Here is a 54,806-nt window from a genome sequence, read left to right as displayed (position 1 = left end):
AGCGCGCCGCAAGGCTGCCCGCTGCCAGCGATAGCGCCAGCGCAAAGACCGCCAGAAAGGCCATTGCCGCTGCGGTAAAGCTGGTCAGCCAAGCGGTATGGCCCGAGGGTGGCACCACGCTGTCCCCCTTGCCTTCATCGCGCAGAAAAGCCGGCAGGCGCATCATAAGTCTGCCCCCGCCAAATGAATCCGCCGTTTGGAGATTCGCAGCACCCGTGCCGGCACCAAGGATTTCGCCTGCCGGATCAGGTTTAGATCATGCGTCGCCACCACCACAGTTTTGCCCATGCGGTTCAACTCGGTCAGTAAGGTCAGCAGGCGCAGCGACATCTCCCAATCCAGATTGCCGGTGGGCTCGTCGGCCAAGATCACATCGGGGCCCATGATGATGGCGCGGGCAAGGGCTGCGCGTTGCCGCTCGCCACCTGAAAGCGAGGGCGGCAGCGCTTGCGCCAAGGCCCCCAGACCGACCCAGCCCAAAAGATCGGCCAGATCGCCTGCGTTTTCCGCCCGCCCCGCAACCGTCAGCGGGAGCGTGACATTGGCGGCAAGCGGCAGATGGTCCAGAAATTGGCAATCTTGATGCACCACGCCAATGCGGCGGCGGGTATAGGCGATGTCATCGCGCGTCAGGCTGCGCACATCGCGGTCAAACAGCGTGATATGGCCGGCAGTTGGCAGCAGCTCGCCATAGCAGAGCTTTAGAAAAGTGGATTTTCCCGCGCCAGAAGGGCCGGTCAAAAAATGGAACGACCCGGGGGCCAGCCGCAGCGACATGTCCGACAGCAGTTCGCCGCCCCCATAGCTGTAGGCGACATTCTCGAGTGCAATCACCGCATCGGTCCTTTTGGGCTGAGAAAAGCTTGCGTTGCACCATTGCCCAAGCGGCCAGCGGATTCAATCGTTGGTCAGGGTATTTGCCAGAAAGGCTTCCAGAATGTTGGCTTCGTTGCTACAAGTTGGCAACGAAAACCAAAATATGATCCGGACAGATAGCACATGCGTCTTGTATGCCCAAACTGCGACGCTGAATACGAGGTCGATGCTTCGGTTATTCCCGATGGCGGTCGCGATGTACAATGTTCGAACTGCGGCCATGCGTGGTTTCAAATCTCGCCCGAGCTTGAGGCTGCAATTGCCGCCGAAGAGGCGCTTTACGAACCGCCGCCGCCGGTAGAACGGCCCGTACCTGCACCTGCACCTGCATCTGCCGCGATGCCGCAGCGCCAGCTCGACGAGTCTGTGTTGTCGGTCTTGAAAGAAGAGGCCGAGCGCGAGGTCGAGGCCCGTCGCGCCGAAGCACCGCGCATGGAGATGCAGACGGATATGGCGCTTGAGGCTCCAGCCAAGGACGCAAGCGGTTTGGGGGCCGTCGCGCAGCGGTTGGCGCGGATGAAGGGGGCCGAGACGGCACGGATGGTCAAGCCACAGACCCGTGCCGACGTCTTTCCTGAAATTGAAGAGATAAATTCGACGCTGCGCGCCAGCAGTGAAAAGCGCAGCGGAGCGGCGGATGCCACGGCTGCAACCGCCTCCCCGCAGACCCAAGCTTCGGGTTTTGGCTCGGGCTTTGTGCTGATGCTGGTGCTGGCGGTGCTTTTGGTGACGGTTTATGTGATGGCGCCAAAAATCGCGCAGCAGATCCCAGCGGCCTCGGCTGCCCTGACGGGATTTGTCCAAGCTGTTGATCTGGCGCGGCTGCAACTGGACCAGCTGCTGCAAAGCGCGATTGCGTTTTTGAACGGCCTTAAGACCGCTGTCTAAGCGCTTGGCGGGTCAAAACAGATCCAACAGCCGCTTAAGATAGCCGCGTTCGCCTTCCGAACGCGATTGCTCGCCCGAGCGTTTGCGGATTTCATCCAGCAACTCTTGGGCGCGGCGGTAGACGTCTTGGCCCTGAAGCAGGTTCTTATCCGAGCCGATGCGGGCAGAGTTTTCGCGGCCAAGCGGGTCGATCGCACCATTTGGATCAGCTTCGGCTGTTCTTTGACCCTCGGCAGAGTTGCTTTGCTGGCCCTGCTCTTGCGCCAAAGCCTCGCCAAAATCGCGCAGGCCTTGGCGCATTTTGTCCATAGCTTCGGCCTGCTGATCCAAAGCGCCTGACAGATCGCCGTCGCGCAGCGCCTGTTCGGCGTCTTGCATGGCGCGGCCGGCATCATCCAGTTTTTGCCGCCCTGCTTGGCCCTTTTCGCTGTTCTGTCCGGGCAGGTCAGTGCCGTCTTTCATTGCTTCAAGCCGTTTGCGCAGATCTTGCTGCCGCTCGGACAGGCTTTTGCCGCCGTCTTGTGTGCCATCCTGACCGTTTTGCATGTCGCGGAAAGCGTCATCGGACAGGCCTTGCTGATCGCGCAGCGTGTCGCCCAAGCCTTTCATCGCGCGGCCAGCGGGGCCCTGACCTTGGCCCTGCCCATCGCCTTGCTGCACCTTCATGTTGTTCAGCAGGTCTTGCAGCTGGCGCATCGCTTCGGCGGCTTCGGCGGTTTTGCCGTCTTTCATCAGCTGTTGGATCTTATCCATCATCTGTTGAATTTGGTCTTGGGTGATGCTGGGCCCGCTTTGCTGCGGTGCGGTTTCATCCTTCGGATCGCGCGGATTTTTCTTGGCCTCTTCGGCCATATAGTCATCCAAAGCCTTGCGCATCTCGTCCATCAGCGCCTGCATCTCTTCGGGGCTGGCGCCTTTGCGAATGGCCTCGGCAACACGATCTTGCGCGCGCTGAAACCGCTCTTTGGCGCTATTTAGCTGGCCGTCTTCGATCATCAAGGACACTTGCCACAGCTCTTCGGCCAGATCATCGCGCAGCGCTGGCGTCAGATCGGCAGTCTCAAACCGCTTAATCGCCGCGCGCAACCGCGTTAGGGCCGCGACATCAGGCGTATCCGCTTCGGCGCGGTGGCTGATGGCTTTCAGAATTTGCGCCGCCCGTGGCGCATTGGCGCGCGACCACAGCAGATCACGGCGCATCTCGATGATGGCATCGGCCAAAGGATCAAAAAACCGGCGCCCCGGCAGAATCACATGCACTGGCGCCGCCGTGCCGGTTTGGCCTGCGGCATCGCTGGCGGCATAGGCAATCGTCACCGGCAGATTGGCCAGCACCGATTTGGACAGATCGTCGATCAGCGTGGTTTTCACTTCGGTCCGGCTGCCCTTGATCGGCAGCGGCAGATCCAGCGTCACCGGCGCAATCGCCTCTGGTTCGGTGGCAAGACCAAAGCGGCGTGGCACGGCGGCCAGATCCAGCGTGATGGTGGCTTGGCCCTTTGTGACCCCATAATCATCGGCGGCACTGAATTTTTGCTTAAAGCGCCCATCTGCTTCGCGCCCGATCGTCGCCTCGGGGCTGATAGAGGGGGCAAGATCTGGGGTGACGATCACCTGCCATTTGCGCCCGCCAGCCCCGCTGATGGCGATTTCGCCCGATTGGCTTAGGCTGAAGTCTTGCACAGGATCAGAGGCGGCGGTTGCCTCGGTGCGGCCCGAGACGGTTTCAGACAGAATCAGCGCACCCGGCGGGCCATAAAGCCGCACTTGCAGCGTGGTGCCCGCCGGAAGCGTCAGCGTATCGCCTGCCTGATCGATCAGATAAAGCGCGGGCTTGCCAGTATAGGCCGGCGGCTTGGCCCAGCCTTCCCAAGCGGGACCAGCAGCGGCATTGGCGGGGCTGGGGGCGATGCCCGAAAGCGTGGTCACCCGCCAGATCGAGCCAAACAGCAGCGCCATCAGCAGCGCAGTCAGCGCGACATAGCGCAGGGCAAAGGGGTCGCGGCTGGCCAAACGCAGATCGGGCTGCACCGCACGCGCCGCAGGCAGACGCGCCAACATCCGCGCCCGATGCGCCTGCCAGACCGCACGCGAGGCCGCATCATTGGCGCCAATGGCTTGGGCATCAAGCAGCGCCGCAATCGGCTGCCCCGGCATTCGGCTGTCCAGCCGCACCAAGGCTTCTGCGTGCAGCGGCCTGCGAAATTGCCGCACCCCGTGGACCAGCGCCCAGATCAGCCCAAGTCCGGTGATCACAAGGCCAAACCAAGCCAGCTCTAAGGCCAGTAGGTCTTGCACCCCAAAGGCCAGCGTCGAGACCGCGGCAATTGCAACGCTCCAAAGTGGCCAAAAGGCGCGCGCCAAGCGTTCAGCCCAAAGCCCCGCGTACGTCAAGCGCAGCGGGGTTTTGATCTGGCTTAGCAGTTGGGCCTTGTCGCTTTGGTCCATCCGGTGCTTTCGGTTACAGCCACGTGGGAATGCTATCGCGGTTGAGAATCTCTTCATAGCTTGGCCGTGCCCGGATTACGGCAAATTGATCGCCGCGCACCAAAACCTCGGGGATCAGCGGGCGGGTGTTATATTCCGAAGCCATCACCGCGCCATAGGCCCCAGCCGAGCGAAAGGCCACCAGATCATCGGCCTGCAACGGCGGCAGCGGCCGCGCTTTGGCAAAGGTATCGCCGGTTTCACAGACCGGGCCGACGACGTCATAGCTTTGCGCCTCGGTTGCGGCCTCGGCTTCGATCACCGGCAAAATGTCGTGATGCGCACCATACATCGAAGGCCGCACCAGATCGTTCATCGCCGCATCCAAAATCAGAAAATCGCGGTCCTCGCCGTTTTTTACATAGATAACCTTGGATACCAGCACGCCAGAATTGCCCGAAATCAGCCGACCGGGTTCGATCTCAATCTCGCAGCCCAGATGACCCAAGGTGCGCTGGATCAGCGCGCCATATTCGCGCGGCAGGGGCGGCGCAGAATTTGACCGCTCGTAGGGGATGCCCAAACCGCCGCCCAGATCAAGCCGTGTGATGCTATGGCCCTGCGCGCGCAGCGTCTCGGTCAGCTCGGCCACCTTTTTATAGGCCTGTTCAAAGGGTTCCAGCTCGGTCAGTTGCGAGCCGATATGCACGTCGATGCCGACAATCTGCAAATTCGGCAGGGCGGCGGCTTCGGCATAAACCTCGACGGCGCGGTTGATCGGGATGCCAAATTTGTTCTCTTTTTTGCCCGTGGCGATTTTCTCGTGGGTTTTTGCATCGACATCGGGGTTCACCCGAATGGTGATCGGCGCAATTTTGCCCAAGGCCACCGCGACCGCCGACAGCGCCCGCAGCTCGGGTTCAGATTCGACGTTGAACTGGCGAATGCCATGGGTCAGCGCCAGCTGCATTTCCTCGGCCGTCTTGCCGACGCCTGAAAACACGATCTTGTCGGGCGAAACCCCTGCCGCCAGCGCGCGGCGGTATTCCCCGCCCGAGACCACATCCATGCCGGCACCCAGATCGCCCAGCAGCTTTAGCACTGCGATATTCGACAGGGATTTGATCGCAAAGCAGACCAAATGCGGCATCGGGCTTAGGGCTTCGGTGAACAATTGATAATGCCGCGTCAACGTGGCCGCAGAATAGCAATAAAACGGCGTGCCAACCGCAGCGGCGATTTCCGAGAGCGCGACGTCTTCGGCATGTAAGCTGCCGTTGCGATAGAGAAAATGGTCCATGCGGCAGCCCCTTTGAAAATCAGACGGATGCGGTATAGCACAGGCCGCGCGCGGCGCAATTCAGCCTGTGCCCTTGCAGTTTATTTCACCACGACGCCGACCCGTGCTTCGGCCTCAATCGTCACCCCCGGCGCCACCGGTTCCCCGGCGGCCCCACAGCCCATAAGCGCCAATACGCAAAGCATTGCAGAGATTTGAGACTTGGTCATAGTCACCTCAGGTTAAAGCCTTGAAAAGACTGCATTAAGAAAGAAGCTGTTTCCAGCGCGCGACTTGTTCGGCCACACGGGTGGGCGAGGTTCCGCCATAAGACATCCGGCTGCGCACCGAATTTTGCACGCCCAGCACCGAATAGACCTCGGTGGTGATGCCTGCATGCACCGATTGCATGTCGCTTAGGCTTAGATCCGGCAGATCGCAGCCGTTTTTCTCGGCCATGGCGACCAAGGTGCCGGTGACATGATGCGCATCGCGGAACGGCAAGTTCAGCGCCCGCACCAGCCAATCGGCCAGATCGGTCGCGGTCGAAAACCCGCTGGCGGCCGAGGCTGCCAGCACATCGCGGTTGGCAGTCATATCGCCCACCATTCCGGTCATCGCCGCAAGCGCCAGCATCAGCGTATCGGCGGCGTCAAAGACCTGCTCTTTGTCTTCTTGCATGTCCTTTGAATAGGTCAGCGCCAGCCCCTTCATGATGGTAAACAGCGCCACCGTCGCCCCCAAGATCCGCCCCAGCTTTGCGCGCAACAACTCTGCGGCATCGGGGTTTTTCTTTTGCGGCATGATGCTGGACCCCGTGGTCCATTTGTCCGACAGCCGCACAAAGCGGAACTGCGCCGAAGACCAGATCACCAATTCCTCGGCAAAGCGCGACAGATGCATCGCGCAAATCGACGAGGCAGCAAGGAATTCCAGCGCGAAATCGCGGTCTGACACCGAATCAAGGCTGTTGGCCGTGGGGCGATCAAAGCCCAAAGCACTTGCCGTCATATGCCGGTCAATCGGGAAAGAGGTGCCCGCCAAGGCCGCCGCCCCCAAGGGGCATTCGTTCATCCGCCGACGCGCATCTTCAAACCGCGATTTGTCACGCGCCAGCATCTCGACATAGGCCAGCATATGATGGCCCCAAGTCACCGGCTGCGCGGTCTGCAAATGCGTAAAGCCCGGCATCACCCAATCACAGCCCGCCTCGGCCTGCGCCAAAAACGCCTGCATCAGAGCCGTCAGCCCCGAAATCGCCGCATCACATTGATCGCGCGTCCACAGCCGAAAATCCACCGCCACCTGATCATTGCGCGACCGCGCCGTGTGCAAACGCCCGGCAGGTTCGCCAATGATCTCTTTCAGCCGGCTTTCGACATTCATATGGATGTCTTCCAAAGCCTCCGAGAACACGAAATTCCCGGCCTCAATCTCTGACAATACCGTGAGCAGGCCTTCCCCGATCGCCTCGGCATCACTAGAGGTAAGGATACCCGTGGCAGCCAACATGGCGGCATGGGCGCGAGAGCCCGCGATGTCCTGTGCATAAAGCCGTTTGTCAAAGCCGATCGAGGCATTGATCGCGGTCATGATCGCATCAGGACCAGAGGCAAAGCGCCCGCCCCACATTTGATTGGCAGAAACGGGGGCTTTGGGCGAATTGGTCATGGAAGGGCCTCTCACATGATGCGAAAACTGCTGTTGGCGGCTGTGTATACGGGCTTTGCTCTGGGTGCAAATTTTGATGCAGCACAGGCGGGGCCTTTGGAGGGCTTGCTCAACGGCGAGATGAAAAAGCTGGTGCTGCAAGCGGCCCCTGTTGATCTGCCGCAGGTCGAACTGCTGGATATGCAAGACGGCCCGCAAAGCCTGGAGGCCTTCAAAGGCAAATGGGTGGTGCTGAATTTCTGGGCCACATGGTGTGCGCCCTGCCGTCACGAGATGCCCTCGCTGGATCGCTTGCAAGCCGCCCTGCCCGATATTGTCGTCGTCCCCCTCGCCGCAGGCCGCAACGCACCCGATCAGATTACAAAATTCTTTGCAGAGGCAGAGATCAAAAATCTGACCGTGCTGCGAGATCCCAAAATGGCCCTCGCGCGGCCTTTGGGCGTCGTTGGACTTCCTATGACTCTGATCCTGAACCCCGAGGGTCAAGAAGTGGCGCGGCTTATCGGTGATGCCGAATGGGATTCGCCGGATGCAATCGCTGTGATGTCAGCCCTGAGCCAACCTTGACGCGGTCTGCGCGCTGAAAGCATTTTTGCCTCCGGCGGGGATATTTAGGCCAAGATGAAAGCGCGATTTATTTCATCTTGGCCTAAATATCCCCGCCGGAGGCTTCTGCAAAAGCAGCTTGGCTGAACCGTTCAGACCTAGACCTAGATCTGCCGCGAGCGGATCATGCCAATGATGTCATAGACCTCATCCACGATCGGGCGGGCTATAGCATTGGCGCGGGCGGCGCCTGCGCCAAGGATGCGGTCGATCTCGGTGGTATCTTGCATCAGCTCGCTCATTTTGCGGGTGATGGGCGAAAGTTTTGCCACCGCAAGATCGGCCAGTGCGGGTTTGAAGGTGCCAAATTGCGCACCTGCATATTGGCTGATGACGGCTTCGGGCGTTATATCTGCCAAGGCCGCATAAATATTGACCAGATTGCGGGCGTCTGGGCGGTCTTTTAGGCCTTCAAGATCTTCGGGCAGCGGCTCTGCATCGGTCTTGGCCTTGCGGAATTTCTTGGCGATGGTGTCGGTATCATCGGTCAAATTGATGCGGGATTGATCCGAGGGGTCGGATTTCGACATCTTTTTGGTGCCATCGCGCAGGCTCATCACGCGGGTGCCGGCGCCTTCGATCACCGGTTCGGTGATGGGAAAGAAATTCACGCCATAGTCATTGTTGAACTTGGCCGCGATATCGCGGGTCAGTTCAAGGTGCTGCTTTTGATCCTCGCCTACCGGCACATGCGTGGCCTTATAGGCCAGAATATCGGCAGCCATCAGCGCGGGATAGGCAAAGAGGCCGAGCGAGACGTTCTCGGAGTTTTTGCCCGCCTTATCCTTGAACTGGGTCATCCGGCTCATCCAGCCCATGCGGGCCACCGTGTTGAAAATCCAGCCCAATTCGACATGCGCCGAGACTTGGCTTTGGTTGAACAGGATCGAGCGTGCAGGATCAATGCCTGCGGCGATAAAGCCTGCTGCCAGTTCGCGGGTTTGTTGGCGCAGTTTGGCCGGGTCTTGCCAGACGGTGATCGCATGCATATCGACGATGCAATAGATTGTCTCGATGCCCTCATCCTGCTTTTGCACAAAGCGCTTCAGCGCGCCAAGGTAATTGCCAAGCGTCAGGCCGCCCGAAGGCTGAATGCCCGAGAAGATGCGGGTGGGGAAGGTCTGAGGCGTTTGGACCGGCTCGGACATGGGGAACTCCATCTGGAAATATATGCTGATCTGGCTTAACGCTGGGGGCAAGGGGCGTCAATCGACGCATTCAAGGAGGCTGCCATGCAAGACCACGATATTGCGCCGATCAATCCGCTGCCGCCGGTGGTTTGGCTTTTGGTCTTGCCGATGATCGGCGTTGAGCTTGTGCTGAGCCTCGCCGAGGCGGGAATGATCGGCGGGCGCGCGGCGATTGGCTGGCGGGTGGCTGCGCTGGAAGGTTTTGGGTTTTTTCCCGACTATTGGCGGCAACAGGCGCAGGCGGGGGCCTTTGACTTTGAGCTGTTGCGCCGCTTTGTCAGCTTTGCCTTTGTGCATCAGACCACGATGAGCGCTTTGTTTGGCGTGGTATTGACGCTTGCGCTGGGCAAGTTCGTGGCCGAGGTTTTTGCCGGTTGGGCGGTGGCGCTGGTCTTTGTTGCCTCGGCAGCGGTTGGGGCTTTGGTTTACGGCAGTTTGGTGCAAAGCCAGCCGCTGTTTGGCGCCTATCCCGGGGTGGCGGGGCTGATTGGGGCCTTTAGCTTTGTGCTGTGGAAGGGCCTGTCGCGGATGGGGCCGCAGCCGCAGCGGGCGTTTTCGCTGATTGGCGGGTTGATGGCTATTCAGGTGGTGTTTGGGCTGGTGTTCACGCTTTTGCCGAAACTGTTTCCCAGCATGGGGCCGATGCCCTTGGGCTGGGATTGGATTGCGGAACTCAGCGGCTTTATCTGCGGCTTTGGGTTGTCTTTCCTCGTCAGCCCCAACGGTTTTGCCAGATTGCAGGCGCGACTGCGGCAGCGTTAACGCCGCAGGTTGCGGCGAAAATCGCCAAGCCGAAAGGCACCGATGGTCGCGCCAAAGCTGAAATAGACCAGACTGCCCAGCGTGATCAGCAGGGCAAGGCTGGCATAGCGCCATGTCGGATTCACCAGCGTCTCGGCCAGCCCCAACTGGCCCAGATACAGCGCCAGCGCCATCGCGATCGAGGCGGCAACAGCGCGTGGCACGCGGCTGCGAAAGCGGGTGTCAAAGCGGGCCGCATCGCCCATTTTGCGGGTGCCAAACCACAGCTGAAACGCCATCGCCCAAGCCGCAACGGTGGTGGCAAGTGCGGCGGCGGCAAAGCCGATCAGCGGCATCAGCCCGACCGCAATCGCGGCATTCACCACCATCGACACAATCGCAAAGTGAAACGGCGAGCGGCTGTCTTCGCGTGCATAATACAGCGGCTGAAAGACCTTATGCAGCACAAAGGCCGGCAGCCCCGCGCCATAGATCGCCAGCGCAAGCGCGGTATTGGTGGCATCCACCGCGCCAAAGGCCCCGCGCTGATAAAGCACAGAGGTCAGCGGCACCGCGATGGTGATCAGCGCGGCGGCGGCAGGCAGGGTCAGCGCCAGCGCGAATTCTGTGCCGCGGTTAAAGCTTTCGCGGCTGCCGGCCTCGTCGCCTGCGCGCAGACGGCGCGACAGATCGGGCAGCAAAACCGTGCCAATGGCGATGCCCACAACCCCCAGCGGCAGCTGATAAAGCCGGTCGGCATAGACCAGCCAAGACACTGCGCCTTCGGTGTAAGAGGCCACTTGTCGGCCGACCAGCAGGTTGATCTGCACCACCCCCCCCGCCAAGACCGCAGGGGCGGCGATATAGGCCAAACGCTTGAGTTCGGGCGTGATCTTTGGCCAGCGCGGGGTAAAGCTAAAGCCCAGCCTGCGCGCCGCAATCCAGGTAAAGCCAAGCTGCGCGATGCCTGTCACCGGCACGGTCCAGGCCAGCGTCATGCCCATATCCCAGCCGGTTTGGCTGGCCAGCAGCATGGCGGCGATAAAGATCAGGTTCATCAGCACCGGCACGAAACCGGCTTCGGTGAAATGGCCATGCGCGTTCAGCACACCTGACAGCAGCGCCACAAGGCTGATGAACATGATATAGCAAAACCCGATTTGGCCATAAAGCACCGCAAGCTCATAGCGCGCATCGCCAGCAAAACCCGAGGCCATGGCATAGACCAGCCAAGGCATCGCCAGCGTGCCAAGCACCGAAAACACCATCAGAATCGCCGCCATGCCGTTAAAGGCGTCGCGGGCAAAGCCGTTGGCATCCTCGCCAGCCTCCAGCTTTTTGGCATACATCGGCACGAAGGCCATGTTGAAGGCACCCTCGGCGAAAAAGCGGCGGAACATATTGGGCAAAGAAAACGCCACGTTAAAGGCATCGGCCACCGGGCCCGCGCCCAGATAGGCGGCCAGCATCATATCGCGGGCAAAGCCTGCGCCGCGTGACAGCAGGGTCCAGCCACCGACAGTCAGAATAGAGCGGATCAGGCTGATGGATCTCATAGGGCCCCGTTTGCTGGCGTCAGGTTTGTGGTTGGCAAGATCGGCACATCCAGGCCAATGATCTATCGCGGATTGCAGGCGAGGGGAATTCAGAAAGCAGATGCCCCGCGCCTAGCCCTGTTCTTGCGCGCGCTTTTCGCCCTCTGCCATGGCGTGGCGCAGCTTGCGATCTAGGGCCTCTTGCTTGCCCTTGGCATGCAGTTTCAGGCCAAAGGCATCTTTGATGTAAAAGCTGTCGACCACCTGCGCGCCATAAGTCGCGATCACCGCCGAGGCGATATAGATGTTGTTCACTGCCAAAGTGCGGGTCAGATCAAACAGCAGGCCGGGGCGGTCACGGGTGTCGACCTCGATGATGGTGTAGATGTCTGATCCTTCGTTGTCGAAGGTGATATGGGTCGGAAAGCGGAATTCGCGGTCGCGCTTTTTCACCTTATCGCGAACCGTCAGCGCCTCGCGGGCGATGACTTCGCCGCGCAAGGTTTTCTCGATCATCGCGCGCAGCCGCGGCAGGCGCGAGGCCTCGTAGGGGTGGCCATCGCTGTCTTGGATCCAGAAGATCGCGGTGGCAAAGCCGTCTTTCGAGGTATAGGTGCGCGCGTCAACCACATTGGCCCCAACCAGCGCCAAAGCCCCCGCCAGCCGCGAGAAGATGCCCGGATGATCGGCCAGCGCGAAACAGGCGCGGGTGGCATCGCGGGCGGGTTCGGGGTGCAAATCTATGCGGATCTCGGCATCGCTTAGGCCTTGCAGCAGGCGGGCAAAGACCTCTTGCGCATCGGGGGTCAGGCCCTGCCAATAGGGGGGGTAGTGGCGCGTGGTCTCGTGTTTCAGCGCGGTGGCCGAAAAATCGCGCAGGCGGCTTTGCAGCTCGGCCTTGGCCTCGTCTTCGCGGTTGGGCCGATTGATGCTTTCCAGCCCGTCTTCCAGCGCATCGGCGGTCATGCCGTAAAGACGGCGCAGCAGCATTGCCTTCCAATTGTTCCAAGTGTTGGGGCCAACGCCGCGAATGTCGCAGACGGTCAGCACCGTCAGCAGATCCAGCCGCTTTTTGGTTTTCACCGCCTTGGCAAAGTCGCGCACCGTGCGCGGGTCGCCAATATCGCGCTTTTGCGCCATGTCAGACATCAAAAGGTGATAGCGCACCAGCCATTCGACAGTTTCGCATTCCTCGGCGTCGAGTCCCAGACGCGGCGCGATGCGGCGCGCCAGTTGTGCCCCGATGATCGAGTGATCTTCGGGCCGCCCCTTGCCGATGTCATGCAGCAGCAGCGCCACATAGATCACACGGCGGTTGATGCCGGTGTTCAAGATAGAGGAAGACAGCGGCAGATCTTCGATCAATTCACCACGTTCGATTTGCGCCAGCACCGAGATGGTCTGGATGATATGCTCGTCCACCGTATAGCTGTGGTAGACGTTGAACTGCATCATCGCGACGATGTTTTCAAACTCGGGGATCAGCGCGCCCAGCACGTTCAGCTCGTTCATCCGGCGCAGCGCGCGTTCGGGGTTGCCGTGTTTCAACATCAGATCCAGCAAGATCCGCCGAGCCTCGGGCGCCTCGCGCACCGAATCGTCGATCCGGTGCAGATTGGCCGCGATCAGCCGCATGACGTTGGGGTGCAACAGATAGCCCGAGCGCAGCGATTCCTCGAAAATCCGCAGCATATTGACGGGGTCGTTCAAAAAATCATCTGGATCAACGATGTCGATGCGGCCCTGCACCAGCTTATAGCCCGACTTCACCCGTTTGCGGCTGAAAAACCCCAGCAGACGCGCGGCGGGTTTGACATGGCGCGCTTCAAGTTCGGTCAGGAAAACCCGCGTCAGGTCGCCAACCAGCGTGGCTTGGCGAAAGTAATCTTGCATAAAGTATTCAACACCGCGCCGCGCCTTGCTGTCGCGGTAGCCCATGCGGGCCGCAACTTCGACTTGCAGATCGAAGGTCAGCTGATCTGAGGGGCGGCCAGTGATGTAATGCAGATGACAGCGCACCACCCAAAGGAAATCTTCGGCATCGCGAAAGGTCTCGTATTCGCTTTGGGTGAACAGCCCAGCGGCCACCAGCCCCGAAGCCGAAGGCACGCGGTGCAGATATTTACCAATCCAATACAGCGTTTGCAGATCGCGAAGCCCGCCTTTTGCCTCTTTGACATTGGGTTCCAGGACATAGCGCTGGCCGCCTTGGCGTTTGTGGCGGGTTTCACGCTCGGCCAGCTTGGCCTCGATAAACTCGGCACCCGTGGTGCGGAACAGATCAGACCAAAGCTTGTCGCCCAGCTCGTCCGCCATATCTGCGTCGCCCGCAATAAAGCGGTGTTCCAAAAGGGCGGTGCGAATGGTGATGTCTTCGCGGCCAAGCCGGATGCAATCTGCGATGGTGCGGCTGGAATGGCCGACCTTGAGCTTTAGATCCCACAGCATGTAAAGCATCGATTCGATGATGCTTTCGGCCCAGGGCGTCATCTTCCAAGGCGTTAAGAACAGCAGATCAACGTCGGATTGCGGCGCCATTTCGGCGCGGCCAAAACCGCCCACGGCCAGCACAGTCAGCCGCTCGGCTGCGGTTGGGTTGGGGGCGGGGTGCAGCGTGTCGCGCGCAACGGCAAGCGCGGTGGTGACCAGCACATCGGTTAGATAGCTTTGCGCCAGCACCAGCGGGCGGGCGTGGCGCGGATGGGCGGCAAAGGCGGCCTCCAGTGCCGCGGTCGCTGCGGTTTTTGCCGCCAGCATATGGCGCACCGCGATGCCGCGGGCCTCTCGCGGGTCGATCTGAGGCGAAAGCTCGGCGCGGATGCGCGCCAAAAGCGCATCGGCATCAAGGATCTGCGCGCGCGGCAAAAGCAAGGCGCTGCGGTCCTGCGGGATATCAGAGAGGTTCATGCCGCAGGACCGTGCCTTTACCTGTTAAAAACCAGCGCCGCCAAAGCTGCGGGGCGCAGCCTCGATCACCACGGCTTGACCGTTTTGGATCTGGGCAATCGCCAGACCACGCTCATTTGTGCCATCCGCGCGCAGCCGGAAGATACCATTCACGCCAACAAAGCCTGCGCCTTGGGTCAGGCTGGCGGCACGGATCGGGCCGGGGCCTGCATTGCGCAGCAGCGCGCCAATGGCGGCGACGCCATCATAGGCCAGACCAGAAATCGGATGCGGTGGCTCGCTGAAACTCGCCTGATACCGTGCCTGATATTGCGCGTAAAGCGCTGGGTCCGGCATGGCAAACCAGCCGCCCTGCACCCCCGGAAGCGCCAAAGTCGCGGCTGGAATATCCCAACGGGTCAGCCCGATAAACTGCGTGACACTCGGCCCCATGCCGTTGTCGGCCAAAAGCTGGCTGATCAAAGGCAAAGCGCCTGCTGTATCGGCGGTCATAAAGATCGCCTGCGCTCCGGCAGAGCGCGCATTTGCGGCAATCACAGGTGCTGCACTGACCACGCCATTTTGCGAAAACTCATAGCTGCCTGTCGCCACAACCGTGCCGCCAGCGATAGAGACCCCGCGCTGAATGGCGGCGCGGCCAAGCTCGCCTGCGGTGTTTTTATCATGCACAATCATGATGTTGGCCTTGCCCTGCCGTACGGAAAAGGCTGCCAGCCGCGCGGCGGTGTTGTCAAAGGTTGGCCCCAGCACAAACACATTGTTGCCCGCGATATCGGTGTTGTTCGAAAACGCCAGAACATTCACGCCACTTGCGGCGACGGCAAGACCCGCGGCATTGGCCTCTTGTGCAAAGACCGGCCCCAGAATGATCTGCGCCCCCTCGGCCACGGCTTTCGAGGCCATTGCTGCCGCCTGAGCCGGTTGGCCCGCGGTGCCATAAACCCGCAAATCAATCTGTGTGCCGCCAAGATCAGAGATCGCCATGCGCGCAGCATTTTCCAACGACCGCGCCAAAAGCTCGTCACTGGCTTGGCCCGAGCCCGAAGGCGTTAGCAGGGCAATCTGTACACGGCCTGAACCTGCGCCCGCGCCAAGGCTGGGCCCAGAGGCCGGCACACAGGCCGAAATCGCAAAAGCTGCCACCGCAGCGCAGAAAAACCCCAACGACTTGCGGGCACGCGTTAAAACAGACAACATAAGGATCCTTACCCCCTTGGCACAGGTTGAAAGACTAAGCGCTTTGCGGCTGGAAGTAAATTGTCAGGGAGAAAAAGGCGTGGCAGAGGGCAAATATGCGGCCGAGAAACATCGCCTCAGCGCAGGGCTATATTTTATCGCAACCCCAATCGGGGCTGCGCGTGATATCACCCTGCGCGCCTTGGATATTTTAGCCTCGGCCGATGTGCTGGCCGCCGAAGACACCCGCACGCTGCGACATCTGATGGAGATTCACGGCATCGCCTTGGCAGACCGCCCGATGGTCGCCTATCACGAACACAACAATGACAGCGCCATGCCTCGGCTTTTGCGCGCCATCGCGGAAGGCAAATCGGTGGTCTATGCCTCGGAAGCCGGCACGCCGCTGATCTCGGACCCCGGGTTTCAGTTGGGGCGCGGGGCGATTGCCGAAGGCCTGCAAGTGCTTTCGGCACCGGGTGCCTCGGCGGTGCTTTGTGCGCTGACGGTCTCGGGGCTGCCCTCGGATCGGTTTCTTTTTGCGGGGTTTCCACCCGTGACCAAATCGGCGCGCGAGACCTTTTTGCGCGACCTGGCGCAGGTGCAAGCGACCCTTATATTTTACGAATCACCAAAACGCGTTAGCGGATTATTAGGTGATTTGGTGAATACTTTGGGAGGCGGGCGGCAAGCAGCGGTTTGTCGTGAACTGACCAAGCGATTCGAAGAGGTGTCTCGGGGCAGCCTTGATCAATTGGCGGCAGATTTTGCGGATCGCACGGTGAAAGGCGAAATTGTTGTTCTGGTGGATCGCGCCCCAGAACAGCAGGCGGATGCGGCAACGGTGGAGCAGGCTTTGGATCAGGCTTTGACACATATGACGATGAAGGATGCGGCAACGGCGGTTGCACAGGCCTATGGTCTGCCGCGCCGCGATGTTTATCAACTGGCACTGCGGCGGGCTGGCGCATGAGGGCGGCGCGCGGGGCCATATCCTATCAGGCGGGTTTTGCCGCCGAAGAGCAGGTTGCCCAGCTTTACAATCGCTCGGGGCGCCTGATCTGTGCGCGGCGTTGGCGTGGGCAGTCTGGTGAAATTGATCTGATTGCCCGTGATGGTGCAGAGGTGATTTTTATCGAGGTGAAGCAAAGCCGCACTCATGCACAGGCCGCAGAACATCTGACGCCACGGCAGATTGCGCGGATTTATGGTGCAGCAAGTGAGTTTTTGGCGGGCGAACCTGCGGGCCAGCTGACGGATGTGCGCTTTGACGTTGCTTTGGTGGATGGTGCTGGGCGGATCGAGATTTTGGAAAACGCCTGCGCGGCCTGATTGCATCACAGCGCCGCTTGCGGCATCAAGGGCTCACATAACTCGGAGCGTGATATGTCCCTTAAAGTCGCCTTGCAGATGGACCCGATTGGCTTGGTCAATATTGATGGGGATAGCACCTATCGAATAGCACTAGAGGCACAGGCGCGGGGGCATTCGCTGTTCTTCTATACGCCCGACAAATTGGCCTTTGTTGAGGGGCGTGTGATTGCGCGCGGCTTTCCGATCACGCTGCGGCGAGAACTGGGCAATCATGTCAGCTATGGCGACGAGGTCGAAGTCGACTTGGCTGATTTTGATGTGGTTTGGCTGCGGCAAGATCCGCCTTTTGACATGGGCTACATCACCACCACGCATTTGCTGGATATGATCCACCCCAAGACTTTGGTGGTCAATGATCCGTTCTGGGTGCGAAATTATCCCGAAAAACTGTTGGTTTTGCGTTTTCCTGATTTGACGCCTCCGACCGCAATCGCGCGCGACCTTGCGACCTTGCGGGCGTTCAAGGCCAAGCATGGAGATGTGATTCTGAAGCCGCTTTATGGCAATGGTGGCGCGGGGGTGTTCCGGTTGGATGCCCAGGATAAGAACCTTGCGTCCTTGCACGAGTTGTTTTGTGGCATCAACCGTGAGCCTTTGATTATGCAGAAGTTTTTGCCCGATGTTTCCAAGGGAGACAAACGAGTTCTGCTGGTGGATGGCGAAGCTGTGGGTGCGATCAATAGGGTGCCTCAGGCAGGTGAGACGCGCTCTAACATGCATGCGGGTGGGCGACCCGAGAAGGTGGGTTTGACCGCGCGCGATCTTGAGATTTGTGCAGCCATTGGTCCCGTGCTGCGCGAGCATGGTCAGATCTTCGTCGGCATCGACGTCATTGGCGATTATCTGACCGAGATCAACGTCACTTCGCCCACTGGTTTGCAAGAGCTCGAGCGGTTTGACGGCACCAATGCTGCCGAAAAGATTTGGCAGGCGATCGAGGCCAAGCGCGCCTGATTACTTGGTTTTTATTGCCAGACGGTAGCTTACGGCCTCGGCGATATGCGGTAGGCGCACATCGGTGGAGTGATCCAGATCAGCGATGGTGCGCGCCACGCGCAGGACGCGGTGATACCCCCGCGCCGAGAGGCCAAAGCGTTCGGCCACGCGGGCCAACATCGCGCGGCTTTCGGCATCAGGGGCGGCAAAATGCTCGAGCGTAGAGCCTTCCATATCGGCGTTCACACGGGTGTTCGCGATGCCCGCGAAACGCGTGGTTTGGCGGGTGCGCGCCTCTTGCACGCGGGCCGCGATCGCCGCGGAACTGTCGCCAGAGGCGGGCAGATCAAGGTCGGTATAGGCCACCGGCGGCACTTCGACGCGCAGATCAAAGCGGTCCATCAGCGGTCCCGAGATGCGTCCAAGGTAGTCTTCGCCGCACTGCGGAACCTTGGCGCATGCGCGGGCGGGATCGGGTAAGTAGCCGCATTTGCACGGATTTGCTGCGGCGATCAGTAAAAAGCGGCAGGGATAGCGGATATGAGCATTGGCGCGGGCGACCATGATCTCGCCGGTTTCAATGGGTTGGCGCAGAGTTTCCAGCACCATGCGGGGAAATTCAGGGAACTCGTCCATAAACAGCACGCCGTTATGGGCCAGGCTGATCTCGCCGGGTTTTGCGCCTTTGCCGCCGCCGACGATCGCCGCCATCGAGGCGGTGTGATGCGGTTCGCGAAATGGGCGGCTGCGCGAGATCCCGCCCTCGGAAAGCAGCCCCGCCAGAGAATGAATCATCGAAGTTTCAAGTGCTTCGGTGGCGGTGAGCATCGGCAGAATGCTGGGTAGGCGGGCTGCAAGCATCGACTTCCCCGAGCCTGGCGTGCCCACCATCAGCAGGTGATGCCGACCCGCCGCCGCGATTTCCAGCGCACGTTTGGCGCGTTCTTGACCTTTGACGTCGCGCATGTCGCGCGCACTTGGGTCGCGTGTCACCTCGCCTGCCTCGGCGGCGGTCAGCACGGCTTGTCCGGTGAAATGGCGCACCACCTCGTTCAAGGACGCCGCGGCGATGACTTGGGTGGCGCCGACCCAAGCGGCCTCGGGGCCGCAGGCCTTTGGGCACAACAGGCTGCGGCCTTCCTCGGCCGCGGCCATGGCTGCGGGCAGGGCGCCCAGAACCGCGATCAGGCGACCATCCAACGAAAGCTCGCCCAAGGCCACCGTGCCAGAGGCAGCATCTTTGGGGATAATCTCGAGAGCGGCCAGCAGCGCAAGCGCGATCGGCAGATCAAAATGCGACCCCTCTTTCGGCAAATCGGCGGGCGAAAGGTTAACAGTGATGCGTTTTGACGGCAGAGCAATCGACAGCGCCGTCATCGCTGCGCGCACGCGCTCTTTTGCCTCGGAAACGGCCTTATCGGGCAGACCAACAAGGCTAAATGACGGCATTCCCGGCGAAATGGCGCATTGCACTTCGACGATGCGGGCCTCGACGCCTTCAAAGGCCACTGTATAGGCTTGGGCAACCATGACCCGCTCCCGTTTTGCGATGGTTAACGGGTAGCGGGGGAATGGTTTACGATTGGTAAATTTTCATGAATTTCGGCCAAGCTTCTGGGTCTGCGACGGTTTTGTCGCGGCAAAAGGTGTTGCAAAAGCCAAAGCGGCGGCCGTTTAGCTCTAGCACATCGGTGATGGGCGCGCCGGAATAAGGGCAGGCGGTGTTCTCGGCTGTGGTGCCTTCGACAGCTTTGGCGGCCAGCGGGACGGGGCCGGGCCAAGCGCGGGTGGGGTAGGGGCGGCGGTAAAATGCTTGGTCGGGGCCGTCAACCATGCCCATGGCGCGCCATTGCCGAAACGGGCGATGCGCCAGATGGGCCGCAAGATAGGCCTGCGACACTGGCCCGACCGGCAGGTTATAGCCCGCGATTCGGCCGGCAACGGGGGCGAACATCGCATCCGCCGCGCTGTAATCGCCGCACAGCCATTGCGTGGAGCCGGTCTGCTGCTGCGCCCAAGACCAGATGGTTTCAAGCCGCTGCAAATCGGCCAAAACCTCGGGTGGCGGCGCGCAGTCCGTATAGGAAACCCGCAGGTTCATCGGGCAGTGGCTGCGCAGTGCGGTAAAGCCTGCATGCATTTCGGCGGCAAGCACGCGGGCCACGGCGCGGGCGCGCGGATCTTTGGGCCAAAGCCCGGCCTCTGGGTGACGCGAGGCAAGCTCTTCGGCGATGGCGATGGTTTCAGGCACCACCACACCATCGGGCGTGCGCATGGTTGGGGCGGTTTTGGCGGGGGCAAAGTCGCGCAGCAGCTTTGGCAGCTCGTCGGTGTAAAGCTGGGCGCGCAGGGTTGTGACCGGAATGCCAAAAGCATCGAACATCAGCCAGCCGCGCAGCGACCAGCTGGAATAGGCTCGGTCGCCAATGACAAGGGTATAGGGGTCGTGCATGGGGGCTCCTTGGCTGTTTAAGCCAGCTTAGGGCGCGGGTTGGTAAAGATAAAACGCTGATTTGTGTGGCCTTGTATCACGGGCCTTGATGGCAGGCAGCAGAGTCGCCCTTGAAAATTCTTGGTCTGATACAGTGATCCAACCGCCGCTCTGCCGCGTATCCCTTGAAAGCCCGTTAAACAACCGCACGGGCGGATCTGGGGGAAGCGATGGCCTTTGACGGGACGACGGATCAAACCCTTTCGCGGCAGGCGCGAGCCGCTGAATTGCTGGACGCCGAAACCGAGCTGCGCCTTGCCTATGCTTGGCGCGATCATCGGGACGAAGCCGCGCTGCATCGGTTGATCACCGCCTATATGCGGCTGGCGATTTCGATGGCGTCAAAGTTTCGCCGCTATGGCGCGCCGATGAATGATCTGATCCAAGAAGCCTCCTTGGGCCTGATGAAGGCGGCGGAAAAGTTTGACCCAGACCGCGGCGTGCGGTTTTCGACCTATGCGGTCTGGTGGATCAAGGCGAGCATCCAAGACTATGTGATGCGCAATTGGTCGATGGTGCGCACGGGAAGCACCTCGGCGCAAAAATCGTTGTTTTTCAATCTGAAGCGCGTGCAGGCCAAGCTGGAGCGCGAGGCGCAGGCGCGCGGTGAGAGCTTGGATCAGCACCAGTTGCGCGAAAAAGTGGCGCAAGAAATTGGCGTAACTTTGGCCGAAGTTGCGATGATGGAGGGCCGTTTGGCGGGCTCTGACGCATCCTTGAATGCGCAGCAATCGGGCGAGGATGAGGGGCGCGAATGGATCGACATTCTGGAAGACGAAAGCCCGCAGGCCGATGAGCAGGTCACGCTTGCCCATGATCGCGCCAAGGTGCGCGATTGGTTGGTGCAGGCGATGGCTGGGCTGAATGCGCGTGAACGCCATATCGTCACCGAGCGGCGTTTGCGCGAAGTGCCGCGCACGCTTGAGAATTTGGGCCAGGAACTGGGGCTGTCGAAAGAGCGCATTCGCCAGCTTGAGGCTGCGGCCTATGCCAAGCTGCGCAAAAACCTTCAGGTTCATGCGCCAGATGTGATGGAATATATCTAGCTGCCTCTCGCCTGTTGAGTTTAGCGCTCGCGCCGCCTACACCTGTAGGCCAGCGTGAAAGGAGCCGTCATGCAGGGCAAGCGCATCCTTCTGATTATTGGCGGTGGCATTGCTGCCTATAAGTCTTTGCTGCTGATCCGTTTGTTACGGGCGGCAGGGGCGGCGGTGACGCCGGTTTTAACCCGCGCGGGGGCGGAATTTGTCACACCCCTGAGCGTTTCTGCCTTGGCTGGCGAAAAGGTTTACTCGGCGCTGTTTGATCTGACCGACGAGGCCGAGATGGGGCATATCCAGCTCTCTCGGGTGGCCGATCTGATCGTGGTGGCGCCTGCGACGGCGGATTTGCTGGCGAAAATGGCGCAAGGGCGGGCGGATGATCTGGCCTCGACGCTGCTGCTTGCCACCGATACGTCGGTTTTGGTGGCGCCTGCGATGAATCTGCGGATGTGGCACCATCCTGCAACCCAGCGCAATCTGGCGCAGCTGCGCGCGGATGGTGTGGGTTTTGTCGGCCCAGAGGCGGGCGAGATGGCTTGCGGCGAATTTGGCATCGGCCGCATGGCGGAACCCGAGGCGATCTTTGCCAGCATTGCGGCGGCTTTGCAAAGCGGGCCTTTGGCTGGGCGGCATATTCTTGTGACATCAGGCCCGACACACGAACCGATTGATCCGGTGCGCTATATCGCCAATCGGTCTTCGGGCGCGCAGGGTACGGCGATTGCGGCAGCCTTGCGGGATCTAGGTGCTAACGTCACATTTGTGACGGGTCCAGCCAGCGTGCCTGCGCCCGAGGGCGTGCGGGTGGTTCGGGTTGAAACGGCGGCGCAAATGCTGGCGGCGGTTCAGGCGGCCTTGCCGGCAGAGGTTGCGGTGATGGCGGCGGCGGTGGCTGATTGGCGGGTTGCCAATGCCAGCGGATCAAAGATGAAAAAGGACGGCTCTGGCCAAGCGCCCGCCTTGGAGTTTGCCGAAAATCCCGACATTTTGGCGCTGGTCTCAAAGGGCGATGCGCGGCCGCGCCTGGTGGTGGGCTTTGCCGCCGAGACCGATCAGGTCGAGACCTATGCCGCGGCAAAACGTCTGCGCAAGGGCTGCGATTGGATTGTGGCGAATGATGTGTCCCCTGCGACGGGGATCATGGGCGGCAGTGAAAACGCGGTGGTGTTGATCTCGGAGGCGGGGTCAGAGGTTTGGCCGCGCATGGCCAAGGATGCCGTTGCGCGACGCTTGGCTGACCGCATCGCGGCGGCGCTGGCTGATTGAGGCCAGCACTTTGACACAGGCTTTGCATAAAGGATCAGCCATGGCAGTGGTGCAGGTGGTTTGGGAAGATTGGGCAGACCAAAGCGTGGCGCTGCCAGCCTATCAGACAGCAGGGGCGGCGGGGGCGGATCTTTGCGCCAATCTGCCCGCTGATCTGCGCGCGACGGGGTTGGTGATTGCACCGATGGCGCGGGTGGTGGTGCCGACCGGCCTGCGGGTTGCCATTCCGGCGGGGTTCGAGATGCAGATAAGGCCAAGGTCGGGCTTGGCGGTGAAATCGGGGATTACGCTGCCCAACACCCCCGGCACGATTGACAGCGATTATCGTGGGCCCTTGGGCGTGGCGCTGATCAACCTCAGCGCAGAGGCCTTTGTGGTGCAGCACGGCGACCGCATTGCCCAAGCGGTGGTGGCCCCCGTAGTGCAGGCAAGCTTTGCCGTGGTGGCGGATTTGGACGAAACCGCGCGCGGGGCGGGTGGGTTTGGGTCGACCGGAGTGTCGCGCGGATGATGCTTGTTTTTACGATGATGGCAGCACTTTGGGGCATTGGCTGGGCGATGAAGACGCCCAAGCGGTTGCGCTGGGGGATGATCGCGGCGCTTTGGGCGGCGGTGATTTTGGCCAATCTGGTCTTCCCCGAGGCCAACCCGTTGCGCCAAGCAACAGGCGGCGATGCGCGGGTTTGGGCGGTGCTGGGGGTCTTGGCCGCGCTGGTTGCGGGCTATCGGCGCGGGCTTGCGGCACTGCGCAGCAAGGCCGAGCCAGAGCCTGCGAAGGCCGGCGCGTTTTCCGACAGCGAGTTAGACCGCTATGCCCGCCATATTATGCTGCGCGAAGTCGGCGGGCCGGGGCAAAGGCGGCTGAAGGATGCGCGGGTTTTGGTGGTTGGTGCGGGGGGGCTGGGCTCACCTGCCTTGTTATATCTGGCCGCCGCAGGGGTGGGTGTGATTGGCGTGATTGACGACGATCAGGTCGATGGCAGCAATCTGCAACGCCAGATTATCCATACCGATCAGCGCATTGGCATGGATAAGGTGCAATCGGCTGCGGTGGCGATCAAGGCGCTGAACCCCTTTGTCAGCCTGCGCCCCTATCGCCGCAGGTTGGATGAGGCAATCGCGGCCGATCTGCTGGCCGACTATGATCTGGTGCTGGATGGCTCGGACAATTTTGACACCCGCTATTTGGTGAATAAAATCTGTGCCGCACAGGGCAAGCCGCTGATTTCGGCCGCGATCACGCAGTGGGAGGGGCAAATCTCGCTTTACGACCCGGCGCGGGGTGCGCCCTGTTATGAATGCGTTTTTCCGGTGCGGCCTGCGGCGGGCATGGTGCCCAGCTGCGCCGAGGCGGGGGTGATCTCGCCCTTGCCGGGGGTGATTGGCGCGATGATGGCGGTCGAGGCGGTCAAGCAGATTACCGGCGCAGGCCAAGGGCTTGCGGGGCGGCTGATGATTTACGACGCGCTTTATGCCGAAACCCGGGTGATTAAGATCAAACCGCGGGCGGACTGTCCGATTTGTGGTGCTGCGGGCAGCTGACAAGGTGGTCGTTGACCATGCCCGTGGCCTGCATAAAGGCATAGGTGATGGTGGGGCCGCAGAACTTAAACCCCTGCGACTTCAACGCCTTGGACATCGCTTGCGAGACGGGGGTTTGCGCGGGGATCTCGGCGGCAGAGGTCAGACGGTTGTCGCGCCTTGGCCCGTTCAGAGCCCACAGGAAATTTGAAAACCCGGTTTCGGCCTCGATCCGCAGATAGGCGCGCGCGCCGGCAAGCGTGGCCTCGATCTTACCGCGATGGCGGATGATGCCGGGATTATTCAGCAGGTGCTGCACCTCTGCCTCGCCCCAATCGGCGATGATTTCGGGGGCAAATCCGGCGAAAGCCGTTCGAAACGTCTCGCGCCGTTTTAGAATGGTGAACCAGCTTAGACCGGCCTGAAAACCTTCCAGCATCAAACATTCGAACAGCGCGCGCGAGTCGCGCACAGGCCGCCCCCATTCGGTGTCGTGATAGGCCACATAAAGCGGATCACTGCCGCACCACGGGCAAGGCTGATCGGTCATTGCGCCGCCTTTATCGTTAGAATGATGCTAAAATCGCAAAGCTTAAGCCCGCTTTTACCCTAAGCTGTCAAACATGTCGAATATTGAGGACCAAAACGCATTCAGGAAGGCCGCGGCGATGTTCATGGATCGTAAGAAACCCCGCATTGCCTATGGCGGCGGCAATCATAGCCCCTTGGGGGTGGCGATTTCTGTTGGCGACCGTGAGACTTTGTCGATGGTGCAAGAGGCAATTTCCGCCAAGCGCCTGCGGCTTGCCTATCAACCTGTGATGCTGGCAACCGACCCCTCACGCGTGGCTTTTTACGAAGGTTTGATCCGGGTGCTGGATCAGACGGGGCGGGTGATTCCGGCCAAGGATTTTATGGCCACGGTGGAAACCCGCGATCTGGGGCGGCAAATCGACTGCGCGGCGCTAGAGCTGGCACTGGCAACCTTGGCGCGGAGGCCAGAGCTGCGGCTTTCAGTGAATATGTCGGCTCGCTCGATCGGTTATGCGCCTTGGGTGCAGATCTTGCGGCGCGGGCTGTCGGTTGCGCCGAACATTGGCGCGCGGTTGATCCTTGAGATCAGCGAAAGTTCTGCAACGCTTTTGCCTGAAATTGTTGGTCAATTTATGGACCAACTTCAGGGCGCGGGTGTGGCCTTTGCCTTGGATGATTTTGGCTCGGGGCATCTGGCGATCCGCTATTTTCGGGACTACGCCTTTGATATTCTGAAAATGGATGCGCAGTTTGTGCGCGGCGTCGATAAAGACCGTCATAGCTACGCTCTGGCCCGTGCCCTGCTGTCGATTGGCAAAAGCTTTGATATGGTGACGGTTGCAAATGCGGTTGAAACGCAGGCCGAAGCTCAGATTTTACAGGCGCTAGGGGTAGACTGCTTGCAAGGCTATCTGTTCGGCGCGCCCAGCTTGCAACCAGCCTTCGAGCTGACCTCTGCACAGAAACCGGCCTGACGCCGGCTAAAACCTATGCGCAAGAAACTTGCTTTTCATTTATGCACTGCCTAGTCATGCTGCATGGCAGCGAGGGGTGACCCCGCACAGATTTCTTTTGGGAGAGGGCACAGAGCATGACCAATGTGGTAATCGTTTCAGCAGCACGGACGGCTGTTGGCAGCTTTAACGGCGCTTTTGCGACGACGCCGGCGCATGAACTTGGTGCGGCGGTGATCGAAGAGGTCGTGGCGCGTGCCGGCATCGACAAGGCCGAAGTGTCAGAGACCATTCTGGGGCAGGTGCTAACCGCAGGCCAAGGCCAGAACCCAGCCCGTCAGGCGCATATCCGCGCCGGTCTTGCGAAAGAGGCAAGCGCGTGGTCGCTCAATCAGGTTTGCGGTTCGGGTCTGCGGGCGGTGGCGCTTGGCGCGATGCATGTGCAGCTGGGCGATGCCGCGATCGTCATGGCGGGCGGGCAGGAAAGCATGAGCCTTTCGCCGCATGTCGCGCATCTGCGCGCTGGGCAAAAGATGGGCGATATGGCCTTTATCGACAGCATGATCCGCGACGGTTTGTGGGATGCCTTCAACGGCTATCACATGGGTCAAACCGCTGAAAACGTTGCAAATCAGTGGGAAATCAGCCGCGAGATGCAAGACGCTTTCGCGCTGGCCAGCCAGCACAAGGCCGAAGCCGCGCAGAAAGCCGGCAAGTTCAAGGAAGAGATCATCGCCTTTACCATCAAAACCCGTAAGGGCGATATCGTGGTCGATGCTGACGAATACATCCGCCACGGCGCCACATTGGAATCGATGCAAAAGCTGCGCCCTGCCTTTGCCAAGGACGGTTCTGTCACGGCGGCGAATGCCTCGGGTTTGAACGATGGCGCGGCGGGGGTTCTGCTGATGAGCGAGGCCGATGCGGCCAAGCGCGGGCTGAAGCCTTTGGCGCGGATTGCATCCTATGCGACTGCCGGTTTGGACCCTGCAATCATGGGCGTCGGCCCGATCTATGCCAGCCGCAAAGCGCTGGATAAGGCCGGCTGGAAGGCTGCCGATCTGGACCTGATCGAGGCGAACGAAGCCTTTGCTGCCCAAGCCTGTGCGGTGAACAAAGACATGGGCTGGGATACCAGCAAGGTCAACGTCAACGGCGGCGCGATTGCGATTGGCCACCCGATCGGGGCCTCGGGCGCGCGGATCTTGAACACGCTTTTGTTCGAGATGAAGCGCTCGGGTGCGAAAAAAGGTCTGGCGACGCTCTGCATCGGTGGTGGCATGGGCGTGGCGATGTGTCTTGAAGGCCTGTAGGGCGCTAGGCAATTTTGATAAATAACAGCACAAGCGGGCGCAACAATCTTGCGTCCGCTTGTGTCTTTTAGTAACAACAGAACAAATACATAACCTTGGAGGAGGGACGCATGTCAAAGGTCGCATTGGTTACGGGGGGGACGCGGGGCATTGGGGCCGCCGTTTCAGTGGCACTTAAGGCCGCAGGCTATACGGTTGCGGCAAACTACGCTGGCAATGATGCGGCAGCCGCAGCCTTTACCGAGGCGACGGGCATTGCGGCCTATAAATGGTCGGTGGCCGATTATGACGCCTGCAAAGCTGGCATCGCGCAGGTCGAGGCGGATCTGGGTCCGGTTGCGGTTTTGGTTAATAACGCCGGCATCACCCGCGATGCGATGTTCCACAAGATGACGCCGCAGCAGTGGAAAGAGGTGATGGATACCAACCTCACCGGTCTGTTCAACATGACCCACCCGCTGTGGAGCGGCATGCGCGACCGCAAATTTGGCCGCGTGATCAACATCTCGTCGATCAACGGCCAAAAGGGCCAAGCGGGTCAGGCGAATTACTCTGCCGCCAAAGCTGGCGATCTGGGCTTTACCAAGGCGCTGGCCGCCGAGGGTGCGCGCGCAGGCATCACCGTGAACGCGATTTGCCCCGGTTATATCGGCACCGAAATGGTGCGGGCGATTGATGAAAAAGTGCTGAACGAGCGCATCATTCCGCAGATTCCCGTTGGCCGTCTGGGCGAACCCGAAGAAATCGCGCGCTGCGTGGTGTTCTTGGCCGCCGATGACGCAGGCTTTATCACCGGCTCGACTTTGTCGGCGAATGGTGGTCAGTTCGTCGTCTAAACCCCTTTGGGCTATCAAGCGCCAAAATTGGGAAAAAGGCTCGCCACTTGGCGGGCCTTTTGATGTAGGGAGACCGCGATGAGCCGCAATCGGGCGACAATGATTGGATTTTCGGCCGTGCTGATGTGGTCGTTCTTGGCGCTGTTCACCATCGGTTCGGCCCCGGTGCCGCCGTTTTTGCTGAACGCGCTGTGTTTCGCGATTGGCGGCGGCATTGGCCTGATCTGGACGGCGCGGCGCGGGTTTGGCGTGCTGCGCGGCGTGTCTTGGCGGGTCTATGCCTTTGGATCGCTTGCTTTATTTGGCTATCACGCGCTGTATTTCACCGCCTTTCGGTTGGCGCCTTCGGCCGAAACCGGGCTGATCGCTTATCTTTGGCCTTTGTTTATTGTGCTGCTGTCGGGCCTTTTGCCGGGCGAGCGGTTGGGCCTGCTGCATGTGCTGGGGGCGCTGATGGCCTTTGCGGGGGCGGCGCTGATCGTGTTGCAGCGCAGCCCATCGGGCGGGGCCTCGGCTGCGGGATTGGGGCTGGCGTTTTTATGCGCGCTGGCTTGGGCTGGCTATTCGGTGGGGTCCAAGCGGCTGGGGGCGGTGCCAACCGAATCGGTGACGGTGTTCTGTCTGGTGACGGCGCTGTTGTCTTTGGGCGTGCATCTGGCGATTGAGCCGACGCTTTTGCCTATGGGCGCCTTTGGCTGGTTCAGCGTTTTGGCGCTGGGTCTGGGGCCGGTGGGGCTTGCGTTTTTCACTTGGGATATCGGCATGAAACGAGGCGACATCCAATTGCTTGGTGTCGCCTCTTATGCTGCGCCACTGCTGTCGACGCTGGCCTTGGTGGCCGCTGGGATCGCGGAGCCCTCTGTTGCGATCTTGGCCGCGGCAGTGCTTATCACCGCAGGCGCAGCGCTGGCAGCTTGGGCCAGCGCAAAGGCGGCTAGCTGCTAAGGCGGCCGATTTCCTCTTTCAGCTTCATTTTCTGTTTTTTCAATTCGGCGATGCGCAGGCCATCAATGCCGGGGGAACGCTGGGCGCGGTCAACCGTCTCTGACAGGCTGTCATGCTTTTTCTTAAGTTCGGCGATATGGGAAGTGACGGTCATGCAAGTCCTCCTGTTGATCTATCCGAGATCTTCAGTGCACCACAAAAAATCGCAGCTGTCATCAAATCTTCACAGAGCGGCGCGCCTGTGTTGCTAAAATTAGCGGAATTCCTCTGACAGGCTGGCGCCGTTGCGCAAAATCTCGCCGGCGCGGGGGGTATAGCTTTCGCGGTCGCCGTCATGGGCCGGGCCTTGGTGGATCACAAAGGGCGCAAGCAGGCGAAAGGCCCCGCGGCCGGTTTTGCGCGCGCGCAACAGGATTCGCAGCGCAGGCCGCCCCTCGCGCGGGGTGAGCGGCAGCACAGCGGTCGAGCCCATCTTTTGCCCCATGGCGGCCAGCACTTCGGGCAGACCGTCGGCACCACAGATCAGCGTCAGCCAGCCCAAGGGCGCAAGCCTGCGGGTGGCGGCCTGCACCCAATCGGCCAGCGGCGTGTCGGCGATTTGCAGCGCGGTGGCGCGGCCAATGTCGGGGCTGCGGGTGCCATGCGCCGGATAATAGGGCGGGTTGGCGATGACATGGTCGAAATCCACCCGCAACGCGCGCGGCATATCCAGCAGATTGCCCTGATGCACCTCGAAGCCGATGCCGTTTTCCACGCCGTTGCGGCGGGCAAGCGCTGCATAGGGTTCTTGCACCTCTAGCCCAGACAGCCGCAGCCCCGGCACCCGCGCGCCCAGACACAGCGCTGCGGCCCCGACGCCACAGCCAAGGTCTAATACGGATTGGCCGGCAGTGGCAGGGCAGGCTGCCGCCAGTAACACAGGGTCGGTGGCTGCGCGATAGCCACGCCGCGGCTGCCAAAGATGCAGCTTGCCGCAAAGAAAGGCGTCATGCGTCAGATCGTCCATCGTCTGCCCGTTACTGTCCATCCGGAATATCGTTATCTTTCAACACCGACCGCGCACGAAAGTGGTCACGATCGGCGACCATCAGGCGGCGCGGGAACAATCCGATCCCGCCTTCAAGCGCGCTCATGTGGACGTCCATCAGAAAGCTGTCTATACCTTCGCCATCAAGCAGGGCTTGGGCAAAGGCGATCACGGTGGGGTCGGTTGTGCTGATCAAAAGCTTCATGCAAAAGGTGTATGCGCGACATGGGCCCCGTGTCGATAGACTTGAAGACAGTGGGACTGGAATGAACCTAGAGGCTGCACAAAAACCGCACGACCGATTGGCCGAGGCTTTGGCCGAGGATATGACGGCGGTCAACATTATGATCCGCGAGCGTATGGCCAGCAAACACGCGCCGCGCATTCCAGAAGTGACCGCGCATCTGGTCGAGGCGGGCGGCAAGCGTCTGCGTCCGATGCTGGTTTTGGCGGCGGCGCGGCTGCTCGGCTATGCGGGCCCCCATCATGTGCATCTGGCCGCGACGGTTGAGTTTATTCACACCGCCACCCTGCTGCATGATGATGTCGTTGATGAAAGCGCGCGCAGACGGGGCCGGCCGACGGCAAATTTGCTTTGGGATAATAAATCTTCGGTCTTGGTGGGCGACTATCTGTTTGCACGCGCGTTTCAGCTGATGGTCGAACCCGCCAATCTGCGGGTCTTGGATATTCTGGCCAATGCCTCGGCCACCATTGCCGAGGGAGAAGTGTTGCAGCTGACCGCAGCGCAAGATCTGGGCACCACGGAAGAGATCTATCTGCAAGTGGTGCGCGGCAAGACCGCGGCGCTGTTTTCCGCCGCCACCGAGGCAGGGGCCGAGATTGCAGGCGGCACGCCCGCGCAGGTGCAAGCCTTGTTTGATTATGGCGATGCTTTGGGGATTGCCTTTCAGATCGTGGACGATCTGCTGGATTACGGCGGATCGGCTGCGGCGATTGGCAAGAACACCGGCGATGATTTCCGCGAACGCAAGCTGACGCTGCCGCTGATCAAGGCTGTGGCCCAGGCCGATGCGGCCGAGCGCGCCTTTTGGGTGCGGGTGATCGAAAAGGGCCAGCAGGCCGAGGGCGATCTAGAGCAAGCCATGGCGATCATGGCGCGGCACGGCGCGATGGAGGCGGCGCGCAAGGATGCGCTGGCTTGGGCGGGGCGCGCGCAAGCTGCCTTGCAGGCGCTGCCGCAGCATCCTTTGCGCGATATGTTGGACGATCTGGCGGCCTATGTGGTGGCGCGGATCAGCTGATCCAGCTTTGGGCTGCGGCATCGCCGGGGAACACCTCGCCTGCCGCTGTCCACCACTGCGGATGGGCGGCGCGGATCTGGCTTGCGGCCTGTTCGGCTTTGGCTTGGGTTGCAAACAGCGCAAAGCATGTGGCGCCAGAGCCTGACATCCGCGCAATCAGCGCGCCGGATTGCCGCGCCAAAACCGCGATGACGTCCGAGATCACCGGCGCGATGGCGCGGGCGGGCGGTTCCAGATCATTGCGCTGACCCTGCAACCACTCGGCCAAAGCGGCGGCGTTCGGCCATGTTGGCAGGCTGTCAGGCATGGCGGCATTGGTTTTCGATTGTAGCGCCTTGAACACCTGCGGCGTTGGCACCTCGACCCGCGGATTGACCAGCGTGATCCAAGCGCGCGGTAGATCGACCATGGTCAGATCATTGCCAATCCCGCGCATACGGGCGGGTTGCGAGAACAGACACACCGGCACATCGGCCCCAAGTGCCAGCACGGCGGCGCGGTCAAGGCTGGCAAAGACCGCTTCGGTATGGTCGGGGTCGTCTTCGATCTGCAACAGCCGCAGCATTGCCCGAATCGCCGCCGCCGCATCCGCCGAACCGCCGCCAATGCCCGAGGCCGGTGGCAGGTGTTTGTCCAAGGTAAAGGCGACTTCGCGGCTTTGGGTGAACATCCGCGCCGCGCGCAGCACCAGATTGTCGAAATCAGCCGGAATCTCGCGGCCAAATGGGCCTTCCAAAGTCAGCGAAAACACCCCCGATCGGGTGGCAGTCAGCTTGTCGGTGATCGAGGTAAAGACCGTCAGGCTATCCAGCAAATGATAGCCATCCTCACGCTGGCCGGTGATGTGCAGCGTGAGGTTGATCTTGGCAAAGGCTTGCTCAGTTACCGTTCTGAACATCGGCAGGATCTATCAAAGCGTTGCCTTCAGCGGCAAGCACAGCTTCAAGGCCAAGCTCCAGCTTTTGGCGAATGCGAATGGCGTCTTTTTCTTCGGGGTCAAACGAGAGCGCGCGGTGCCACTGATATTGCGCCTCGCGCTTGCGGCCCACTGCCCAATAGACATCGCCCAGATGGTCGGTGACGGTGGCATCCACCGCCATTAGCAGCGAGGCCTGCTCCATCGGCGCCAGCGCCTCTTGATAGCGCCCTAGGCGGAAATAGGCCCAAGCCAGACTGTCAAGAATCGCGCCATTGTCAGGCCGTGCCGCAACAGCGCGCTGGATCATGCCAAGCGCCTCGTCTAGGTTTTGGCCACGATCAACAAGGCTATAGCCCAGATAATTCAGCACCTGCGGTTCGTTCGGATTCATCGCCAAGGCTTGGCGCAGATCTGTGTCGGCATTGGCAAAATCGCCGCTGCGCTCGAGACAGACACCGCGGCTGTAAAACAGCGGCCAGTTTTCTGGCGGTGGCGGGTTGGGCAGCATAGCGATAGCAGCATCATAGGCCAGCTTGGCTTCGGTAAAGTTCTGCACCCGACGCAGCCCATCCGCCAAGGCGATTTGCACGCTAATCTGCCCACCATGGCTGCGGGCCAATGCGTGCAAAATCTTCAGCGACTCTTCACTGCGCCCTGCGGCATAGGTGGCATTGGCGCGACCAATCTCGGCGATGTAAAACGCCGGATCACTGGGCTGGATGGTGGCATAGGCCGCCACAGCCAGATCAAATTGCTGCTGTTGTTCTAGCAGGTTTGCGGTCAGCAAGATCGCTTCGGTGTTGTCGGGGCGCAGGTAAGCGGCAGCGCGGCTGTGCAGCATTGTATAGGGGGGCACGGCCTCGTTATTCACAGCGGTGGCGATGGTGTAAAACACCTCGGCGATGCCGTCTGTGGCATTGCGCGCCACGGTAAAGGGCAGTGGCTCGCCTGCCACCAGACGGCGGCGCATATCGTCGATTTCCAGATCGCGACCCGGAATAAAGCTGCGGTCGATAAAGGCGATGGCATCGGCATTGCGCTCAAGCTGGCTTAGCACCTCGATCTGGGCCACCGCGCCACGGCGATTGACTGCCAAAGTGCCCGCCGCGCGGCCCGACAGGATGTTATCAGCGCCCTCGTAATCGCCCGCAGAGGCAAGCGCCAAGGCTTTGTGATAAAGGCCAAAGGCCTCTAGCCCTTTGGTTTTGGACAATGTGTCGAAATCGGCCAGCGCATCGGACATGCGGCCAAGGCCCAGCTTGGCCCAAGCCTTTGCCAAAGTATCCAGCACCGCACCGGCAGAGCTGCCATTGCTGCCCAGCGTCAAAATCGCCTCGAAATCGCCGGCCTTGGCATTTTGTGCCAATGTCACCACCACGGCGGTTTGGCTGTTCGAGCCGGTCTTAAGCAGCTCTTGTGCATAGCTTGCGGCCCTTGGCATATCGCCAACGCCGACATTTGACAGCACAAGGTCTTCGAGCAGCGCCGGATTGCTTGGATCGCCCCCCAAAGCGCGGGTCGCCCAATCGACCGAAGCCGCATAGTCAGAGCTGGTGCTGGCCACCCAAGCCGCCAGATAAGCACCATAGGCACTTTCTGCGCGGGCAGCCAAAGGCGAGAGACACAGCGTCAGGGCCGTAGCAAGCAAAAGATGTTTGCGGGTCATAGGGCGGAAGATCATCCGTGACGGCTCCTGTAAGTCATTGGTGTTCAAGCTAATGGCGCAACGCCCAAGAAGCAATGCGGGCCGCAGGGTTTCCCCTACGGCCCGCTGATCTTTGCGCATCTGACCCCAGATGTCAGATCACATGTTCGGGTAGTTCGGGCCATCGCCGCCCATCGGCGTCGTCCAGGTGATGTTCTGCGAGGGGTCTTTGATGTCGCAGGTTTTGCAATGCACGCAGTTTTGAAAGTTGATCTGAAAGCGCGGCTCTTTGCCGACCTCTGCGATCACCTCGTAGACGCCTGCCGGGCAATAACGCTGCGCAGGCTCGTCATAAAGCGGCAGGTTGACCGAAATCGGCACCGAGGCGTCGCGCAGTTTCAGATGCGCTGGCTGGTTTTCGTCGTGATTGGTGGCCGAGAAGGCCACGTTGGTCAGCCGGTCAAACGACAGCACGCCATCGGGTTTTGGATAGTCGATCGGCGCATAGTCTTTTGCCAAGCCGGTTGAGTCCGCATCATTCTTGCCGTGTTTCAGCGTGCCCAGAATGGTCATGCCAAAGGTATTGGCCCACATATCGGCCCCCCCAAGCGTCAGCGAGGCCAAAAGCCCGAACTTCGACCAAAGCGGTTTGACGTTGCGCACTTTTTTCAGATCGGACGCAATTGGCCCGCTGCGCACGCTTTGCTCATAAGCGGCCAGCTCGTCGCCTTGGCGTCCGGCGCTGATCGCTTGATAGGCCGCCTCTGCTGCGTCAATGCCCGAAAGCATGGCGTTATGATTGCCCTTGATGCGCGGCACATTGACCAGACCGGCCGAACAGCCCAGCAAAGCCACGCCGGGGGCGACCATCTTGGGGATCGACTGCCAGCCGCCTTCGGAGATCGCGCGCGCGCCGTAAGCCACGCGTTTGCCACCCTTCAAAAGCTCGGCCACCATTGGGTGATGCTTGAAACGCTGGAATTCCATATAGGGATAGAGATGCGGGTTCTTGTAGTTCAGATGCACCACAAAGCCGACATAGACCTGATTGTTCTCAAGATGATAGATGAACGACCCGCCGCCAGCATTGCTGCCCAAAGGCCAGCCCATGGTATGGGTGACGGTGCCAAGTTTGTGCTTTGCGGGGTCGATCTGCCAGATTTCCTTCATGCCAAGGCCGTATTTTTGCGGCTCGTGGCCCTGCGACAGGTCGTATTTTGCGATCACCTCTTTGGCCAAGCTGCCGCGCACGCCTTCGGACAGAAAGACGTATTTGCCCAGCAGCGCCATGCCGGGTTCATAGTTCGGGCCGGGGGTGCCATCGGGGTTTTTGCCAAATTCGCCCGCCACCACACCGCGCACTTCGCCGTTCTCGCCGTAGACCAGCTCTGAACACGACATGCCGGGGAAAATCTCGACGCCCAGCTCTTCGGCTTGGCCTGCCATCCAGCGGCAGACATTGGCCATCGAGACGATGTAATTGCCGTGGTTGTTCATCAGTGGCGGCATCGGTGCGTTCGGGATGCGGATTTGCCCGGCTGGCCCCAGAATATAGAAATTATCCGAGGTGACAGGCGTGTTCAGCGGCGCTCCCCGCTTTTGCCAATCGGGGATCAGTTTGCTCAGGCCCACAGGGTCAAGCACCGCGCCCGAGAGGATATGCGCGCCGACCTCGGAGCCCTTTTCCAGCACCACGACCGAAAGCGCGCTGTCGAGCTGTTTCAGCCGGATCGCCGCTGACAGGCCAGCAGGCCCCGCGCCCACGATCACAACGTCATATTCCATCTGCTCGCGCACGATATCCTGTGGCATTTTCTTTCTCCCAGCCGCGAAATTTGCCCCGTGTCATTGCCTGATAGCGGGGGTTTGGTCAACCGTGACGCAACATCCAAAACCTCAATTGCAGAGATTGCGCAATATTCTAACCTTGTTCCGACGGGCCTTCGCCTATTCCCGCCATTCCCCCTTGCATTCGTGGCGGCGGTCGGGTCAGGTGGGCTTATAGAAAAGGTCATGGCCCATCAAAGGGCCGTGACCTTGTTATTTCGTGTGAAGAGACAAATGGAAAAAATTCCGATGACCCGCGCCGGCTTTGACAAGCTGGATGAAGAGTTGAAAATACTGAAGTCGGTCGAACGGCCGGCGATCATTCGTGCCATCTCAGAGGCGCGCGAACACGGCGATCTGTCGGAAAATGCCGAATACCATTCCGCCCGCGAAAAGCAGAGCTTTATCGAAGGCCGCATCAAAGAGCTGGAGGCCGTGATTTCGCTGGCCGAGGTGATTGATGTCGCGAAGCTGTCGGGCACGATCAAGTTTGGTGCGACGGTCAAGCTGATCGACGAAGACACCGAAGAAGAAAAAACCTATCAGATCGTCGGCGAATCCGAGGCTGATATCGAGCGTAATTTGCTCAATATCCGCTCGCCCTTGGCCCGCGCGCTGATCGGCAAAGATGAAGGCGATTCGGTTGAGGTTGTCACCCCGGGTGGCAAACGTAGCTATGAAATCGTAACGATCCGCTATTCCTAAGCCCTAGGCAGTGCATATGAGCGACGAAGACCCCCTGCGGCAGGACCAGATCGGATCTGCCCCCCAGAGCGCTAAATCTATGCAGGCGACCGAGCTGGTCGCGGCTGGCTTGGCAGTTGTTTGGGTGGGCGCGGTTGCAGCCTATGTGTTTACCGGACCAAAGGATGCCACTGCGCTGGGCTTGGTGCTGACGCTTTTGGTGGTGTTCTTGCCGCTGGCGCTGATCTGGGCGGCGATCACCACGCTGCGCTCGGTTCAGGTGTTGCGCAATGAATCGGCACGCTTGCAGGCCACTGTCGAGGCGATGCGCGCGGCCTATGTCTTGGGTTTGCAAGGCCAAGGCATGCAGCCTTCGGTCGAACGCAAGCTGGATGCGCTGGCCAAGCAGACCGAAACCGCGCTGGCCAGCTTTAGCAGCCGCAGGGATGCGGGGCTGACGCTGCCTTCGGCCAACCGCCGTGCGGTGCAATTGCCGCCCGAAGTGCAGGCCGATGTCGAACAGCCTGCCTTGGCCCTGGGCACGCCAGCCGATGCCTTGCAGCCGCGGCTTGGGGTGGCGGATTTCACCCGCGCGCTACAATTCCCCGAAAGCCCCGATGACAAAGAGGGCTTTCGTGCCCTGCGTCTGGCGCTGGAAGACCGCAATGTCGCCAAGCTGATCCGTGCCTCGCAAGATGTGCTGACGCTGCTGAGCCAAGAGGGCATCTATATGGATGACCTGAAGCCCGATCGCTCGCGCCCCGAATTGTGGCGCAAATTTGCCGCAGGCGAGCGCGGCCGCGCGATTGCGGGCTTGGGCGGCGTGCGCGATCGGTCGTCCTTGGCGCTGACAGCGGGGCGGATGCGCGAAGATCCGGTGTTTCGCGATGCGGCGCACCACTTTTTGCGCACCTTTGATCGTTGCTTCGCTGAATTCGAGTCTTTGGCCAGCGATGCCGAATTGGCCGATCTGGCCGACACCCGCACCGCCCGCGCCTTCATGCTGTTTGGGCGGGTGACTGGCACCTTTGACTAAAGCGTTTTGACCATAGTGGTCGAGGATTGAAAGCCGAAGGCATAGCGCAAGACGCCGATGTCTTCGGTCTTTTCCGCCACATAGCCGCAGCGGGCGTAAAGCTGTTTTGCGCGAAAATTATCGTCGATGACATCCAGACGGATCGCCTGATAGCCGCGCAGGCGGGCTTCGGTTTCCAGCGCGGCGATCAGGGCTGTGCCCACGCCCTTGCCCCGCTGGGCTTGCGCCACGCAAATGCCATCAATCAAAAACCGCAGATTATCGGTGTCACTTTGCAGCCTCCACAGCAGTGGCAAGCGCCACGCTGCCCCCAGCACGCCATAGACGGCAAGAATATCGGCCACCTCGCCGCCTGCAAAGCTGCCCTCTGGCGATTTAAAGCCTGCAATGCCCAGCAAATCGCCCTGCGCATCCAAAGCATAAAGGCAATGATCGGCGCGCAGCACGCGGTCCAAAAACCGCAAGGCTTTGGCGTCAGGGCCCATCACACTGCCCAATTTGCCGCCAAAGGCCTGCCAATAAAGCCCGATCGCCTTGGGGCGCAGCGCGGCTGGCAGGGTTTTGTGCAGCGTGATCACAGCGCGGCTTCCAGCAGGGCCGCATGGCCCGCGCCAAGGATCCAGCCTTCTTCGCGGGCCGGGGCGGGGGCGTCGAACAGCGGCCCGAGTTTGCCTTGCTGGCTCAGCGCAAACAACGCCTGCGACAACAACCGCACTTGGGCTTCATCTTTGATCGGGGCGGGGTCTGCGGCCACAGCGCGGGCCAGCAATGACGGGTAAACCTCGGCCAAGGTGATCTGGCCTGTGGGGTCAAACGGCCAAACCGCCGCCTTATTGGCAAGCCTGTGCAGCATCGTCTGCCCCATCAGCCCCTGCGAGCCTGCCGCGCCGGTGGTGTAAAGCTTCCACACCACCTGCGCGCGCGGGATCAGGGTTTCGACAAGGCGACGCTCGGACAGGCCAAGCGCCGCGTAATCGCCCCGTTTGGTCGCCGGCAGATCGGCCAGATCAAGGCTGGCAGGCCGCCCCCAAAACAGCGGCTGGCCCAGTGCCGCGTTCATCTCGGCTGCAACCTGAAAGCGGTTGTTTTGGTTTTGAGCCGTGTCGGTGATGCGGGCGGCCAGATGCGCCCAGACGGCGGCGGCCAAGGGCTTGCCCGTCAGCATCTGGGCAAAGCCCTGCGGGTAGCCAAAGGGAAAATCGCAGCCGATCAACAGCCGCGCGCCTGCGGCCTTGGCATCGGCAATCGCGCCTGCGATGGCGGCTTCTGCTGTGGCGCGGCTGCGGTAATAGCGGGTCTGGCTGCCCTGCGCGCTGGTCTCGCCCAGCCAGATCGCATCGGCAGAGGGTCGCGCCGGTGACAGCGCCCCCGAGGCGGACCAATCAGCAATCAGGACACGGTCAAAGCGCGGCAAGGCCTACCTCTGCCAGAATGAAATCGGCGATTTCGGCGGTGTTGTTCAGATCCAGCAGCGGCACCGGCAGATCCAGCGCCAGATCCGAGGCCACCGCCCGCACCAAAGGATCGTTGGGTTGGATCAGATCATGGCCTGCTTCGCGGCGAAACACCTCGATCTTGGCATGGGCATCGCGCTTATACCCCTCGACCAAGATCAGATCGACGGGGGCCATGCGGGCCAAAATTGCGTTCAGATCCGGCTCGGGTCCGCGATGTTCATGCATCAAGGCAAAGCGATGCGCCGAGGCCAGCACGACCTCGCGCGCGCCTGCGGCCCGATGCCGAAAGCTGTCCTTCCCGGGCTGGTCCAGATCGACGTCGTGATGCACATGTTTCACGGTCGAGACGCTGTGCCCGCGTGCGGTGATCTCGGCCACCAAACGCTCCATCAGGCTGGTTTTACCGGCGTTTTTCCAGCCGATGACCCCGTAAATTCTCATGATGCGGCTTTCAGGCGGGCCTCGGCTGCGGCGAGGTCTTCGGGGGTGTTGATATTGGCAAAGGCGCGGGCATCGGCGAAAGCCGCGCGCGTGCAGTGCTGGGCTTGGGCGAAACTTAGCACACGCGGGTTTTCACCCGAGGCCAGAAAGGCCGCAAGCGCGGGCGCAAGGCTGGTGGGCCAGAGGCTACAGGTGGGGTGATCTTTACCGCTTTGGGCAATCGCCAGACCCGTGGGCGAGGCTTCGGCCGCAAGGCAAAGCTGCGGTGTCAGATCGCCGGGAAAGAACGGCGTATCCACGGCCACCGCGACCACGGCGGTCGCCCCTTGGGCTGCGGCCCAGTTCAGCGCGGCCAAAATACCGGCAAGCGGGCCCAAGGGGGCGGCATCGGCCAGCACCGGCAGGCCAAAGCCAAAGCGCGCCGGATCGCCATTGGCCGAGATTGCCAGCCGTTCGACCTGAGGTTCCAGCCGCGCGATGCAGCGCGCGATCAGGCTTTCGCCGCCCAGCATCAGCCCGGCCTTATCGACCCCGCCCATGCGCCGCGCGCCGCCGCCGGCAAGAATGACGCCAAAAATCCGCAAGATGCCCTCTTCATTTTACACCGTCAAAGGCCTAAGCCCTTCTGCATCCGGCGTAAAGCAGCGAGGTTCGGGATTGGGCAGGCAAGGCTTTTGGCGCGGCGTGGTCGATGCACTGCCCTTTGTGGTGGTGATCGTGCCTTTTGCGACGCTGTTTGGGCTGTTGGCCTCGGAGGCGGGCTTGCATCTTTATGAAATCATTCTGTTTTCGGTAGTGGTCTTTGCTGGGGCCTCGCAGTTTGCCGCGCTGGCTTTGCTGAAAGAGCATGCGCCAGTGCTGATTATTCTGGTCACGGCCTTGGCGGTTAATCTGCGGATGCTGATGTATTCGGTCGCCCTTGCGCCACATCTGGGGGCGGCGCGGGCGCGCACACGGGCGTTTGTTGCCTATTTTCTGGTGGATCAAAGCTTTGCCTTGGCGATGCAAGATTACGAAAAACGTCCCGATCAAAGTCTGGCGGAAAAGCTGGGCTATTTCTTTGGCGCAGTGACCCCGATTGTGCCGGTCTGGACGATCTCGACGATTGCGGGGGCCTTGGTGGGGCGGTCGATCTCTGCGGGCTATGCCTTGGATTTTGCGGTGCCGATCACCTTTTTGGCGATGACGGCGCCCATGCTGCGGACCCGCGCGCATTGGGTCGCGGCTGCGGTTTCGGTGGGATTGGTGCTGGGCTTGCGCGCTATGCCCTATGGCACGGGGCTTTTGGTTGCGGCGGCGGCAGGGATGATTGCGGGGGCGGCGATGGAAACCTGGGCAGCGCGGGGCAAGCATGATTGATCGGGCCGATTTTTGGGTGGTCGTGGTGGGGCTGGGGATTGGCACCTATCTGCTGCGGTTTTCGTTCTTGGGGTTTTTGGGCAATCGGGTGCTGCCATGGTGGCTGGTGCGCGGGCTGCGCTATACCGCGGTGGCGGTGTTGCCGGCCTTGGTCGCACCTGCGGTGCTCTGGCCCGAGGCGATGGGCGGCCAGACCGACCCCGCGCGGCTGCTGGCGGCAGCGGCCACGGTTTTGGTTGGCGCCTATACGCGGCAGATGATGGCCGCGATAGCCGCAGGGGCTGCGGTTTTAGCGGCGCTGCACTATCTGGCTTAGAGGCTAGAAGGCTGGGTTGTTGGGATCGGTTAAGATCACGCCATGGCTATGGTCGGCGGTGGCCTCTGTGATTATCCTTTTGCGCACCCCTGGCAGGGCGTCAAAGTCTTTCGACAGCTTTTTGGGAAACCAGGTAGACGAAATCGCGTCAAAGCCTGGCACGCTGCGCAAAATAGCCGAGATCGACTCTGCGCAATGTGCCTTATCCACCGCGCCATTAGCCTCGACTTTTTGCTTAATAAGCTCGGCAACCGCGGGACTGACGGTGACGGTCTGTTCAATCACATAGAAGTTTTCGCGCGCAGAGTCGCGGGCGTGATAATCGATATAAAACGCCACCATCTTGGGGGTCATGCCATAATGGACATCGTTGCGTTCGGGCACGCGCGGATGGCTAAAGCTGCCGGCAGGATCGAATTGCACCTGTTCGGAGGCGTTGATCAGCAAGCTGGAATGCGCGCCTGACCCTGTCTTCCCGTTGATCGAGGTGAACAGGGTGATCGTGCGTGGTGGCGGTGCAAAGTAATGCGCATCTGGCGCCGCCATCGCAGCATCGCTGGCATATTCTTTACCCGCCGTTCCGCAAGCTGTCAGAAAAAGACAGACCAGAAGTGCAAAACTCTTTACCAACATCAGATGCCTCCGGCCACGCGGGGTTTAGGCGTTTGCAAGCGCCATGAAAACCAGAACGCCAATCGAAATGATCGCGCCCCAAGTGGTCATGCGGATAAACCCGTCAAAGGTTTTCTCGTGGTTGCGGGTGTCCATGCTGCCTTGTTTGTGCTCGGCCATGATTTTGTCCTTTCGAAGTGCTTTGCACAGGCCATACCCGATTCATTTGGCCAAGTCACGAGGCGGCTTTGCTTGGATTTGCACTTTTTGGTCAGCTGTGCGGCGCGGGGCAGGCCTGCCAAGCCCAAGCACCCTCGGGCGTCAGGCTGCGACGCACGCGGCCTTGGTGCAGCAGATAATTCAGGTGGGCAATGGCTTCGACCAAGGCCATGCCAAAGGCCTCGCCGGTGATCTCGCGTTTGAACAGCGGCACAAAGCAGTCGGCGGCCACGCGTGGTTCGGCAAGGTGGTCATAAAGCCGCTCTAGCGCCGAGATGTGATTTTCCGCCATTTGCACCAGCCGAAACGGCAGGCCGGTGAAGGGCAGCTTGTGGCCGGGCAGCACCAGATGTTCGGGCTGCGCCAGGGGCTGAAACCCTGCGGTCGAGGCCAGCCAGTCGGCCAAGGGATCGGCTTCGGGTTCGCTGGCATAGACCCCGATATTGGCCGAGATTGCGGGCAAAAGCTGATCGCCGCCAAGGATAAGATCGTCGTCAAGGCTCCACAGCGTGGCGTGATCTGGGGCGTGGCCGTGGCCAATGCGCACACGCCAGCGACGGCCTGCGGCATGGATCACATCGCCTTCGTCGATACGGGTAAAGCCCAAGGGCAGCGGGTCGACCACATCGGCAAAGTTAAAGGGCCGCTCGGCCGCCTTTTGCGCCAGCGCCTCGGGCGACAGGCCCGCGCGGCGGAAATAGGTCATCTGCTGGGCGCTATAGCTGGGCTGCACATCCAAAACCAACATCCGCGCCAAAAGCCAAGAGGTGCGGGTGGTCAAAAGTTCAGCCCCCATCGCCTGAAACCAGCCGGCAAGGCCGATATGGTCGGGATGGTAATGCGTGACGATCAGCCGCTTGATGGGCTTTCCGGCCAGCGGGCCTGCCAAAAGCTCTTGCCAGATCGCCTTGGATTTGCGGCTGCTAAAGCCAGTATCAACCAGCGTCCAGCCATCGCCATCGTCCAAGGCATAGACGTTGACATGATCCAGCGCCATCGGCAGCGGCAGGCGCATCCACAAGATGCCCTTGGCGACTTCAATCGCCTCGCCCTGTGCGGGCGGGGTGTCCCAAGGATGGTGGATCGCGTTGCTCACGCCAAAAGTGCTTCGGGGGTCAGGGCGTAAAGACCTGCGGCGCCCTCACGGGTTTGCGCCAAAAGCGGTGCATATTCGGGCAGCAGGCGGGTGATGTAAAACGCCGCCAATGGCAGGCGCGCGGGGTCGGCAAGCCCGGCTTGCAGGTGGTAATGCGCGCCCAAGATACGGGCAAAGGCGCGCAGATAGGCCACCGAGCCTGCGAAACGGTCGTTCAGATCTTGGCCAACCAGCGCCTCGGTCGCCTCGCGCAGCGCTTCAGAGGCGTTCCACACGGCGGTGGCAAGCGCGGGCTGGCTGCTGCGGGCGGCTTCGGCGGCGGCTTCGACCTCGTCGATCAGCCGGTAGGCCGCCTCGCCGCCATCCATCATCTTGCGGGCAACAAGATCCATCGCCTGAATGCCATTGGTGCCCTCATAGATCGAGGTGACGCGGACATCGCGGCTATACTGTGCCGCGCCGGTTTCCTCGATAAAGCCCATGCCGCCATGCACTTGCACGCCGATATAGGCGACCTCATTGCCAATATCGGTGCCGTAGGCCTTGGCGATCGGCGTCAAAAGTGCGGCGCGCGCCTGCCATTCGGGGGTGCTTGTGGCGCGGCCCATGTCGATGGCAACGGCGCAGGCCAGACCAATGGCGCGGGCGGCAAAGGTTTCGGACCGCATCTGACCCAACATCCGGCGCACATCGGCGTGGTCGATAATGGCGCCATTGCCCAGCGGAGTTTTGCCCTGCGTGCGCCCCATCGCATAGGCAACAGCGGTTTGAGTGGCGGCCTCGGCAATCGCCACGCCCTGCATGCCCACCGCAAGCCGGGCGTTGTTCATCATCGTAAACATTGCCGCCATGCCTTTGTTTTCTTCCCCCACCAGCCAGCCTTGGGCGGCATCAAACTGCATCACTGCCGTGGGCGAGCCATGCAGGCCAAGTTTATGCTCTAGGCTGACCACATTCAGGCTGTTGCGCGCGCCCAGATTGCCCTGCGCGTCGGGGATGATTTTTGGCACAAGGAACAGGCTGATGCCCTTGGTCCCCGCCGCCGCCCCGACAATGCGCGCCAGCACCAGATGGCTGACATTGGCGTTGGTGTCGTTATCGCCCCAAGTGATATAGATTTTCTGACCGGTGATCGCATAGCTGCCGTCGCCCAGCGGCTCGGCCTTGGTGCGCAGCGCGCCGACATCGCTGCCCGCCTGCGGTTCGGTCAGGTTCATCGTGCCGTTCCAATCGCCCGAGATCAGCTTGGGCAGATAGATCGCCTTCAGCGCGTCGCTGGCGTGATGTTCCAGCGCTTCGATCTGGCCTTGGGTCAGCAAGGGGTTCAGTTGCAGCGCCAAACAGGCCGACCCCATCATGTCATTGACACAAGAGGTCAGCGCAATCGGCAGGCCCATGCCGCCATAGGCCGGATCGGCCGAAATCCCCACCCAGCCGCCGCTGGCAATCTCGCGGTAGCCTTCGACAAAGCCTGCGGGGGTGCGCACCACGCCATTTTCCAGCCGCGCTGCGGTTTTGTCGCCGGCACGGTTCAGCGGAGCGAGGGTGTTTTCGCAAAGCTTGCCCGCCTCTGACAAAATCGCCTCGACGGTTTCGGGCGTGGCATCGGCAAAACGCTCGGTTGCGGCGACCTCGGCAAAGCCGGTCAGGTCAAGCAAAAGCCGAAAATCAGCAAGTGGGGCGCGATAGGGCATAGGATACTCCGAAAGGCAGCAGGGCGGGTGGCTTGGCAAAAGCGCGTGAAGCCTATAATTGCGGGTCAATGGTGGGCCTGCCGTGCCGCCGCTTCAAGACGGACGTTACGTCACCGATGATCGAAACCGAAAGCCTTTTGCCTGATCACGCAGGTCTTGCCCGCGCCGCAGAGATCCTGCGCGCCGCAGGGCTGGTCGCCTTTCCAACCGAGACAGTCTACGGGCTGGGCGGCGATGCGCGCTCTGATCTGGCGGTGGCGCGGATCTTTGAAGCCAAGGCGCGGCCAAGGTTTAACCCCTTGATTGTGCATGTGCCTGATCTGGCAGCGGCAGAAGAATTTGCGCTGTTTGACACCCAGGCGCGGGCGGTTGCGGCGGCGTTTTGGCCGGGGCCTTTGACGCTGGTGTTGCCTTTGCGGGCGGGGTCGGGCCTGTCGCCCTATGTCACGGCCGAGCTTGACACGGTGGCGATCCGCCTGCCGGCGCATCCGGTGGCGCAGGCCTTGCTGCGCGCCTTTGGCGGGCCGCTGGCGGCACCTTCGGCCAATCCTTCGGGCCGGATTTCGCCAACGCGGGCCCAGCATGTGCGCGACGGATTGTCGGGGCGGATTGCGGCTGTGCTTGACGGTGGCGCCTGCGCGGTTGGGGTGGAATCGACGATTTTGGGGCTGGCGGGGGCGCCTGCGCTGCTGCGCGCCGGCGGGATCACCCGCGAAGACCTAGAGGCGCTGCTTGGCCGCTTGCCAATAGGGGGCAATGCCCAAAGCCCAACGGCACCGGGGCAAATGGCGTCGCATTACGCGCCCAATGCGGCGGTGCGCTTGAATGCCGCCCCTGATCCGGCAACGGTCTTCATCGGCTTTGGTGCGGGTGCGGCAGATCTGAACCTGTCACCGCGCGGCGATCTTGTCGAGGCGGCGGCGAACCTGTTTCATCTGCTGCGCGAGGCGGATGTTTTGGCGCAAAACGGCCAAAGCATTGCGATTGCGCCTATCCCTGAACGTGGGCTGGGGCTTGCGATCAATGACCGCTTGCGCCGGGCTGCTGCGCCGCGCGGTTAAGACCCCATCGTAAAGCATTGCGTGCCGCGCGCTTGCAGACGGCGGCAGGCCAGATCGGCCTCTTTCTGGCTAAGACCAAGGAAATTCGCATCATAGCCGCGACTGGTCTGCACAATTTTGCGCAGGCTGTTGCCAAGGGTGGCGTTTTCCGACAGCAGCGTTTGCATCAGCACGCGCTCGGCCTGACCATGAGTGTTAAAGCGGCCCACATTGATGCCATAGCTTTTCACGCCAGCGGTCGAGACATTGGTGACCACCTCGGTGATCGTTGCGGCTCGGTCGGTTGCAACCACATTTACCGCGTTGTCATAAATCGCCATTGCGCGTTTGGGTGGGCGCGGCGCCGAGACCAGTTTGAGCGCCGGCGCTTGTGCGGCCGAGGCGGTGATTTGCAGCGTCTCGGACTCTGTTGCGGTCGTGTCGCTTGGGTTTTCGTTATCAGCAACCAAATCTTCGGGCCGCGCTGGGGGTGCGCTTGCCGGCTGATCTGACGCAGCTGTGGCAAGAGCCAAGGCGCCCAGAATGTCATCGGCCATCGCAGCAACCGCCTGATCTGCGGCGGCGACGGTTTCGGTGTGATCGGCTGCATCTTCAAGGCTTGGTCGCGCGATTGGCCGAGGCGAGGTCGAGACCGCCATCACCAACCGCAGGGTTTTTGCCGAAGATCCATCATAGCTTGGCAGTGCATCGGTGTTGGTATCAGCACTTGCCACCACTTCGTTATCTGCATTGCGCGGTGGCGTTGGAGGCACGGCGACTGCGCCCTTCTTGGCTTTGCGAAAGCCCAGATCCAACAGATCGGCCATTTTGGCATTGCGCATTGCTGTCGATGTGCCGCCAAAAACAGTGGCAATAATGCGCACCCCGTCGCGTTCCGCCGAGCCGGTCAGGTTGAAACCGGCAGGCCCCGTATAGCCGGTTTTGATGCCATCGGCGCCCTTATAGGCATCCAGAAACTTGCGGTTTGTGCTGGAAACCGTGGCCAGACCGGCATCGGTGCTGCGCCGCGAGAAGATGTTGTAATATTGGGGGAAATCATAGAACAGATGCCGGCCTAAGATCGTCATGTCATGCGCGCTGGATTTATGGCCCTTAGCGGTCAGCCCGTTGGCGTTCTTGAAGGTCGAGTTTTTCATCCCCAAGGCACGGGCCGTGCGGGTCATCCGCGCGCTAAACCGCTCGGGTGTGCCGTCAATCGCATCGCCCATCGCGGCGGCAGCGTCATTGGCCGATTTCACCGCAGCCGCGCGGATCAAATAGCGCAGCTGAATCTTTTGCCCCGCCCGCAGGCCAAGCCGCGAGGGCGCTTGCGCTGCGGCATTTTTCGATACGGTGATCATGGTATCAAGCGACATCCGCCCTGCTTCGATCTCGCCAAAGACGATGTAAAGCGTCATCATCTTGGTCAACGAGGCAGGGTGCAGCGGCGTGTCGGCGTTCTCAGAATAAAGCGTCTCGCCGGTGCGGGCGTCCATGACAAAGGCAGCATAGGGAGGCGCGGCAAAGGCGCTGGGCGCTTGCACAAGCATCGCCGTCAGCGTTACCGCCAAAAGACATAGGAAACGACGGACAAATTGCCCGATTTGGCCGTAAGCCGCTGTGATCATTTTTCTGCCTCGTTAGCCCCTCTTTTGACGGGAGCCTATATTCTGCTTGAAAGGATGCTAACACGGGTTTGGCATTAGGAAAACCCCTTGAATTCAAAGGATTTCAGCTTGTTTTGCCTTCGGCCTGTGGCGTCAAAACTTAGCGGCGCGCTACTATAGGTTGTGGGTCGCTTTGATCTGACCCACTAGATCAGGCAGGGTTTCCAGCGAGGGCAGGCTATGAAACCGCGGCTCGGCCTGCGGTGGTTCGGCATGTTCAAGCGCCCAGGTGATCCCATGCGGCACATGCACGCCCCAGCCCCCGGCAGCAATAGCAGGCAAAACATCCGATTTCAGTGAATTTCCAACCATCATCGCCTGCGACGCACCTGTGCCGTGGCGGGCAAAGATCCGGCGATAGACTTCGGGGGTTTTGTCGGAAACAATTTCGACGCCGTGAAACAGATCGCCCAGACCCGATTGCGCGACTTTGCGTTCCTGATCCAACAGATCGCCCTTGGTAATGACCAAGACTTTGAACTCTGCCGCCAGCGCCTCGACCGCCGCGCGGGCATGGGGCAAAAGGTCTACCGGATGGCGCAGCATCTCGCGCCCCGCGGCCAAGATCTCGCTGATGACCGAAGCGGGCACGCGGCCTTCGGTGACCTCGATCGCGGTTTCGATCATCGACAGGGTAAAGCCTTTGATACCAAAGCCATAATGCCCCAGATTGCGCCTCTCGGCCGCCAGCAGGCGGTCGTGCAGGTGGTTGGTCTCGGCGTGATCGGACAGCAGATCGGTAAAGCGATCCTGCGTCAGACGAAAAAAGCTTTCGTTCTGCCAAAGCGTGTCGTCGGCATCAAATCCAATGGTTGTTAGCATTTTGCCCCCTTGTGGCTTAAGGGATCAGCCCTTGGGCCTTTTCGCAAGCGAGAATTGCGCTATACTACGCAACAGCCTACCCCGAGCCGAATCTGCTTAACGGAGAGTATCTGCGTGACCCTTATTGCTGCCTTGGTTGACCCTGTCATGTCCAACGACCCAAATGGGCCGGAGGGTGATAGCTCTATCCTGACCAAGACCAAGCCGCGCAGCCAGCGGCCGCCTTTGTATAAGGTCATGCTTTTGAACGATGATTTCACGCCGATGGAATTTGTCGTGCATGTTTTAGAGCGGTTCTTTGGCCTGAACCACGCGCAGAGTTTTGAAATTATGCTGACCGTTCACAAAAAGGGTCTGGCTGTGGTTGGGGTGTTTTCGGCAGAAATCGCCGAAACCAAAGTGGCGCAGGTGATGGACTTTGCGCGCAGGCATCAGCATCCGCTGCAATGCACCATGGAAAAAGAATAGAGTTTTATGCGGTCTGCAAGATTAGAACTGGCGCTGGCCAGCGGTACTTTGGTGCTGCCGGCCTTGGGAAATATCGTGGTGATGCGTCCGCGCGCAGGCGATGATCTGTCAATGCTGCCGCAAGATCAGGTGGTGGTGCAGACGGGGTTCAAGCCCGATTACGATTACTTTGCCGCCCAAGGCTACCGCATGGGCCCCGCCGAGGCCGCGGTGGCGATTGTCTGCGTGCCGCGCGCCAAGGCCGAGGCCCGCGCGATGATGGCGCAGGCGATGGGGGCCGCGCTGATCGTTGTCGACGGGCAAAAGACCGATGGCATCGAAAGCCTGTTGAAAGATTGCAAGGCCTTGGGCCTGCAAGTGGGCGAGGCTTTGTCGAAAGCCCATGGCAAGCTTGCGCTTGTCACCCCGGGGCCGCAACTGGCGGCTTGGGCGGCTGCACCTTTCGAGATTGATGGCTTTCGCACTTTGCCGGGGGTTTTCTCGGCTGATGGTCCTGACCGCGGCTCGGTGCTGTTGGCGCAGGCTTTGCCTGCGAAAATGCCGGCACGGGTGGCGGATTTGGGCGCAGGCTGGGGCTATCTGAGCCGTGCGATTTTGGCGCATGCCACGGTGCAAAGCCTTGATCTGATCGAGGCCGAGGCGGTGGCCTTGGACTGTGCGCGGCTGAACGTGAGTGATCCACGCGCGCAGTTCATCTGGGCCGATGCGCTGGCCTATAAGACCTTGAAACCATGGGATATGGTGGTGATGAACCCGCCGTTTCATGCCGGGCGCGAGGCCGAAGCCAGCCTTGGCATGGGCTTTATCAAGGCAGCGCATCGCGGGTTGCTGCCTTCGGGTCAGCTGTTTATGGTGGCAAACCGGCATCTGCCCTATGACAAGCTGCTGGTCAGCCTGTTCAAACAGGTCGAGGTGATCGCCAGCGATTCCGCCTTTACCGTGACGCGCGCCGCCTATCCTATTCGCGGCAAATAACTATTTTGGAAATTCTGCGCGGCAGCTGCTGATCGCGGGGGCGGCCTCGGTGGCTTGGGCCGCGCGTTTGGCTTTCAGGCTGACAAGCTTGGCCGCTTCGGCCACAAGATCAACGGCCACGGCGCTGCGTTCGGTTGTGGTGACATCATCCAGACACATCTGCGCCACGCCCCCGACCGAACAATCGACAAAGCGGGTGCGTAAAAATTCTTTTTCTTCAAAGGCATAGCCGCGCTTTAGATTGCCTTCGACCTCGACAATCAGCCGGTTCACCACCCGCATATCACGGGTCACACTGGCGATGCAGCGCTCTTGCTGCGTGCCGCAGCCGATCAGCAACAGTGGCAAAAGACAGCTAAATTTGCGCATCACACCCTCGGCTTTGGTAAGTTGACTTTGACTATAGGCCCATTGGCTTGTTATGCCAGTGCCAGACGGGTTTGGGAGCGGAAGATGAGCGAAGATTTCACCGAGAAAAAAGCACGGGCGGCCGCGTGGTTTCGCAGCCTGCGCGATGAAATTGTCACCTCTTTCGAGGCGCTTGAAGATGCGCATGGCACCGGGCCCGTGGGCCGGTTTGAAGTGACACCGACAACCCGCGCCGATGGCGGCGGCGGTCTGATGTCGGTGATGCGCGGCGGGCGGGTGTTTGAAAAGGTGGGCGTCAATGTCAGCGCCGTGCATGGCACCTTGGGCGAGCGGGCGCAAAAGGCGATGGCCGCGCGCGGTGTCCCGGGCATGGCGGATGATCCGCGGTTTTGGGCCAGCGGCATCAGCCTTGTCGCACATATGGTCAACCCGCATTGCCCTGCCGTGCATATGAACACGCGGATGTTCTGGACGCCGCATGCCTGCTGGTTTGGCGGTGGGTCGGATTTGAACCCCTGTCTGGAATACGCAGAGGACACCGCGCATTTTCACGCCCAGATGCAGGCGGCCTGCGATGCGCATGACGCGGGCTATTACACCAAGTTCAAAGCTTGGGCGGATGAATATTTCTTTGTGCCGCATCGTGGCCGCGCCCGTGGCGTTGGCGGCATCTTTTACGACGATCTGAACACCGGCGATTGGGAGGCCGATTTCTCGTTTACCCAAGACGTCGGCCGCGCCTTCTTGCCCGCTTTTGTGCCACTGACCGAAAAGCGGGTCGATACCGCTTGGACCGAGGCCGACCGCGAGGCGCAATTGGTGCATCGTGGGCTTTATGCCGAATATAACCTTGTCTACGACCGTGGTACCAAATTCGGGCTAGAGACCGGGCATGATGCCAATGCGGTTCTGATGAGCCTGCCGCCCTTGGCCAAATGGGTCTAGTGATGGCGGTGTGATGTAAAACTTTTACCTGAGTTTCACGGCGTCGTGATCCTTGGCGCCTAGGCCGAAAGGGTATTGCAACCCTAGAGAGGCCAAAATGAAACTTCGCACTCTGCTTTTGACCGCGACGGCACTGACCGGATTTGCCCATATCGCTGCTGCTGGCGATCTAAGCTTTACCGCCGTCGCGGCCCCAACCGAAGATGCCATCAAGCGCAGCGTCGTGGCCACGGCTTCGGCGATGATGGATGGGGTCGAAGTCCCCTTGGCTTATCATGTGATCGCCCGCAGCGGCGATGTGCATGGCGAGGGCACCTTTGCCCAAATGATCGATCGCGATGGCAAGCCGCTGATGGCAGGCGATGCGACGAAGATTTCAAACTCGGCTGACTTTACCTCGTTGTTGCCGGTTGGGGGCAAGCTGTTCTCGATCACGCATTTTGAAGACAATCCGGCGGGCATGTATCTGAGCGAATTGGCGCAGGACGCGGACGGCAATCTCAGCATGACCTCGACCAAGCCACTGAGCTTTGCGGGTTTGGGCGGTCTTTGGTTGCCCTGTGCAGGCTCGGTTTCGCCTTGGAACACGCATTTAGGGTCTGAAGAATACCCAGATGACGCGCGCGCTTTTGAAGCGGCAGCGACGGTTGACGCGCTTTCAGATGATGCCATCGGAATGGCACCCTATTTCGGGCTTGATGCAGCCAGCATGACGGTGGATGCGTTTAAGGCCGCCTATAACCCCTATAACTACGGCTTTGTGAACGAGATTTCGGTTGCCGAAACTGGTGATGCGACCATCGTCAAGCATTACGCGATGGGCCGTGTTGCGGTTGAATTGCCATGGGTGATGCCCGACCAGAAGACGGTTTATATCACTGATGACGGTTCGAACACCGGTCTGTTCATGTTCCACGCCGACACTGCGGGTGATCTGACGGCGGGCAATCTTTACGCGGCAAAATGGGTGCAAACCTCGGATGTCAACGGCGGCGCGGCCAATCTTGAGTGGGTTGATCTGGGCCATGCCGATCAGGCTTCGGTGCAGGCTGGCATGGAAAAGGGCGTTTCGTTCTCGGATATGTTTGAGGTTGCCGAGTTTAACGCTGATGGCTCTTGCCCCGAAGGTTTTGCCTCGTCGAATGCCGGTGGTGCTGCCGAATGCCTGAAGATCAAAGCGGGCATGGAAATGCTGGCCTCGCGTCTGGAAACCCGCCGTGTTGCTTCGATGATGGGGGCGACCACCGAATTCCGTAAGATGGAAGGTCTGGCCTTTAGCCCCGAGAAGAACGCGCTGTTCTTGGCGATGTCCGAAGTCTCCAAGGGCATGATGGATGCCGATGAAAAGGCAGATAAGGGCGGTCGCAACGATGTGCGCGTGCCAAAGAACGCTTGTGGCGTGGTTTACGAGCTGGCGTTGGATGCTGCCTTCAAAGCCACCACAATGACTGGCCTTATCGCAGGCAAGCCGATGGAATATGGCGCGGACAGCCCCTACGCTGGCGGCACCTGTGACATCGACGGCATCGCGAACCCTGATAACCTCAGCTTTATCCCCGGCTACAACACCCTGTTGATCGGCGAAGACACCGGCTCGGGCCACCAGAACGACGCGGTTTGGGCGATGGATCTGGCCAAGGGTGATCTGGTGCGGATCATGACCACGCCTTACGGATCAGAAGCGACGTCGGTTGATTGGTATTCGAATGTGAACGGTCATGCCTATCTGATGACCGTGGTGCAGCACCCTTATGGCGAAAGCGATCAGGACAAACTGCAAGACCCAATGGATGCCCGCGCCTATGTTGGCTACCTTGGTCCCTTTCCGGCTGTGAAGTAAGCTTGCTTTCCTGCTCTGGCTGCGGGATACCCCGCAGCCAGAGATAGGGAGATGCCAGATGGCCGATATTCAGATCAAAGCGGCCTATGGTTCGGTGGTCGAAGAAGACGAAGACGCGCTGCTGTTCATCGCCTTTGCCGAGGGCGAGGATGACGACGGGTCTTATGTTGTGCTGCAACAACCGCTGGAAGGTGGTCCGGTGCGGCTCGAGGTTAATGACGAGAACTTCGCGGCCGAGGATGCTTTGGAAAGCGTCACTTTGCTGGGCGATGATCTGCTTTTGACCATTCGCGCCACGAAAACTTCCAAATTTGGCTTTGCTGGCACGATTTTGATCGGGCTTGCGGGCTGTGAAGACCGCGACGAGACGCTGGCCGCGCTGCGCGTGATGTTGGGGCCGATCTTCGCCTAGGGCTGATTGCGCAACAACAGCGCGATGCCTGCGATCACCACTGCCATGCCTGCGATTTGCCTTTTGCTGACGGCCTGGCGAAAGACATAGCGCGACACAGCGGTGGCAAGGATCACCTCGACCAAGGCAAGGGTGCGGATATTCGCGGCCGAGGTCAGCGAAAATCCGATAAACCAGAATTGCGAGGCAAAGGCCCCCAAAAAGCCCGCGCCCAGCGATGATTTCCAGACCCTAAAACTGGCGGCAAGCGCTGGGCGGTTGAACAGCGCCATCCAAAGCGCCAGCAGGCTGGCTTGCAGCGTTAAACTCAGCACCAGCGTCGTGGTGGCGCGGATCAGGAAATCGCCCTGCGGCAGCGCGGTGATGCCGCCGCGAAACCCGATCGCCGAGATGCCAAACAACAGCCCCGCGAACAATCCGGTCAGCGCGGGGGTCAGCTCGGCCAAGGCTGCGCCGCGTTTGACCGAGATCAGCAGAACCCCCGCGGTGGCGATGCCGATGGCCAAAAGCATGGGCGGCGTCAGCGGATCGCCAAGGATCAGCGCTGCGCTGACCGCCACAAGCACCGGCTCGGTCTTGATCCAAGCGGTGGTGACGGCAAAGCTGCGGGTCTGCATCAGCCGCAGCATCAGCGCGGTCGCGCCGATCTGGGCCAGCGCGCCCAAGGCGGTAAAGCCAAGCGCGCGCAAGGGGATCTGCGGGATCGCCTGACCGCTGATCTGGCTGACCAAGATCAGGAAAATCACCGCAAAGGGCAGGCCAAACAAAAACCGCACCTGCGTCGCCCCCACGGTGCCAATCGCGGCGGTCAGGCTGGCTTGGGTCGCGTTGCGTGCGGTTTGCGCCACCGAGGCGGTCAGTGCCGCCCCGATCCAAAGCGCGGTATCAGCCACGGATCAACCGACCCAACCGTTTGATGCCTTCGTCAATCGCGGCCTCATCGGCGCAGGAAAACGACAGCCGCAGCGTATTGCCGTTGGACCCATCGGCAAAGAACGCGCGGCCCGGCACAAAGGCCACCCGCTCGCTTTGCAGCGATTTCGCCAAAAGCTCGGCCCCGTCCATGCCCTTTGGCAGGGTCAGCCAAACAAACATACCGCCTTCGGGTTTGGTCCAAGTCACCCCCGCAGGCATCTCGCGCGCCAAGGCCGCCAGCATGTGATCGCGGCGCGCACCATAAACGCGGCGCAATTGCGCGACATGCGGCGCAAAGATATCACGCGCCACGCGGTGGGTGACGATCTGGTTCGCGGTCGAAGAATGCAGATCGGCGGCCTGTTTCATCAACACCAGCCGCGAGATCACCTCTTTGCCTGCACAAACCCAGCCAACCCGCAGCCCCGGCGCCAGCGATTTGCTGAACGATCCGCAATAAAGTGTGCGACAGGCCTCGATGCTGCCCTTACGCGCGATTTCCAGCGCAAGGATCGGCGGAATCGCCTGCCCGTCATAGCGCAGGGTCTGATAGGCGGCATCTTCGACAATGGCGATATCAAGCTGATCTGCCAGATCAATCACCGCCTCGCGCGCCGAAAGCGCAAGCGTCTCACCGGTCGGATTGGCAAAATCAACCGAAAGATAGGCGAATTTCACCCGCCCACCGGCAGCCAAGGCGGTCTGGCGGTAATCGTCTGCGCTGCGGTTGCCTTGCGGGTCCAGCCGGTCGTAGCTTGGCTCGTAGGCGTTAAACGCCCCCAGCGCCCCCAGATAGGTCGGCCAACCGCACAGCACGGTATCCTTGGGCGAGATCATCAGTTTGCCAAGATAATCAAGCGCTTGCTGCGAACCAGAGGTGATCAGGATATTTTCGGCAGTGCAGGGCACGCCAATCTCGGCCATCTGGGCGGCAATCCAGTCGCGCAGGGGTTTATAGCCCTCTGACACCGAATATTGCAGCGCAGCGGTGGCCTGATCGCCCGAGAGCACATCGGAAAAAGCCGCCGCAAATTCGGCCTTGGGGAACAGCGCGGGATCAGGGATGCCGCCTGCAAAAGAGATGATATCGGGTTGATCCAAAAGCTTGAGCAGCTCGCGAATTTCCGAAGCCTTCATCCGCGACGCCCGTGTCGCCAGAATATCGTTCCACTGCACGCCCAAAACTCCCCTGCGTTTGGGCGGAATTTGATCTTGTGATGCGGGTAAGTCAATAGTTGTGACCTAAGG

57 protein-coding genes (1 of these 57 running past the window's edge) are annotated in these 54,806 nt (G+C 60.7%); 25 read left to right on the top strand and 32 right to left on the bottom strand.

Annotated features, from left to right (window positions below; all coding sequences use genetic code 11):
- Positions 1–166: the start of a cell division protein FtsX gene (locus V7Q10_RS04790; RefSeq protein WP_333867914.1), read on the bottom strand. It extends 728 nt beyond the left edge of the window; only the first 166 of its 894 coding nucleotides appear in the window; its start codon is at positions 164–166; its stop codon lies off the left edge, out of view.
- A complete protein-coding gene (locus V7Q10_RS04785) occupies positions 163–834 on the bottom strand; it encodes a cell division ATP-binding protein FtsE (protein ID WP_333867913.1) in 672 nt (223 codons plus the stop codon). The genes V7Q10_RS04790 and V7Q10_RS04785 overlap by 4 nt, the downstream gene beginning before the upstream one ends.
- A 165-nt stretch (positions 835–999) precedes the next feature.
- Between V7Q10_RS04785 and V7Q10_RS04780 the strand changes: the two genes are divergently transcribed.
- Positions 1,000–1,764, top strand: coding sequence for a zinc-ribbon domain-containing protein (locus V7Q10_RS04780; protein WP_333867912.1), 765 nt, complete (start codon positions 1,000–1,002; stop codon positions 1,762–1,764).
- A 12-nt stretch (positions 1,765–1,776) separates the two neighbouring features.
- Here V7Q10_RS04780 and V7Q10_RS04775 read toward each other — a convergent pair whose 3' ends face one another.
- From V7Q10_RS04775 to argH, 4 genes are all read right to left on the bottom strand, one after another.
- Positions 1,777–4,212, bottom strand: coding sequence for a DUF4175 domain-containing protein (locus V7Q10_RS04775; protein ID WP_333867911.1), 2,436 nt, complete (start codon positions 4,210–4,212; stop codon positions 1,777–1,779).
- A 13-nt stretch (positions 4,213–4,225) separates the two neighbouring features.
- Complete coding sequence (gene lysA, locus V7Q10_RS04770) at positions 4,226–5,491, bottom strand: diaminopimelate decarboxylase (protein WP_333867910.1); 1,266 nt, start codon at positions 5,489–5,491, stop codon at positions 4,226–4,228.
- A gap of 80 nt (positions 5,492–5,571) precedes the next feature.
- The gene (locus V7Q10_RS04765) at positions 5,572–5,700 is read right to left on the bottom strand and encodes a hypothetical protein (protein ID WP_333867909.1); all 129 of its coding nucleotides are present in this window, start codon (positions 5,698–5,700) and stop codon (positions 5,572–5,574) included.
- A gap of 34 nt (positions 5,701–5,734) precedes the next feature.
- Complete coding sequence (gene argH, locus V7Q10_RS04760) at positions 5,735–7,141, bottom strand: argininosuccinate lyase (protein WP_333867908.1); 1,407 nt, start codon at positions 7,139–7,141, stop codon at positions 5,735–5,737.
- A gap of 15 nt (positions 7,142–7,156) precedes the next feature.
- Here argH and V7Q10_RS04755 point away from each other — a divergent pair, with 15 nt between their 5' ends.
- On the top strand, positions 7,157–7,708 hold the full coding sequence (locus V7Q10_RS04755; RefSeq protein WP_333867907.1) for a TlpA family protein disulfide reductase: 552 nt from the start codon (positions 7,157–7,159) through the stop codon (positions 7,706–7,708).
- 143 nt (positions 7,709–7,851) lie between these two features.
- Here V7Q10_RS04755 and trpS read toward each other — a convergent pair whose 3' ends face one another.
- Positions 7,852–8,895, bottom strand: a complete 1,044-nt coding sequence (gene trpS / locus V7Q10_RS04750) for a tryptophan--tRNA ligase (RefSeq protein ID WP_333867906.1) — start codon at positions 8,893–8,895, stop codon at positions 7,852–7,854.
- 84 nt (positions 8,896–8,979) lie between these two features.
- Here trpS and V7Q10_RS04745 point away from each other — a divergent pair, with 84 nt between their 5' ends.
- Entirely contained in the window at positions 8,980–9,699 is a 720-nt protein-coding gene (locus V7Q10_RS04745; RefSeq protein ID WP_333867905.1) for a rhomboid family intramembrane serine protease, read from the top strand.
- On the opposite strand, the gene murJ is transcribed toward V7Q10_RS04745, so the two are convergent.
- From murJ to V7Q10_RS04730, 3 genes are all read right to left on the bottom strand, one after another.
- Positions 9,696–11,234, bottom strand: coding sequence for a murein biosynthesis integral membrane protein MurJ (murJ, locus tag V7Q10_RS04740; protein ID WP_333867903.1), 1,539 nt, complete (start codon positions 11,232–11,234; stop codon positions 9,696–9,698). The genes V7Q10_RS04745 and murJ overlap by 4 nt on opposite strands.
- Positions 11,235–11,345: 111 nt before the next feature.
- On the bottom strand, positions 11,346–14,120 hold the full coding sequence (locus V7Q10_RS04735; protein WP_333867902.1) for a [protein-PII] uridylyltransferase: 2,775 nt from the start codon (positions 14,118–14,120) through the stop codon (positions 11,346–11,348).
- A 24-nt stretch (positions 14,121–14,144) separates the two neighbouring features.
- A complete protein-coding gene (locus V7Q10_RS04730; protein WP_333867901.1) occupies positions 14,145–15,317 on the bottom strand; it encodes a penicillin-binding protein activator in 1,173 nt (390 codons plus the stop codon).
- Between the two features lie 79 nt (positions 15,318–15,396).
- Here V7Q10_RS04730 and rsmI point away from each other — a divergent pair, with 79 nt between their 5' ends.
- Genes rsmI through gshB form a run of 3 tightly spaced genes read left to right on the top strand, consistent with a single transcriptional unit; the run spans position 15,397 to position 17,624 of the window.
- Positions 15,397–16,269 (top strand): 16S rRNA (cytidine(1402)-2'-O)-methyltransferase, encoded by an 873-nt coding sequence (rsmI, locus tag V7Q10_RS04725; RefSeq protein WP_333867900.1) that lies wholly within the window; start codon positions 15,397–15,399, stop codon positions 16,267–16,269.
- On the top strand, positions 16,266–16,628 hold the full coding sequence (locus V7Q10_RS04720) for a YraN family protein (RefSeq protein WP_333867899.1): 363 nt from the start codon (positions 16,266–16,268) through the stop codon (positions 16,626–16,628). Before rsmI ends, V7Q10_RS04720 begins: the two co-directional genes overlap by 4 nt.
- Before the next feature lie 54 nt (positions 16,629–16,682).
- A complete protein-coding gene (gene gshB / locus V7Q10_RS04715) occupies positions 16,683–17,624 on the top strand; it encodes a glutathione synthase (protein WP_333867898.1) in 942 nt (313 codons plus the stop codon).
- Here the strand turns inward: gshB and V7Q10_RS04710 are convergent, their stop codons facing one another.
- Positions 17,625–19,136 (bottom strand): YifB family Mg chelatase-like AAA ATPase, encoded by a 1,512-nt coding sequence (locus V7Q10_RS04710; protein WP_333867897.1) that lies wholly within the window; start codon positions 19,134–19,136, stop codon positions 17,625–17,627. It lies immediately after the preceding gene.
- A gap of 46 nt (positions 19,137–19,182) precedes the next feature.
- The gene (locus V7Q10_RS04705) at positions 19,183–20,058 is read right to left on the bottom strand and encodes a glutathione S-transferase (protein WP_333867896.1); all 876 of its coding nucleotides are present in this window, start codon (positions 20,056–20,058) and stop codon (positions 19,183–19,185) included.
- 209 nt (positions 20,059–20,267) lie between these two features.
- Here V7Q10_RS04705 and V7Q10_RS04700 point away from each other — a divergent pair, with 209 nt between their 5' ends.
- The 4 genes from V7Q10_RS04700 (at position 20,268) to V7Q10_RS04685 (ending at position 23,948) form a co-directional block, all read left to right on the top strand.
- Entirely contained in the window at positions 20,268–21,143 is an 876-nt protein-coding gene (locus V7Q10_RS04700) for an RNA polymerase factor sigma-32 (RefSeq protein WP_333867895.1), read from the top strand.
- A gap of 69 nt (positions 21,144–21,212) precedes the next feature.
- Complete coding sequence (gene coaBC / locus V7Q10_RS04695) at positions 21,213–22,406, top strand: bifunctional phosphopantothenoylcysteine decarboxylase/phosphopantothenate--cysteine ligase CoaBC (RefSeq protein WP_333867894.1); 1,194 nt, start codon at positions 21,213–21,215, stop codon at positions 22,404–22,406.
- Between the two features lie 40 nt (positions 22,407–22,446).
- Positions 22,447–22,917, top strand: a complete 471-nt coding sequence (dut, locus tag V7Q10_RS04690; RefSeq protein WP_333867893.1) for a dUTP diphosphatase — start codon at positions 22,447–22,449, stop codon at positions 22,915–22,917.
- Positions 22,914–23,948, top strand: a complete 1,035-nt coding sequence (locus V7Q10_RS04685) for a HesA/MoeB/ThiF family protein (protein WP_333867892.1) — start codon at positions 22,914–22,916, stop codon at positions 23,946–23,948. Before dut ends, V7Q10_RS04685 begins: the two co-directional genes overlap by 4 nt.
- Here the strand turns inward: V7Q10_RS04685 and V7Q10_RS04680 are convergent.
- Positions 23,902–24,477 (bottom strand): DNA-3-methyladenine glycosylase I, encoded by a 576-nt coding sequence (locus V7Q10_RS04680; protein WP_333867891.1) that lies wholly within the window; start codon positions 24,475–24,477, stop codon positions 23,902–23,904. The two genes, V7Q10_RS04685 and V7Q10_RS04680, sit on opposite strands and share 47 nt — an antisense overlap.
- A gap of 118 nt (positions 24,478–24,595) precedes the next feature.
- On the opposite strand from V7Q10_RS04680, the gene V7Q10_RS04675 reads away from it, so the two are divergent.
- The 4 genes from V7Q10_RS04675 to yddG all read left to right on the top strand — a co-directional run bounded on the left by V7Q10_RS04675 (position 24,596) and on the right by yddG (position 28,508).
- Positions 24,596–25,435 carry an EAL domain-containing protein gene (locus V7Q10_RS04675; RefSeq protein WP_333867890.1) on the top strand — a complete coding sequence of 280 codons (840 nt, stop codon included), beginning with the start codon at positions 24,596–24,598 and terminating at the stop codon, positions 25,433–25,435.
- Between the two features lie 116 nt (positions 25,436–25,551).
- The gene (locus V7Q10_RS04670; protein ID WP_333867889.1) at positions 25,552–26,727 is read left to right on the top strand and encodes an acetyl-CoA C-acetyltransferase; all 1,176 of its coding nucleotides are present in this window, start codon (positions 25,552–25,554) and stop codon (positions 26,725–26,727) included.
- 110 nt (positions 26,728–26,837) lie between these two features.
- On the top strand, positions 26,838–27,563 hold the full coding sequence (gene phbB / locus V7Q10_RS04665) for an acetoacetyl-CoA reductase (protein WP_333867888.1): 726 nt from the start codon (positions 26,838–26,840) through the stop codon (positions 27,561–27,563).
- A gap of 78 nt (positions 27,564–27,641) precedes the next feature.
- Positions 27,642–28,508 carry an aromatic amino acid exporter YddG gene (yddG, locus tag V7Q10_RS04660; RefSeq protein WP_333867887.1) on the top strand — a complete coding sequence of 289 codons (867 nt, stop codon included), beginning with the start codon at positions 27,642–27,644 and terminating at the stop codon, positions 28,506–28,508.
- On the opposite strand, the gene V7Q10_RS04655 is transcribed toward yddG, so the two are convergent.
- The 3 genes from V7Q10_RS04655 to V7Q10_RS04645 form a co-directional block, all read right to left on the bottom strand.
- Positions 28,498–28,662 (bottom strand): YdcH family protein, encoded by a 165-nt coding sequence (locus V7Q10_RS04655; protein ID WP_333867886.1) that lies wholly within the window; start codon positions 28,660–28,662, stop codon positions 28,498–28,500. The two genes, yddG and V7Q10_RS04655, sit on opposite strands and share 11 nt — an antisense overlap.
- 99 nt (positions 28,663–28,761) lie before the next feature.
- The gene (locus V7Q10_RS04650) at positions 28,762–29,535 is read right to left on the bottom strand and encodes a tRNA1(Val) (adenine(37)-N6)-methyltransferase (protein WP_333867885.1); all 774 of its coding nucleotides are present in this window, start codon (positions 29,533–29,535) and stop codon (positions 28,762–28,764) included.
- Complete coding sequence (locus V7Q10_RS04645; RefSeq protein WP_333867884.1) at positions 29,525–29,740, bottom strand: putative signal transducing protein; 216 nt, start codon at positions 29,738–29,740, stop codon at positions 29,525–29,527. Before V7Q10_RS04645 ends, V7Q10_RS04650 begins: the two co-directional genes overlap by 11 nt.
- Before the next feature lie 61 nt (positions 29,741–29,801).
- Here V7Q10_RS04645 and V7Q10_RS04640 point away from each other — a divergent pair, with 61 nt between their 5' ends.
- Positions 29,802–30,800 (top strand): polyprenyl synthetase family protein, encoded by a 999-nt coding sequence (locus tag V7Q10_RS04640; protein WP_333867883.1) that lies wholly within the window; start codon positions 29,802–29,804, stop codon positions 30,798–30,800.
- Here the strand turns inward: V7Q10_RS04640 and V7Q10_RS04635 are convergent.
- From V7Q10_RS04635 to V7Q10_RS04625, 3 genes are all read right to left on the bottom strand, one after another.
- Entirely contained in the window at positions 30,793–31,698 is a 906-nt protein-coding gene (locus V7Q10_RS04635; RefSeq protein ID WP_333867882.1) for a 4-(cytidine 5'-diphospho)-2-C-methyl-D-erythritol kinase, read from the bottom strand. The genes V7Q10_RS04640 and V7Q10_RS04635 overlap by 8 nt on opposite strands.
- Complete coding sequence (locus V7Q10_RS04630; protein WP_333867881.1) at positions 31,679–33,400, bottom strand: tetratricopeptide repeat protein; 1,722 nt, start codon at positions 33,398–33,400, stop codon at positions 31,679–31,681. Before V7Q10_RS04630 ends, V7Q10_RS04635 begins: the two co-directional genes overlap by 20 nt.
- 123 nt (positions 33,401–33,523) lie before the next feature.
- Positions 33,524–35,176 (bottom strand): electron transfer flavoprotein-ubiquinone oxidoreductase, encoded by a 1,653-nt coding sequence (locus V7Q10_RS04625; protein ID WP_333867880.1) that lies wholly within the window; start codon positions 35,174–35,176, stop codon positions 33,524–33,526.
- Between the two features lie 249 nt (positions 35,177–35,425).
- On the opposite strand from V7Q10_RS04625, the gene greA reads away from it, so the two are divergent.
- Entirely contained in the window at positions 35,426–35,896 is a 471-nt protein-coding gene (greA, locus tag V7Q10_RS04620) for a transcription elongation factor GreA (RefSeq protein WP_333867879.1), read from the top strand.
- 79 nt (positions 35,897–35,975) lie between these two features.
- On the top strand, positions 35,976–36,911 hold the full coding sequence (locus tag V7Q10_RS04615) for a hypothetical protein (RefSeq protein ID WP_333867878.1): 936 nt from the start codon (positions 35,976–35,978) through the stop codon (positions 36,909–36,911).
- Here V7Q10_RS04615 and V7Q10_RS04610 read toward each other — a convergent pair.
- The 4 genes from V7Q10_RS04610 to mobA are packed head-to-tail and all read right to left on the bottom strand — an operon-like array spanning position 36,908 to position 39,393.
- The gene (locus tag V7Q10_RS04610) at positions 36,908–37,489 is read right to left on the bottom strand and encodes a GNAT family N-acetyltransferase (protein WP_333867877.1); all 582 of its coding nucleotides are present in this window, start codon (positions 37,487–37,489) and stop codon (positions 36,908–36,910) included. The two genes, V7Q10_RS04615 and V7Q10_RS04610, sit on opposite strands and share 4 nt — an antisense overlap.
- A complete protein-coding gene (locus V7Q10_RS04605) occupies positions 37,486–38,325 on the bottom strand; it encodes a molybdopterin guanine dinucleotide synthesis (protein WP_333867876.1) in 840 nt (279 codons plus the stop codon). The genes V7Q10_RS04610 and V7Q10_RS04605 overlap by 4 nt, the downstream gene beginning before the upstream one ends.
- Positions 38,312–38,809: a molybdopterin-guanine dinucleotide biosynthesis protein B gene (gene mobB / locus V7Q10_RS04600; protein WP_333867875.1), complete on the bottom strand. Its 498-nt coding sequence runs from the start codon at positions 38,807–38,809 to the stop codon at positions 38,312–38,314. The genes V7Q10_RS04605 and mobB overlap by 14 nt, the downstream gene beginning before the upstream one ends.
- Positions 38,806–39,393 carry a molybdenum cofactor guanylyltransferase MobA gene (gene mobA, locus V7Q10_RS04595; RefSeq protein WP_333867874.1) on the bottom strand — a complete coding sequence of 196 codons (588 nt, stop codon included), beginning with the start codon at positions 39,391–39,393 and terminating at the stop codon, positions 38,806–38,808. Before mobA ends, mobB begins: the two co-directional genes overlap by 4 nt.
- A gap of 100 nt (positions 39,394–39,493) precedes the next feature.
- Here mobA and V7Q10_RS04590 point away from each other — a divergent pair, with 100 nt between their 5' ends.
- Entirely contained in the window at positions 39,494–40,168 is a 675-nt protein-coding gene (locus tag V7Q10_RS04590; protein ID WP_333867873.1) for an AzlC family ABC transporter permease, read from the top strand.
- Positions 40,161–40,484, top strand: a complete 324-nt coding sequence (locus V7Q10_RS04585; RefSeq protein ID WP_333867872.1) for an AzlD domain-containing protein — start codon at positions 40,161–40,163, stop codon at positions 40,482–40,484. Before V7Q10_RS04590 ends, V7Q10_RS04585 begins: the two co-directional genes overlap by 8 nt.
- Before the next feature lie 3 nt (positions 40,485–40,487).
- Here V7Q10_RS04585 and V7Q10_RS04580 read toward each other — a convergent pair whose 3' ends face one another.
- The 4 genes from V7Q10_RS04580 to V7Q10_RS04565 all read right to left on the bottom strand — a co-directional run bounded on the left by V7Q10_RS04580 (position 40,488) and on the right by V7Q10_RS04565 (position 44,105).
- Positions 40,488–41,117, bottom strand: coding sequence for a hypothetical protein (locus V7Q10_RS04580; RefSeq protein WP_333867871.1), 630 nt, complete (start codon positions 41,115–41,117; stop codon positions 40,488–40,490).
- A gap of 24 nt (positions 41,118–41,141) precedes the next feature.
- Positions 41,142–41,276, bottom strand: a complete 135-nt coding sequence (locus V7Q10_RS04575) for an aa3-type cytochrome c oxidase subunit IV (protein ID WP_333867870.1) — start codon at positions 41,274–41,276, stop codon at positions 41,142–41,144.
- A 91-nt stretch (positions 41,277–41,367) separates the two neighbouring features.
- Complete coding sequence (locus tag V7Q10_RS04570; RefSeq protein ID WP_333867869.1) at positions 41,368–42,411, bottom strand: MBL fold metallo-hydrolase; 1,044 nt, start codon at positions 42,409–42,411, stop codon at positions 41,368–41,370.
- Entirely contained in the window at positions 42,408–44,105 is a 1,698-nt protein-coding gene (locus V7Q10_RS04565) for an acyl-CoA dehydrogenase (protein WP_333867868.1), read from the bottom strand. Before V7Q10_RS04565 ends, V7Q10_RS04570 begins: the two co-directional genes overlap by 4 nt.
- Before the next feature lie 116 nt (positions 44,106–44,221).
- Between V7Q10_RS04565 and V7Q10_RS04560 the strand changes: the two genes are divergently transcribed.
- Positions 44,222–45,166, top strand: a complete 945-nt coding sequence (locus V7Q10_RS04560) for an L-threonylcarbamoyladenylate synthase (RefSeq protein ID WP_333867866.1) — start codon at positions 44,222–44,224, stop codon at positions 45,164–45,166.
- Here the strand turns inward: V7Q10_RS04560 and V7Q10_RS04555 are convergent.
- Complete coding sequence (locus V7Q10_RS04555; protein ID WP_333867865.1) at positions 45,163–46,773, bottom strand: D-alanyl-D-alanine carboxypeptidase family protein; 1,611 nt, start codon at positions 46,771–46,773, stop codon at positions 45,163–45,165. The two genes, V7Q10_RS04560 and V7Q10_RS04555, sit on opposite strands and share 4 nt — an antisense overlap.
- Before the next feature lie 153 nt (positions 46,774–46,926).
- A complete protein-coding gene (locus V7Q10_RS04550) occupies positions 46,927–47,634 on the bottom strand; it encodes an HAD family hydrolase (RefSeq protein ID WP_333867864.1) in 708 nt (235 codons plus the stop codon).
- A 147-nt stretch (positions 47,635–47,781) separates the two neighbouring features.
- Between V7Q10_RS04550 and clpS the strand changes: the two genes are divergently transcribed.
- Positions 47,782–48,102, top strand: a complete 321-nt coding sequence (gene clpS / locus V7Q10_RS04545; protein ID WP_333867942.1) for an ATP-dependent Clp protease adapter ClpS — start codon at positions 47,782–47,784, stop codon at positions 48,100–48,102.
- Between the two features lie 6 nt (positions 48,103–48,108).
- Positions 48,109–49,077, top strand: a complete 969-nt coding sequence (locus V7Q10_RS04540) for a class I SAM-dependent methyltransferase (RefSeq protein WP_333867863.1) — start codon at positions 48,109–48,111, stop codon at positions 49,075–49,077.
- Here V7Q10_RS04540 and V7Q10_RS04535 read toward each other — a convergent pair whose 3' ends face one another.
- Positions 49,078–49,446: a hypothetical protein gene (locus V7Q10_RS04535; protein WP_333867862.1), complete on the bottom strand. Its 369-nt coding sequence runs from the start codon at positions 49,444–49,446 to the stop codon at positions 49,078–49,080. It abuts the gene before it with no gap.
- Between the two features lie 84 nt (positions 49,447–49,530).
- On the opposite strand from V7Q10_RS04535, the gene hemF reads away from it, so the two are divergent.
- The 3 genes from hemF to V7Q10_RS04520 all read left to right on the top strand — a co-directional run bounded on the left by hemF (position 49,531) and on the right by V7Q10_RS04520 (position 52,643).
- Positions 49,531–50,391, top strand: coding sequence for an oxygen-dependent coproporphyrinogen oxidase (gene hemF, locus V7Q10_RS04530; RefSeq protein ID WP_333867861.1), 861 nt, complete (start codon positions 49,531–49,533; stop codon positions 50,389–50,391).
- A 97-nt stretch (positions 50,392–50,488) separates the two neighbouring features.
- A complete protein-coding gene (locus V7Q10_RS04525; protein ID WP_333867860.1) occupies positions 50,489–52,231 on the top strand; it encodes a PhoX family protein in 1,743 nt (580 codons plus the stop codon).
- 58 nt (positions 52,232–52,289) lie between these two features.
- Positions 52,290–52,643 (top strand): hypothetical protein, encoded by a 354-nt coding sequence (locus tag V7Q10_RS04520; protein ID WP_333867859.1) that lies wholly within the window; start codon positions 52,290–52,292, stop codon positions 52,641–52,643.
- Here the strand turns inward: V7Q10_RS04520 and V7Q10_RS04515 are convergent.
- Together V7Q10_RS04515 and V7Q10_RS04510 are read right to left on the bottom strand one after the other, a co-directional pair.
- Positions 52,640–53,536, bottom strand: a complete 897-nt coding sequence (locus tag V7Q10_RS04515; protein WP_333867858.1) for a DMT family transporter — start codon at positions 53,534–53,536, stop codon at positions 52,640–52,642. The two genes, V7Q10_RS04520 and V7Q10_RS04515, sit on opposite strands and share 4 nt — an antisense overlap.
- Positions 53,529–54,734 carry an aminotransferase-like domain-containing protein gene (locus V7Q10_RS04510; RefSeq protein ID WP_333867857.1) on the bottom strand — a complete coding sequence of 402 codons (1,206 nt, stop codon included), beginning with the start codon at positions 54,732–54,734 and terminating at the stop codon, positions 53,529–53,531. Before V7Q10_RS04510 ends, V7Q10_RS04515 begins: the two co-directional genes overlap by 8 nt.
- Positions 54,735–54,806 lie beyond the last annotated feature (72 nt).

This window comes from Cypionkella sp., from assembly GCF_036782355.1.
In the GTDB taxonomy this organism is placed as follows: Bacteria; Pseudomonadota; Alphaproteobacteria; order Rhodobacterales; family Rhodobacteraceae; genus Cypionkella.
The sequence above is the reverse complement of the archived record's forward strand: the minus strand, read 5'-3'. Positions and strand labels throughout refer to the sequence as shown.

Coding starts and splice junctions, on each gene's coding strand:
- V7Q10_RS04710 (WP_333867897.1), bottom strand. CDS start 19,136: ATGGTTGCCCAAGCCTATACAGTGGCCTTTGAAGGCGTCGAGGCCCGC.
- murJ (WP_333867903.1), bottom strand. CDS start 11,234: ATGAGATCCATCAGCCTGATCCGCTCTATTCTGACTGTCGGTGGCTGG.
- hemF (WP_333867861.1), top strand. CDS start 49,531: ATGAGCGAAGATTTCACCGAGAAAAAAGCACGGGCGGCCGCGTGGTTT.
- V7Q10_RS04720 (WP_333867899.1), top strand. CDS start 16,266: ATGAGGGCGGCGCGCGGGGCCATATCCTATCAGGCGGGTTTTGCCGCC.
- V7Q10_RS04565 (WP_333867868.1), bottom strand. CDS start 44,105: ATGCCCTATCGCGCCCCACTTGCTGATTTTCGGCTTTTGCTTGACCTG.
- V7Q10_RS04615 (WP_333867878.1), top strand. CDS start 35,976: ATGCAGGCGACCGAGCTGGTCGCGGCTGGCTTGGCAGTTGTTTGGGTG.
- V7Q10_RS04640 (WP_333867883.1), top strand. CDS start 29,802: ATGAACCTAGAGGCTGCACAAAAACCGCACGACCGATTGGCCGAGGCT.
- clpS (WP_333867942.1), top strand. CDS start 47,782: ATGTCCAACGACCCAAATGGGCCGGAGGGTGATAGCTCTATCCTGACC.
- dut (WP_333867893.1), top strand. CDS start 22,447: ATGGCAGTGGTGCAGGTGGTTTGGGAAGATTGGGCAGACCAAAGCGTG.
- V7Q10_RS04735 (WP_333867902.1), bottom strand. CDS start 14,120: ATGAACCTCTCTGATATCCCGCAGGACCGCAGCGCCTTGCTTTTGCCG.
- V7Q10_RS04670 (WP_333867889.1), top strand. CDS start 25,552: ATGACCAATGTGGTAATCGTTTCAGCAGCACGGACGGCTGTTGGCAGC.
- V7Q10_RS04635 (WP_333867882.1), bottom strand. CDS start 31,698: ATGTTCAGAACGGTAACTGAGCAAGCCTTTGCCAAGATCAACCTCACG.
- trpS (WP_333867906.1), bottom strand. CDS start 8,895: ATGTCCGAGCCGGTCCAAACGCCTCAGACCTTCCCCACCCGCATCTTC.
- V7Q10_RS04755 (WP_333867907.1), top strand. CDS start 7,157: ATGATGCGAAAACTGCTGTTGGCGGCTGTGTATACGGGCTTTGCTCTG.
- V7Q10_RS04775 (WP_333867911.1), bottom strand. CDS start 4,212: ATGGACCAAAGCGACAAGGCCCAACTGCTAAGCCAGATCAAAACCCCG.
- greA (WP_333867879.1), top strand. CDS start 35,426: ATGGAAAAAATTCCGATGACCCGCGCCGGCTTTGACAAGCTGGATGAA.
- V7Q10_RS04680 (WP_333867891.1), bottom strand. CDS start 24,477: ATGACCGATCAGCCTTGCCCGTGGTGCGGCAGTGATCCGCTTTATGTG.
- V7Q10_RS04645 (WP_333867884.1), bottom strand. CDS start 29,740: ATGAAGCTTTTGATCAGCACAACCGACCCCACCGTGATCGCCTTTGCC.
- lysA (WP_333867910.1), bottom strand. CDS start 5,491: ATGGACCATTTTCTCTATCGCAACGGCAGCTTACATGCCGAAGACGTC.
- gshB (WP_333867898.1), top strand. CDS start 16,683: ATGTCCCTTAAAGTCGCCTTGCAGATGGACCCGATTGGCTTGGTCAAT.
- V7Q10_RS04535 (WP_333867862.1), bottom strand. CDS start 49,446: ATGCGCAAATTTAGCTGTCTTTTGCCACTGTTGCTGATCGGCTGCGGC.
- V7Q10_RS04630 (WP_333867881.1), bottom strand. CDS start 33,400: ATGATCTTCCGCCCTATGACCCGCAAACATCTTTTGCTTGCTACGGCC.
- V7Q10_RS04780 (WP_333867912.1), top strand. CDS start 1,000: ATGCGTCTTGTATGCCCAAACTGCGACGCTGAATACGAGGTCGATGCT.
- V7Q10_RS04540 (WP_333867863.1), top strand. CDS start 48,109: ATGCGGTCTGCAAGATTAGAACTGGCGCTGGCCAGCGGTACTTTGGTG.
- coaBC (WP_333867894.1), top strand. CDS start 21,213: ATGCAGGGCAAGCGCATCCTTCTGATTATTGGCGGTGGCATTGCTGCC.
- V7Q10_RS04765 (WP_333867909.1), bottom strand. CDS start 5,700: ATGACCAAGTCTCAAATCTCTGCAATGCTTTGCGTATTGGCGCTTATG.
- argH (WP_333867908.1), bottom strand. CDS start 7,141: ATGACCAATTCGCCCAAAGCCCCCGTTTCTGCCAATCAAATGTGGGGC.
- phbB (WP_333867888.1), top strand. CDS start 26,838: ATGTCAAAGGTCGCATTGGTTACGGGGGGGACGCGGGGCATTGGGGCC.
- V7Q10_RS04585 (WP_333867872.1), top strand. CDS start 40,161: ATGATTGATCGGGCCGATTTTTGGGTGGTCGTGGTGGGGCTGGGGATT.
- V7Q10_RS04745 (WP_333867905.1), top strand. CDS start 8,980: ATGCAAGACCACGATATTGCGCCGATCAATCCGCTGCCGCCGGTGGTT.
- V7Q10_RS04555 (WP_333867865.1), bottom strand. CDS start 46,773: ATGATCACAGCGGCTTACGGCCAAATCGGGCAATTTGTCCGTCGTTTC.
- V7Q10_RS04560 (WP_333867866.1), top strand. CDS start 44,222: ATGATCGAAACCGAAAGCCTTTTGCCTGATCACGCAGGTCTTGCCCGC.
- V7Q10_RS04685 (WP_333867892.1), top strand. CDS start 22,914: ATGATGCTTGTTTTTACGATGATGGCAGCACTTTGGGGCATTGGCTGG.
- V7Q10_RS04550 (WP_333867864.1), bottom strand. CDS start 47,634: ATGCTAACAACCATTGGATTTGATGCCGACGACACGCTTTGGCAGAAC.
- V7Q10_RS04730 (WP_333867901.1), bottom strand. CDS start 15,317: ATGTTGTCTGTTTTAACGCGTGCCCGCAAGTCGTTGGGGTTTTTCTGC.
- yddG (WP_333867887.1), top strand. CDS start 27,642: ATGAGCCGCAATCGGGCGACAATGATTGGATTTTCGGCCGTGCTGATG.
- V7Q10_RS04655 (WP_333867886.1), bottom strand. CDS start 28,662: ATGACCGTCACTTCCCATATCGCCGAACTTAAGAAAAAGCATGACAGC.
- V7Q10_RS04575 (WP_333867870.1), bottom strand. CDS start 41,276: ATGGCCGAGCACAAACAAGGCAGCATGGACACCCGCAACCACGAGAAA.
- V7Q10_RS04580 (WP_333867871.1), bottom strand. CDS start 41,117: ATGTTGGTAAAGAGTTTTGCACTTCTGGTCTGTCTTTTTCTGACAGCT.
- V7Q10_RS04625 (WP_333867880.1), bottom strand. CDS start 35,176: ATGCCACAGGATATCGTGCGCGAGCAGATGGAATATGACGTTGTGATC.
- V7Q10_RS04705 (WP_333867896.1), bottom strand. CDS start 20,058: ATGCACGACCCCTATACCCTTGTCATTGGCGACCGAGCCTATTCCAGC.
- V7Q10_RS04520 (WP_333867859.1), top strand. CDS start 52,290: ATGGCCGATATTCAGATCAAAGCGGCCTATGGTTCGGTGGTCGAAGAA.
- mobB (WP_333867875.1), bottom strand. CDS start 38,809: ATGAGAATTTACGGGGTCATCGGCTGGAAAAACGCCGGTAAAACCAGC.
- V7Q10_RS04525 (WP_333867860.1), top strand. CDS start 50,489: ATGAAACTTCGCACTCTGCTTTTGACCGCGACGGCACTGACCGGATTT.
- V7Q10_RS04650 (WP_333867885.1), bottom strand. CDS start 29,535: ATGGACAGTAACGGGCAGACGATGGACGATCTGACGCATGACGCCTTT.
- V7Q10_RS04700 (WP_333867895.1), top strand. CDS start 20,268: ATGGCCTTTGACGGGACGACGGATCAAACCCTTTCGCGGCAGGCGCGA.
- V7Q10_RS04675 (WP_333867890.1), top strand. CDS start 24,596: ATGTTCATGGATCGTAAGAAACCCCGCATTGCCTATGGCGGCGGCAAT.